General features: G+C 58.9%; 38 protein-coding genes and 1 tRNA gene. 19 read left to right on the top strand and 20 right to left on the bottom strand.

The window, feature by feature from the left end:
- A partial coding sequence (locus VG146_06735) for a hypothetical protein (GenBank protein ID HEV2392043.1) occupies positions 1-214 on the top strand: 214 nt, incomplete at its 5' end.
- Positions 215-263: 49 nt separating this feature from the next.
- Here the strand turns inward: VG146_06735 and VG146_06730 are convergent.
- A tRNA-Tyr gene (locus VG146_06730) sits at positions 264-349 on the bottom strand.
- Positions 350-496: 147 nt separating this feature from the next.
- Here VG146_06730 and ffh point away from each other — a divergent pair.
- The 3 genes from ffh (at position 497) to VG146_06715 (ending at position 4,529) form a co-directional block, all read left to right on the top strand.
- Complete coding sequence (gene ffh / locus VG146_06725) at positions 497-1,840, top strand: signal recognition particle protein (GenBank protein HEV2392042.1); 1,344 nt, start codon at positions 497-499, stop codon at positions 1,838-1,840.
- 343 nt (positions 1,841-2,183) lie between these two features.
- Entirely contained in the window at positions 2,184-2,345 is a 162-nt protein-coding gene (locus VG146_06720) for a hypothetical protein (protein HEV2392041.1), read from the top strand.
- Positions 2,346-2,732: 387 nt separating this feature from the next.
- Positions 2,733-4,529 (top strand): PQQ-dependent sugar dehydrogenase, encoded by a 1,797-nt coding sequence (locus VG146_06715; GenBank protein HEV2392040.1) that lies wholly within the window; start codon positions 2,733-2,735, stop codon positions 4,527-4,529.
- Positions 4,530-4,572: 43 nt separating this feature from the next.
- On the opposite strand, the gene VG146_06710 is transcribed toward VG146_06715, so the two are convergent.
- Both VG146_06710 and VG146_06705 read right to left on the bottom strand, forming a co-directional pair.
- Positions 4,573-4,899, bottom strand: coding sequence for a hypothetical protein (locus VG146_06710; protein HEV2392039.1), 327 nt, complete (start codon positions 4,897-4,899; stop codon positions 4,573-4,575).
- A gap of 11 nt (positions 4,900-4,910) precedes the next feature.
- The gene (locus VG146_06705) at positions 4,911-5,813 is read right to left on the bottom strand and encodes a prepilin-type N-terminal cleavage/methylation domain-containing protein (GenBank protein HEV2392038.1); all 903 of its coding nucleotides are present in this window, start codon (positions 5,811-5,813) and stop codon (positions 4,911-4,913) included.
- A 675-nt stretch (positions 5,814-6,488) separates the two neighbouring features.
- On the opposite strand from VG146_06705, the gene VG146_06700 reads away from it, so the two are divergent.
- The 4 genes from VG146_06700 (at position 6,489) to VG146_06685 (ending at position 12,889) form a co-directional block, all read left to right on the top strand.
- The gene (locus VG146_06700; GenBank protein ID HEV2392037.1) at positions 6,489-6,959 is read left to right on the top strand and encodes a DUF559 domain-containing protein; all 471 of its coding nucleotides are present in this window, start codon (positions 6,489-6,491) and stop codon (positions 6,957-6,959) included.
- A 265-nt stretch (positions 6,960-7,224) separates the two neighbouring features.
- The gene (locus VG146_06695) at positions 7,225-9,654 is read left to right on the top strand and encodes a hypothetical protein (GenBank protein ID HEV2392036.1); all 2,430 of its coding nucleotides are present in this window, start codon (positions 7,225-7,227) and stop codon (positions 9,652-9,654) included.
- A 525-nt stretch (positions 9,655-10,179) separates the two neighbouring features.
- Positions 10,180-10,986 (top strand): aldolase/citrate lyase family protein, encoded by an 807-nt coding sequence (locus VG146_06690; protein HEV2392035.1) that lies wholly within the window; start codon positions 10,180-10,182, stop codon positions 10,984-10,986.
- Between the two features lie 148 nt (positions 10,987-11,134).
- The gene (locus VG146_06685) at positions 11,135-12,889 is read left to right on the top strand and encodes a DUF885 domain-containing protein (protein ID HEV2392034.1); all 1,755 of its coding nucleotides are present in this window, start codon (positions 11,135-11,137) and stop codon (positions 12,887-12,889) included.
- A 237-nt stretch (positions 12,890-13,126) separates the two neighbouring features.
- On the opposite strand, the gene VG146_06680 is transcribed toward VG146_06685, so the two are convergent.
- Genes VG146_06680 through VG146_06670 form a run of 3 tightly spaced genes read right to left on the bottom strand, consistent with a single transcriptional unit; the run spans position 13,127 to position 16,778 of the window.
- Positions 13,127-13,702, bottom strand: a complete 576-nt coding sequence (locus VG146_06680) for a hypothetical protein (GenBank protein ID HEV2392033.1) — start codon at positions 13,700-13,702, stop codon at positions 13,127-13,129.
- 36 nt (positions 13,703-13,738) lie between these two features.
- Positions 13,739-14,974 carry a DEAD/DEAH box helicase gene (locus VG146_06675; protein HEV2392032.1) on the bottom strand — a complete coding sequence of 412 codons (1,236 nt, stop codon included), beginning with the start codon at positions 14,972-14,974 and terminating at the stop codon, positions 13,739-13,741.
- Between the two features lies 1 nt (position 14,975).
- Entirely contained in the window at positions 14,976-16,778 is a 1,803-nt protein-coding gene (locus VG146_06670) for a hypothetical protein (protein HEV2392031.1), read from the bottom strand.
- Between the two features lie 595 nt (positions 16,779-17,373).
- On the opposite strand from VG146_06670, the gene VG146_06665 reads away from it, so the two are divergent.
- The gene (locus VG146_06665; GenBank protein ID HEV2392030.1) at positions 17,374-17,784 is read left to right on the top strand and encodes a hypothetical protein; all 411 of its coding nucleotides are present in this window, start codon (positions 17,374-17,376) and stop codon (positions 17,782-17,784) included.
- Between the two features lie 74 nt (positions 17,785-17,858).
- On the opposite strand, the gene VG146_06660 is transcribed toward VG146_06665, so the two are convergent.
- On the bottom strand, positions 17,859-18,692 hold the full coding sequence (locus VG146_06660) for a Ku protein (protein HEV2392029.1): 834 nt from the start codon (positions 18,690-18,692) through the stop codon (positions 17,859-17,861).
- 128 nt (positions 18,693-18,820) lie between these two features.
- On the opposite strand from VG146_06660, the gene VG146_06655 reads away from it, so the two are divergent.
- A complete protein-coding gene (locus VG146_06655; GenBank protein HEV2392028.1) occupies positions 18,821-19,759 on the top strand; it encodes a hexose kinase in 939 nt (312 codons plus the stop codon).
- A gap of 5 nt (positions 19,760-19,764) precedes the next feature.
- Here VG146_06655 and VG146_06650 read toward each other — a convergent pair whose 3' ends face one another.
- Positions 19,765-20,025 carry a hypothetical protein gene (locus VG146_06650; protein ID HEV2392027.1) on the bottom strand — a complete coding sequence of 87 codons (261 nt, stop codon included), beginning with the start codon at positions 20,023-20,025 and terminating at the stop codon, positions 19,765-19,767.
- A 20-nt stretch (positions 20,026-20,045) separates the two neighbouring features.
- Here VG146_06650 and thiH point away from each other — a divergent pair, with 20 nt between their 5' ends.
- The 3 genes from thiH (at position 20,046) to VG146_06635 (ending at position 22,767) form a co-directional block, all read left to right on the top strand.
- On the top strand, positions 20,046-21,236 hold the full coding sequence (gene thiH, locus VG146_06645) for a 2-iminoacetate synthase ThiH (GenBank protein ID HEV2392026.1): 1,191 nt from the start codon (positions 20,046-20,048) through the stop codon (positions 21,234-21,236).
- Between the two features lie 33 nt (positions 21,237-21,269).
- A complete protein-coding gene (thiS, locus tag VG146_06640) occupies positions 21,270-21,479 on the top strand; it encodes a sulfur carrier protein ThiS (GenBank protein ID HEV2392025.1) in 210 nt (69 codons plus the stop codon).
- Between the two features lie 79 nt (positions 21,480-21,558).
- Positions 21,559-22,767, top strand: a complete 1,209-nt coding sequence (locus tag VG146_06635; protein HEV2392024.1) for a mechanosensitive ion channel family protein — start codon at positions 21,559-21,561, stop codon at positions 22,765-22,767.
- Between the two features lie 19 nt (positions 22,768-22,786).
- On the opposite strand, the gene VG146_06630 is transcribed toward VG146_06635, so the two are convergent.
- The 8 genes from VG146_06630 to VG146_06595 form a co-directional block, all read right to left on the bottom strand.
- On the bottom strand, positions 22,787-23,164 hold the full coding sequence (locus VG146_06630) for a hypothetical protein (protein ID HEV2392023.1): 378 nt from the start codon (positions 23,162-23,164) through the stop codon (positions 22,787-22,789).
- A 5-nt stretch (positions 23,165-23,169) separates the two neighbouring features.
- Positions 23,170-23,454 (bottom strand): hypothetical protein, encoded by a 285-nt coding sequence (locus tag VG146_06625; protein HEV2392022.1) that lies wholly within the window; start codon positions 23,452-23,454, stop codon positions 23,170-23,172.
- A 70-nt stretch (positions 23,455-23,524) separates the two neighbouring features.
- Positions 23,525-25,501, bottom strand: a complete 1,977-nt coding sequence (locus VG146_06620) for an Rne/Rng family ribonuclease (protein HEV2392021.1) — start codon at positions 25,499-25,501, stop codon at positions 23,525-23,527.
- A gap of 1 nt (position 25,502) precedes the next feature.
- Positions 25,503-26,714 (bottom strand): FtsW/RodA/SpoVE family cell cycle protein, encoded by a 1,212-nt coding sequence (locus VG146_06615; GenBank protein HEV2392020.1) that lies wholly within the window; start codon positions 26,712-26,714, stop codon positions 25,503-25,505.
- A 3-nt stretch (positions 26,715-26,717) separates the two neighbouring features.
- The gene (locus VG146_06610) at positions 26,718-28,775 is read right to left on the bottom strand and encodes a penicillin-binding transpeptidase domain-containing protein (GenBank protein HEV2392019.1); all 2,058 of its coding nucleotides are present in this window, start codon (positions 28,773-28,775) and stop codon (positions 26,718-26,720) included.
- Positions 28,775-29,326, bottom strand: coding sequence for a hypothetical protein (locus VG146_06605; protein ID HEV2392018.1), 552 nt, complete (start codon positions 29,324-29,326; stop codon positions 28,775-28,777). The genes VG146_06610 and VG146_06605 overlap by 1 nt, the downstream gene beginning before the upstream one ends.
- Entirely contained in the window at positions 29,323-30,132 is an 810-nt protein-coding gene (gene mreC / locus VG146_06600; protein ID HEV2392017.1) for a rod shape-determining protein MreC, read from the bottom strand. The genes VG146_06605 and mreC overlap by 4 nt, the downstream gene beginning before the upstream one ends.
- A 108-nt stretch (positions 30,133-30,240) precedes the next feature.
- Entirely contained in the window at positions 30,241-31,266 is a 1,026-nt protein-coding gene (locus VG146_06595; protein HEV2392016.1) for a rod shape-determining protein, read from the bottom strand.
- Positions 31,267-31,585: 319 nt separating this feature from the next.
- Between VG146_06595 and VG146_06590 the strand changes: the two genes are divergently transcribed.
- Positions 31,586-32,269 (top strand): NotI family restriction endonuclease, encoded by a 684-nt coding sequence (locus VG146_06590; GenBank protein ID HEV2392015.1) that lies wholly within the window; start codon positions 31,586-31,588, stop codon positions 32,267-32,269.
- A 16-nt stretch (positions 32,270-32,285) separates the two neighbouring features.
- Here the strand turns inward: VG146_06590 and VG146_06585 are convergent, their stop codons facing one another.
- From VG146_06585 to VG146_06575, 3 genes are all read right to left on the bottom strand, one after another.
- A complete protein-coding gene (locus VG146_06585; GenBank protein HEV2392014.1) occupies positions 32,286-33,317 on the bottom strand; it encodes a DNA adenine methylase in 1,032 nt (343 codons plus the stop codon).
- 210 nt (positions 33,318-33,527) lie between these two features.
- Positions 33,528-34,121, bottom strand: a complete 594-nt coding sequence (locus VG146_06580) for a hypothetical protein (GenBank protein ID HEV2392013.1) — start codon at positions 34,119-34,121, stop codon at positions 33,528-33,530.
- A 13-nt stretch (positions 34,122-34,134) separates the two neighbouring features.
- A complete protein-coding gene (locus VG146_06575; protein ID HEV2392012.1) occupies positions 34,135-34,728 on the bottom strand; it encodes a hypothetical protein in 594 nt (197 codons plus the stop codon).
- A gap of 394 nt (positions 34,729-35,122) precedes the next feature.
- On the opposite strand from VG146_06575, the gene VG146_06570 reads away from it, so the two are divergent.
- Positions 35,123-36,166 carry a hypothetical protein gene (locus VG146_06570; protein ID HEV2392011.1) on the top strand — a complete coding sequence of 348 codons (1,044 nt, stop codon included), beginning with the start codon at positions 35,123-35,125 and terminating at the stop codon, positions 36,164-36,166.
- 352 nt (positions 36,167-36,518) lie between these two features.
- The gene (locus tag VG146_06565; protein HEV2392010.1) at positions 36,519-37,850 is read left to right on the top strand and encodes a Xaa-Pro aminopeptidase; all 1,332 of its coding nucleotides are present in this window, start codon (positions 36,519-36,521) and stop codon (positions 37,848-37,850) included.
- Positions 37,851-37,865: 15 nt separating this feature from the next.
- Here the strand turns inward: VG146_06565 and VG146_06560 are convergent, their stop codons facing one another.
- Positions 37,866-39,845 carry a fibronectin type III domain-containing protein gene (locus tag VG146_06560; protein ID HEV2392009.1) on the bottom strand — a complete coding sequence of 660 codons (1,980 nt, stop codon included), beginning with the start codon at positions 39,843-39,845 and terminating at the stop codon, positions 37,866-37,868.
- Between the two features lie 342 nt (positions 39,846-40,187).
- Between VG146_06560 and VG146_06555 the strand changes: the two genes are divergently transcribed.
- The 3 genes from VG146_06555 (at position 40,188) to VG146_06545 (ending at position 43,934) form a co-directional block, all read left to right on the top strand.
- Positions 40,188-40,784 carry a cytochrome c gene (locus tag VG146_06555; GenBank protein HEV2392008.1) on the top strand — a complete coding sequence of 199 codons (597 nt, stop codon included), beginning with the start codon at positions 40,188-40,190 and terminating at the stop codon, positions 40,782-40,784.
- A 218-nt stretch (positions 40,785-41,002) separates the two neighbouring features.
- Positions 41,003-42,289: a S41 family peptidase gene (locus VG146_06550; GenBank protein HEV2392007.1), complete on the top strand. Its 1,287-nt coding sequence runs from the start codon at positions 41,003-41,005 to the stop codon at positions 42,287-42,289.
- Between the two features lie 175 nt (positions 42,290-42,464).
- Complete coding sequence (locus VG146_06545) at positions 42,465-43,934, top strand: NapC/NirT family cytochrome c (GenBank protein ID HEV2392006.1); 1,470 nt, start codon at positions 42,465-42,467, stop codon at positions 43,932-43,934.
- The last annotated feature ends 593 nt before the right edge of the window (positions 43,935-44,527 follow it).

The following is a 44,527-nucleotide window of genomic DNA, read 5'->3' as shown; positions in this document are numbered from 1 at the left end:
AACGCTCCTTGGGCACGGCAAAGCGCGTGCGGACACGCTGCCAAAGCACGGCATCGCCACCACCAAAAGCATACACAAAGCACGCAATGCAATTGATCTGATCGGAATCTGCCCGTCGGCTTTGTATGCTTTCTGTATGCTTTCTGAGCATCATTTCGGAAAAGTCGGCAAGAGTCAGGAAACGCACAGAAGCGAACAACCCCAAGGCGATTGAAACTGCGCTTTGCGAGGGAAAATCGGCTTCGTTCAGCCGTTTTGAGAGGTGGTGGTAGGTGATGGATTCGAACCATCGAAGGCGTAAGCCAGCAGATTTACAGTCTGCCCCCGTTGGCCACTTGGGTAACCTACCGCCGGATAGCCGAAGCGTTGATGGCGGAAACCGGGCCAGCCACCCCCAAAGAGCCGTCTTGGCCGGACCATCAAACGCTACGCGAGCGGTGAATCTAGCCGAAGCGGCGGCCTTGTCAATGCGCTCCTGGCGCCCTACTGTGAGGCCATGTTCGATGCGCTGAGCGGGAAACTCCAGAATGCCTTCAAGAACCTCCGCGGGCTGGGCAAGCTCTCCGAAAATAATGTCGGGGAGGCCCTGCGCGAGGTGCGTTTGGCTCTGCTCGAAGCGGATGTGAATTTCAAGGTCGCGCGCGATTTCATCGAGCGGGTCCGCGCGAAGTCCCTCGGACAAGAGGTCATCCAGAGCATCCAGCCCGGGCAGCAAATCATCAAGATCATCCACGATGAGATGGTGGAGCTGCTGGGGTCCGCCAATGCCACAATGCAGTTGAGCGGCAATCCCAGTTGCGTGCTGATGGCCGGATTGCACGGCTCGGGCAAGACCACCACGGCGGCCAAGCTGGGGCGCTTGCTGCTCAAGCAGGGGCGCACTCCGCTTCTGGTGGCTGCCGATGTGTACCGCCCGGCGGCGATGGACCAGCTCCAAAAGCTCGGCGAGCAGGCTCAACTGCCCGTCTATGCGCATCACGGGGAAACGGACGTGCTGAAGATCGCCCGGGAAGCCCTCGAAGCCGCCCGGGCAGGCAACCGCAATACGCTCATTTTCGACACGGCAGGCCGGTTGCAGATCGACGAACCGCTGGTGCAGGAATTGGTCCGCCTGCGCGATTTGGTCAAGCCGCAGGAAGTGTTGCTGGTGCTGGACGCGGCCACGGGGCAGGAGGCGGTGAATGTGGCGGCGCATTTTGACAAGGCGCTGAACATCACCGGTTCGATTCTGACCAAGCTGGATGGGGACGCGCGAGGCGGGGCGGCGTTAAGCCTCAAGGCGGTGACGGGCAAGCCGATCAAATTCGCCGGGATAGGCGAGAAGCTGGAGGATTTCGAGCCGTTTCATCCGGAGCGCATGGCTTCACGGATTCTGGGCATGGGCGACGTGGTCAGCCTGGTCGAGAAAGCGGCCGAGGCGGTCGATATGGACAAAGCGATGCGGCTCGAAGAGAAGATGCGCAAGGGGCAGTTTTCGCTCGAGGATTTTCTCGATCAGTTGCGCCAGATGAAAAAGTTGGGTCCGCTGGAATCAATTATCGGGATGCTCCCGGGCGGCGCTGAGATAGCCAAGAACAATGATTTGAGCAAACAGGAAAAGGAGTTCCGTCACATGGAAGCGATGATATGCGGGATGACCCTGCAGGAGCGGCGCAATCCGCACATCCTGAACGCCAAGAGGCGGCAGCGCATCGCCAAGGGCAGCGGCACGACGGTCACCGAACTCAACACGATGCTTAACAAGTTCGCCCAAATGCAGCAGATGATGAAGAAGATGGGCAAATTCCAGAAGATGATGGCCAAGATGGGCGGCGGTGCAGCAGGTTTGATCAAGAGGTAGCCACCCGGTTTTTCCGCGTACAGAGGAGTCTGCAACATGCGTTACGACCGCAAGGTGCTCATGCTTCTCTCTCTCCTTCCGAAGGGGGTATCTGTTTAGCCCGCTCGCGCCGGCGCTTAGTAACGCAGGTTCCACCCCTTTGTCATTACCACGTTTTCTTTGAGGAAACTCGAGGACTTCTAATCGCAGGCGGTTTTCGCTGGCCTGACCCAGAGCCAGCCGCGGGTTCAAACCCGCAGGGGTAACCTGTTTATAGTACCCGCCCCGTTATTAGCGCCGCCAAACCCCGTAGGGGTGACCTCACCCACCATCAATCGAGCGGCCTAAAAGTGTATCTCTCTTCATGCTGGACCTCGTACCTCTTGAGAAACCGGAGGTATTCGTCTCGGAAACCCCTTCGCGCATGATGGCGTTCCTGGTTGCCGATGTAATCGATTATTCCCACAGCTTTCGGCAGGTCACCCCTACGGGGTTTGGTGTCTTCAGGGCGGGGGCGTTACTATAAACAGGCCACCCCCTAACGGGGGTTTTGAGACCAGGCGCCGCAAGTCCACTTAAATGAGCACATGGAAAAATGTGGGTAATGACAAGAGCTTTCAACCTGCTGTACCGCCGACTTCCAGCCGGTAGGGACTCCGAGCAACCGCAAGGTGGAAAGCTCGGTGCGTCCGGGCTGATCGCTCCTGTTGGTAATGCCTCAGTGACTACGGGGGTGCCGGCTGAAGCCGGCGTTCCGGACGCGCGGAACGCCGCCTTTAGGCGGCAGCGCCCGCCGTCACTAACCGATTACTCCTGTTGCGGTTTGAGTGCTTGCCGTATGGCGGGCTTGGGTTATTCTGCGCTTTAGCCATATATTGTGCGGAACTGAGCAGGAATTGTAATCATGCAAAAAATGTCACCTCGAAGATTGTTCCAGCGCGCGGTGGCGCCCGCCATGTTGTTGATCGCCGCCCTGACGCCACTAAACCTGGACGCCCAGGAGACGCCTCCGGGCAATGCCGCGCGGGGCAAGGCCTTTTTTCAAGTCAATTGCGCGGTTTGCCATTCGCCGGTGTTGGGGCCGGACAACACGGTGATCATGAAACAAGGGCCGAGCCTGGTCGGCGTATTGGGGCGGCCCGCAGGGTCGCAGCCAAATTTCAATTACACCAAGGCGATACGGCAATCGGGGTTTACATGGAACCCGGCCACTTTGAACCGTTTTTTGTCCAACCCGATGGTGGTAGTGCCCGGCACGACGATGCCGATACCGGTGGCGGACCCGGCCAATCGCGCCGATGTCATCGCTTATCTTGCAACGCTGAAAATCCCGGAAGGCGTGACGCTAAAATACGAGGTCCTGCCCGAGACAGCCGGGGGAACAGACCCGAACGACTGGCAGCGCCAGGCCCCGGGAGCGCAACATCATTTCACGGAGGCCGAGATGCCCAAGCCCTACGAGACGAAGTCTGCTGGCAATGGCCCCGAGGTGGTGCCGGCCCCGGCGAACGCGACGCTGGCAGTGCCGCCTGGCTTCACCGTGAAGCTATTCGCCAATGGCCTGCACAACCCGCGCCTGCTGCGCACCGCGCCAAATGGGGACATCTTCATCGCCGAGACGGGTCGCAACCGGATTCGAGTCATGCGGACGACGGACGGGGCGGATGCGCCGAAGGAGAACCAGCTTTTCGCGGAGGGCCTGGACCGTCCATTCGGCATCTCGTTTTATCCGCCGGGCGACAACCCGCAGTGGATGTACGTGGCCAACAACAATTCTGTGGTGCGCTTGCCCTATCACAGCGGGGATTTGAAGGCCGGCGGGGCGCCGGAGGTGATTGTGCCCAAGCTGGCGGATGGCACCGGCGGCCACAGCACTCGCGACGTGGTGTTTTCCAAGGACGGCAAGCGCATGTTCATTTCAGTGGGTTCCGGCTCGAATGTGGCTGACCGAATGAAGAAGAAGACGCCCGAGGAAATCCGGGCGTGGGAGGCTGAGCATGGGGTGGGAGCAGCCTGGGGACCGGAAATGAACCGGGCCGACATCCTGGTGACCGACCCGGAGGGACATCAGCCTTTTCATCCGTTCGCCACGGGCGTCCGCAACGGCGTCGGTTTGGCGGTCAACCCGGAAACAGGCGATTTGTGGGTCTCCACCAATGAGCGTGACGCTCTGGGGGACAACCTGGTGCCGGACTACGTGACTCGAGTGAAAGAGGGGGGCTACTACGGCTGGCCCTGGTATTACATTGGCAACCACGAGGACCCCAGGCATGCCGGCGAACGCCCCGACCTGGCGGGCAAGGCAATTGTCCCCGACGTGCTCGAGCAATCACATTCGGCCTCGCTGCAAATGACCTTTTACACCGCGACCGCCGGCGTGGCGGCGTTTCCGGCGGATTTTCGCGGCGACGCCTTTGTGGCGCTTCATGGGTCATGGAACCGCACCATTCGCACCGGTTACAAGGTCATCCGCGTGCTGCTCAACCACGGGGCCCCCACGGGGCAGTATGACGATTTCCTAACGGGGTTTGTAGTCGATAACCACAGTGTGTGGGGCCGGCCAGTGGGGGTCACGGTGGCCCACGACGGCGCCTTATTGATAACCGAAGACGGCAACGGGACGATGTGGCGCATCGCCTACGGGCAGGAGAAGTTTACGCAAACTGATTCCCCGGCAAGCCCCTCGCCAAAGCTTGTCGTCGCAAGATAGAGACTTGAGCAGGCCTCCGTCACGCGGGTTGGTGGCAGACTGCCTATTGGCCGGCTCCCGCAGCCTCCTGGGCCTTCTTCTTGACTTGATCCGACAGATCGGCAACCGCCTTTTTCTGTTGGTCGGTAAGGCCAGGCGTGCTGGCGAGTTTATCGAGATCACCGAGAGCGTCCGTGTAGTACGACCCCTGGATGTCCATTATCGTTTTTCTCACCGTGGCCTGCGTGTCGCCTTGTGCCGCCGCGAACGCTTGAACCAGAGGCGCGCCGTTCACCTCTTGGAATGCCGCACCCGGGGGCGGTTTTTGTTGCTTACAACCCACCACAGCCGTGGCGCAGAGAAGACAAATTGTCAGTATCCACCGATTCATCTGTGAATAAATCAGTATGATGTGTTTGGCCCGACGGTGCCCCCATGCCAGGAGAGCCAATGGATATCGGCGTCACCTCGGGCGCCATAAATTGCCCCGTTGTTGTATTGCCCGTTGATAGCGCCAACGTGCTGGGCCTTAGGCTGCGACATGCAAGCAATCCATTTGTGAATCTCCCCGTGGCCGTCCGCGAAAGTTACTCCACAGGCTCCATTGTGGTACGTGGCAGGGATGTCTGTCACTTGCGTAGGGTTCTGTGGGTTAAAGAAACCGGCATCATTGATGCTGTCAGGATGCTCGTCTATGTAAACCCAAGTCTGGGCAACACCGGGGTACAGGAAGGAATAATCGTTTGTGTATTGCTGGTAAACTCCAGCGGCCCAAGGACCTGCATTGGCGTTGCCGGGACCAACCCCGATGTTTCCTGAAAGGCTGCGCACGCGGGACTTAAATCCTGCCGAGAGTTGCGGTGCAGATAGGTAATTGTCGGCGGGACATTTGAAAACTGAAGGATTCTTTAGGTATTGGCCGAACCTGGCGTACTTGGCGCTGATCAAGAAATTGAGGTTGGTATTATCAGGGCTGGTTGACCAATCAAGCCATCCCTCGACCCAGCCGGGACCGTAAACAGCGGGATAATTGCCGTTCATCGCATCGCCACCGTGGAATGCGGGACAGAGCTTGCTGTTGTTATCCAGGTTGTACATGTGCCAGGCGAGAATAATCTGTTTCAGGTTATTCAGGCACGAGATGCCCTGGGCCTTTTGCCTGGCTTTGGTCAGGGCGGGCAGGAGCATCGCCGCCAGAATGGCGATGATGGCAATTACGACCAACAGCTCGATGAGCGTGAAACCCCGGCGCAATGCGCCAACGGTGGAGGTATCTCTTGAAGCGGCCTGTTTTGAATCATTCATACAGTTCAGTAGAAACCCTGCGCATAAGGTGTGCTTTGTGCTGTTACGGAATATCATCGATTGCCCCCCGTTATGTCAATAGACATTTTTGAAAAAAAATAAAGATTGGCCGGGGGCCTCCATTAAGCCGTCCCTCGGGATTTTTCGCCGTGAGAGCGCCGCCCTCACTCTCCCCCTCCTTCGCAAGCCAGGCAGGCCAAGTCTTACAATGAAAAATCTAGAATGCTCAATGCTCAATAAGCCCGCAATCATTGATCATTGAGTATTGATCATTTTTCATCTGCCATTTTTCGGACTCTGCCGTTTTTTCCTCATTTCCTACCTCCGCGCTCTGCCAGGTTCCCTCTCCCCGTTTGCGGGGAGAGGGTCAGGGAGAGGGGCCCGTTCGCTGGGTGACGCTTAGGACTCTCATGGTCGGGTGCAGCGAATGGGGCCTCCTCTCCCCGCCCCTCTCCTCCAAAGGGAGGAGAGGGAGATCGCGTTTTGCGCCGCAGTCGCCTAAACGCAATGGCAGTGCGGCGCGCCGCTCCTCCCTGAGGATGGAGGGAGAGGGGGTGAGCGCCTGCCGACCACCGACCACCGATAGCGCGCGCTGCCAGGTTCCCTCTCCCCGTCTGCGGGGAGAGGGGGCCCTTTACCTTGCCTCCACGCTGAGGTCCTTGTACTGTGCCGCTGATGAATCCAACCCCCAACCTGCGCCGTCTTCGACGTGACCAAACCAGGGAAGAAAAGCAGCTTTGGCGCGCTTTGCGGGCCGGCCGGTTTGCCGGATTCAAATTTCGCCGCCAACATCCGATTGGCCAGTATGCCCTTGATTTTTACTGTCCTTTGGCCCGGCTCTCGATCGAACTGGATGGCTTTTCACACGGCTTGCCTCAGCAGATGGCTCATGACATCGGGCGAGAGAAGTTTCTTGAGGAGCGAGGCATTGAGGAGCTGCGGTTTTGGAACCGGCAGTGGCGTCAGAACCGGGAAGGAGTGTTGGTGGAGATTTGGCACGCCCTTCAGCGCAGGACGGGCTGCACTCAAATCATGCGCAAACTGGAAAATCAGACCTACCTGCCCCTGCCTGTGGACCAACTCGGAAAGAAGCCGGCCCGAAAACCACCGTGGGAGAACCACTACACTCATGGGCGAGGCATGTAAAAGACCTCCTCTCCCGAGCCCTCTCCTCCAAAGAAGGAGAGGGGGGAGCACGCTTTCAGCGTGCAGCCAGCATGAGACGCCGCTGTCACTCCAGTGTCAGGGCGCTTCCCTGGGCATGACTGTGGGATGCACTGCACACAGAGGGACCCCTCTCCCCTTCCGAAGGGGAGAGGGAGAATCCTCGGGATCTCGCGGTTGTAGCGCAGATTGCAGATTTCTCTGTGAAGGGCGCCTTCGGCGTCATATATGGCGGGCACGCGCGCGCGTGGCCTGGATTGCTGCGGCGCTCGTCATGGCGTTGCGTTGCGCCGCCGGATACGACCTGAACAATGCAGTCGTGGTTCGCCCCCCTAATCTGTCCGCGCAGGAACAGAAGGCGGTGACGATGCTGGTCGAGGAAGTCGAGAAGCGAACCCACATTCGCTGGCCGGTGACCGAGCATTGGCCATCCAACATACCGGTCATCGCCGTCGGTCCACGGTCCGAACTGAGCGCCTTTGCCGGGCCATTCGCACTCGAGTTGGAGCGCAGGAGCCAACCGCCCGCCCCGGAGGGTTACCGCTTGCGCGCAAAGGAAACGCGCGGAAATCCGGCGGCGCTCGTTATTGGCAACGATGCCCGAGGCGTGCTCTTCGGCGTTGGCCGGTTGTTGCGCGAACTGCGCATGGAGCGAGGGAGCGCAACGTTGCCCGCTGGCCTTGACATCCAAACGGCCCCCAAATACAAGCTGCGCGGCCATCAGCTCGGCTACCGGCCCAAGTGCAATTCCTACGATGCCTGGGACCTGCCGGTTTGGGAGCAGTACATCCGCGACCTGGCGGTATTCGGCTGCAACGCCATCGAACTGATTCCGCCTCGCTCGGATGACGCGGCATTCAGCCCGCATTTTCCCCGCCCGCAAATGGAGATGATGATCGGCATGTCCGGCCTGGCGGACTCCTATGGCCTGGATGTGTGGATTTGGTATCCGGCCATGGACAAGGATTATTCCAACCCGCAAACCGTCCAGTCCGCTCTGCGCGAATGGGGTGAGGTGTTCCGCAAGCTGCCGCGAATCGATGCGGTATTTGTGCCTGGCGGTGACCCGGGCCATACCGAGCCGAAATGGCTGATGGCGTTGCTCGAGAAGCAAACTCAAAATCTCCATCGCTACCACCCGCGAGCGCAGATGTGGGTATCGCCCCAGAGCTTCAACCAGGCCTGGCTGGATGAATTCATTGGGATACTCAACCGGGAGCGGCCTGCCTGGTTGAGCGGGATTGTCTATGGCCCGCAGGTGAGAATCAGCCTGCCGCGCCTGCGCCAGCTTGTGCCCGCCCAATACCCCATTCGCCACTACCCCGACATCACCCATTCGCGCCAGTGCCAGTATCCCGTGCCGGATTGGGATACGGCCTACGCGGTCACCGAGGCGCGCGAGTGCATCAACCCGCGGCCCGAGGGCGAGGCGGCCATCTTCCGGAAAATGCAGCCCTACACCATCGGTTTCCTGACCTATTCGGAAGGGTGCAATGACGACGTGAACAAAATGGTTTGGAGCGCGCTGGGCTGGGACCCCGATGCCCCGGTGCGGGCTATCCTGCGACAATATAGCCGCTATTTTATCGGCGAGCGTTATGCAGAGAGTTTCGCGCAGGGCCTTCTGGCCCTCGAACGCGATTGGCATGGCGAATTGCTCACCAATATCAGCGTCGAAGCAACGCTCGCATCGTTTCAAAAGCTCGAAAAGGACGCCACACCAGCGGACCTGAAAAACTGGCGGTTTCAGCAGGGCCTTTTTCGCGCCTATTACGACGCCTATATCCGGCAGCGGTTGCTTTTTGAGACGAGCCTCGAACAACAGGCCATGGAACAGTTGCGCGACGCCCCGGCGCAGGGCGCGATGAAGGCGATGGACGCGGCGGCCAATGTTCTGAGCCGCGCAACAAGCCAGCGCGTCTCGCAAAGCCGCCGTGAGCGCATCCTGGAATTAGGCGAGGCCCTGTTCCAAAGCATCGGGATGCAATTGAGCGTGGAAAGGTACCAGGCCAGCGGCATCGATCGCGGCGCCAGCCTCGATACACTCGAATATCCTTTGAATGATCGGTTTTGGCTCGATGCGCGGTTCGCTCAAATCCGCAAAATCACTTCCGAGAACGAGCGGCTCGATGCCCTCCGTCAAATCGTGGATTGGACCAATCCTGGCCCAGGCGGTTTTTACGATGACCTGGGCCACGTTGGCCGCCAGCCGCACCTTGCGCGCGGTCTGGGCTTTCTCGAAGACCCCGGCTCGATGGAGTCCAGCCGGGTCGATTTTGAGGAGGACCTGGTGGTGGACGAGCCGGAAGAGAAAGCGGGCGGGCCGCGGCGTGTTTCATGGATTGACCACGCCGAGAGCCTTTATGATACTCCGTTGCGGATGCACTACACCGGGCTGGACCCAAAGGCGAACTACAAGATTAGGGTGGTCTATGCAGGGGACAGTCCCTTTCGCAAGATTCGGCTAATGGCCGGCGGGAATATAGAGGTTCACCCTTATATCACGAAACCATTCCCGTTTAAACCGGTCGAGTTTCCCATTCCCCATGCGGCAACCGAGGGCGGTGAATTGGCGCTGAGCTGGTTTGGCGAGCCAAGGCTGGGCGGCAATGGCCGCGCCTGCCAGGTCTCCGAGGTGTGGCTTTTGAAAGACACTGGACCGGGGGCTCCCCCCTGACCAGAATTCCATACGGCCTCATGGCTCAACACCTTCATAGGAATTACGGGGAGGACCGTCTTGCGCGGAAGGGCGTCCCAAATCTCCACCAACACCCCTTCGCGGTTCTGACGCCATTGCCGGCTCCAAAACCGCAGCTCCTCATTTTTCCATCTGCGCATTTAAGTGGACTTGCGGCACCCGATCCCAAAACCCCCGCTCGGGGGTGGCCTGTTTATAGTAACGCCCCTGCCCAGAAGACACCAAACCCCGCAGGGGTGACTTGCCGGAAGCTGTCGCGTCTCTGTCGATTGATGGTGGGCGAGGTCACCCCTACGGGGTTTGGCGGCGCTGGCAGCCGGGCGGGTACTATAAACAGGTTCCCCCTACGGGGTTTGAACCCGCGGCTGGCCCTGGGTCCAAGCCACCGAAAACCACATGCGATTAGAAGTCCTCAAGTTTTCTCGCAGAAAACGCGGGGTCACTCCCTGTAATCTGTCCCAAGGCCCCATTTTTTAAATCACCTCCGAAAAACTCTCCACCCAAATGCAATCAACCTCGCACGAATGGAAAAACCCGGTAAAGGAACAGTTGGCTCGAGGCCAGGCGGTAATTGGGGCCGTCATTAGCGTCAATAACGTCGAAGTCGCGGCGCACGTGGCGGGCCTCGGTTTCGACTTTCTCTGGATCGAAATGGAGCACTCGCCGGTCTCGCTCGAAGGCTTGCGAAACATGGTCCTGGCCACGCGTGGCCTCAAAGCGGCGCCGTTCGCGCGACCGCCGGTAAACGAACTCTGGACCGCTAAACGGGTCCTGGATGCCGGAGTCCTGGGCGTTATTTTCCCATTTACGCGCACGGCGGCGCTGGCGCGCCAGGCTGCAGCGGCCTGCCGTTATCCGCCCGCCGGCTTGCGTGGCTCGGGCGCGAACCTGGCCCAGGCCCGCTGGCCTGCCCCGGAAGGCTATTACGATTTTGCCGATCAAAATATCCTCGTGGTCGCGGTCGTCGAGGATACTTCCGCCGTTGAACACATCGACGAAATCGCGGCCACACCGGGCGTGGACGTGCTGTTCATCGGCACCAGCGACCTTTCCTTTTCTCTGGGACTGCGCGGAGCTCAGGACCATCCCACGCTCGATGCGGCGGTGGCGAAAATAGCGGTTGCCGGCAAGAAACATGGAAAGGCCCTCGGCAGACCGGCATGGAGTTCCGAGCAGGTCCAGAAATACCGCCAACAAGGCTTTCAGTTTTTCATGACAGCCACGGACCTGGAACTTATGAGCGCAGGGGCGAACCAGTTGCTTGGGCCGCTGGGAAAAGCAAAATGCGCAACACCAGTCGCTGGGCTTTAGCACTCATGGAGCGCGCCGGCAAAGCGCAGCGACGACGGCGCTTTTGCCCACATGCGCAGCCAGTTCCAAAGCGGCGTCGCGCTTCGCTTGCCGCCGCGCTCCATAATGTGAGGCCGTCCCTGCGTCGTCACTAGCCTTTTGGAGCTTTATGAGAAACTCGTTATGCCGCGCCCTGGCGCTGGTTTTCATCCTGATGAACCTTCATGCCCAGGCCCAAACCCAGGAGCAAAAACTCGAAGTCTTTTTCAAGGCATACCTGGACGATTATTTCCGCATGCGCCCCATGGAAGCCACGCGGCTGGGCGACCACCGATTCGATTGCCAACTCGATGACCTGAGCGCGCCGGCCCGGGCGGCATGGCGCCGCCGAACCGAGCGGGCCATGGCGGAGTTGCCCAGGCAAATTGATTACGCCAGCCTCTCCCGCCCCGCGCAAATTGATTTCGAGATACTGCAACATTCCCTCAAGACAGACCTGTGGCTGACGGATAACCTGCATCCGTTCAGGGAAGACCCGCGTGTTTACAACGGTTACATCAACGATTGCGTGTACTTGTTGCTGACGCAATCGACAATGCCGCTGGAGACCAATGTAGCCAATTGCATCGCGCGAATGGGGCAAATCCCCAGGATCGTCGCTGCCGCAAGGGAGAACCTGCGCAACCCGCCCCGGGTCCATACCGAAACGGCTATCCGGCAGAACCGGGGTGCGATTAACTTTTATCAGCACGACCTGTTTGAGTTCGCGGGAGCGACACGCCAGCTCGACGCGCTCAAGGCCGCCGCCGTGCCTGTGGTGGACTGTTTAAAACAATACCAGGATTTTCTCGAAAAGGACCTGTTGCCAAGGGCCAATGGCGAGTGGCGGCTGGGACCAAAAAAGTTCGCGCGCAAGCTCGACCTGGAACTGGATGCCGCAGTGAACGCGGACCAGGTGATGGCGGATGCCGAGGCTGAGTTCGCCCGGGTGACTCGCGACATGTATGTCATCGCGCGCCAGCTTTGGAGCCGCTATCACCCGGGACAAGCCCTCCCTCCGGACGACCCGGAAGGCCGGCGCGCAACCGTCGAGGAGGTCCTGGCTGCGGTTGCCAAAGACCATGGCCGGTCCGAAGACCTTACCCGGGAAATGGTGGCGCGGGTCGCCCGGCTCAAAAAATTCATTACCGACAATAACATCCTGCAACTGCCCGAGCCGGACCGCTGCCAGGTTGTCGAGATGCCTGAATTCCGGCGCGGCAATTCAACTGCGTACATGGAGGCGCCCCCGCCGCTGGACCCCAATGCCGCCGGCCAATTGGCCGTCAGCCCGCCACCGAAAGATTGGGACGCCCGGCGCGTCGAGAGTTACCTCAAAGAATACAATGACCACATGCTCGACATCCTGACGATTCATGAGGGCTATCCCGGGCACGCGGTCCAGTTGCAGTATATGAACCGGAACCCGTCGCTGATTCGGCGCTTGCTGCAATCAGGCGTGTACATCGAAGGGTGGGCTGTCTATACCGAACAGATGATGCTGGACCAGGGGTATGGCCAGGGGGATCTCGCGCTGCGGCTCAACCAGCTCAAGTTTTATCTCCGCACAGTCGCCAACACCATCCTCGACCACAAAATGCATTGCTCGAACCTCTCGGATGACGAGGCCCTGCGGTTTCTGACCCATGACTGTTTCCAATCCGAAGGCGAGGCGCGGTTGAAGATTATCCGGGCTAAACAGAGCTCGTGCCAGCTCTCGACCTATTTTGTCGGGCGCATGGCCCATTACCGTCTGCGCCAGCAAATTGAGCGTGAGCTGGGACCCAGGTTCTCTTTAGCCCGCTATCACGAAGCGGTTCTTGAACCGGGTGCGGTGCCGGTGAAATACCTGCCGGAACTGGTTCGAAGCAAGCTAGGCAGGTAAGCTCCAACCATGCGGCGACCGGGCGCATTGAGCATTGAGAATTGAGCATTTTACATTTTTCATTGCGCGCAGCTCTGTAAAGATTCTCGGCGCCTCGTAAAAACTGTCAGAGGCCGCAATAAAAAATAGCAAATGCTCAATGTGCAATGCTCAATGCGCAATGGTAAGGCCTCATTGACGACGGGGCTGCCGGCTGAAGCTGGCGTTTTCCGGACGCGCGGAACCAGTTATCTATCCTCATGCTCCCTGGCTTTCGGCCTGAAGACCGTCCCAGGTCTCCAGATAAAGCTGTTGAGCGGCGGGCGCGACCGCCAGGTTGCGCGGCAATTTGCGGCGCAGGATTAATTCAACTACATCCGCTCGGTCTTTGAGACGACGCAAAGGCGCGCCAAACCAGCTATCCAATTTGAGAGAGACGAGTTCCTCGAGGGTCACCAACTGGAGCTTGTCCGCCACTTTGGTGGGAAATGGAAAGGGGACCTTGTTGCCAGGTCTCAGCACCGCGCCCCCGGGCAGCAGATCGACAATCACATGGTTTCGGCGGTCTTCGACTCCATCCTGACGCACCGGGATGCGGATGAAGGGGCCGCTTACGTTTGCGGTGAGAAATTCGACTGCTTCCAACGCATCCGGCACAACGATGTCCACATCGATGGTGACGCGGGGGTAACCATGCTCCTGGACCGCAATCCCGCCAACAATCAGATGCGGAATCTCAAAATGCGCCAAGGTCTCGACGGCATCGCGGGCAGTTTGAACCACTCCCGCTGTGCCGGTATTCTCACGCAAAAGATAAGCATCCGGATTGGCCATCAACCAATTCTAGCATTTTGCTTATCCCGATTCAACCTACCGCCGGCGCCGCGCGGGTCCGTAGAAGTAACCGCCGCGCACCCGTGCGCCGCGAGCGCGCATAGGCCCGCCCTGGGGCTGGCCGGGCTTGCCCTCCTCGAAGAGGGCGGTGTAGCGGTAATCAAAGTTCTCGAGTTTAACGCGCGGGATTTTCTGGCCGATAAAGCGCTCGATGGCCTGCACGTGGCGGCCATCCTCGGCGACCATCAAGGTGAACGCATCGCCCTTGGCCTCCATCCGCCCAGTGCGCCCGATGCGGTGAATGTAATCTTCCGGATGCTGCGGCACATCGTAATTGATGACGTGGCTTACGTCAGCGATATCGAGTCCTCTGGCGGCGATGTCTGTTGCCACCAGCACTTCGTAGCGGCCATCCCGAAACCCGCGAAGGGCTTGCTCGCGCTCTCGCTGCGTGCGATTGGAATGGAGCACCGCCACCGCGTGGTTGTTTCGCTTGAGCAAATGCGCTGCGCGGTCCGCGCCATACTTGGTCCGGCAAAAGACAATCACCGAATCGTAGTTGACCCGCCGAAGCAATTCCAGGAGCAGGTCCGTCTTCTGCGCCTCGGCTACAGCGTAGATGACATGCTTGACCGTTTCGACCGGGGTGCGGCGCGGTCCGATTTCGACGGTTTGGGGCGATTTCATGGCCCACTGGATGAGCGTCTCGATCTCGGGCGGGATGGTGGCCGAAAAGAGCGAGGTGTGCCGCTCGCGCGGGCATCTTTGCAGGATGCGCCGCACATCCGGGAGGAAACCCATATCGAGCATCCGGTCGGCCTCATCGAGCACCAGGAATTTGATCTGGTCCAGCCGGCAACATCCCTGCTGAATCAAATCCAGCAGGCGCCCGGGGGTGGCGACCAGGACATCCACGCCATTGCGCAAGGCCTCGCGCTGCGCGCCATATCCCACTCCACCAAACATCACCGCCACGTGCAAATCGGTGAACCGCGCAAAATCCCGAAACGCAGTTTCCACCTGAGCGGCCAGCTCACGGGTTGGTTCGAGCACGAGCACCCGGGGTTGGGGCTGGTGCTGGCCGAGTTGAGAAAGGATCGGCAGCGCAAAGGCGGCGGTCTTGCCGGTGCCGGTTTGGGCGCTGCCGATGACATCCCGGCCTGCCATGATCAAGGGGATGGCCCGAAGCTGAATGGGCGTCGGTTCCGTATAGCCCATGGCCTTGACGCCTTCGAGCATCGGATGGGAGAGTCCTAGTTTGCTGAAAGCCATTTCAGAGATGCGAGCCTAAAGGCGCGGGGGATGTTTGGGCCGCCGGCTCTTCAGTTTCAGCTTGGATTGATTCCTTCCGGCTCGGCTCTGAAGTGGAACTGGGCTCGAAATGTTCTGTCTTCAAGCCATTGGACGGCAGAGCTTCCTCTGACTGCGGGGGCGTAAGGCCGCCCTGGTGCTCGAGAGCAGGCTTCTCATCGGCAGGTTGTGGAGCAGATTCAACCGGCATTCCTGATGATGCGGCAGGCGCGGCATCCGCCAACGTCGCCGGCTCGGCAGGCCGGGCCTGAACCGTTTCCGGCGCGGAGGGGCCGGTCTCGCTGGCAGGCGCGGGCTGTCTGGGCGCCGACTTTGGCGGCTTGGGGATTGGTTTTTTGGCCGTTTCCAAAACGCCATTTGCAAATTCGATGACGTGCCCCTGGTGGATAAGCCAATGGAGATCGGAAATGACAGCCGTCTGTTCCGGTGTTGGCTCGCTGCGGGCCGGGGCGGTGGGATTCTCGGCAGGCGCAGGCGGTGGGACTGGTTGAGCCGCCGCAGGCGCAGGGGCGAGCGCCTCGACCAACTGGCGCCGTGTGCATTTGGGCTGCGCGTTAATGAATTCCACAATCCGCTGGACCCCTTCCGAAACCGGCGTGAGGACCAGGTCCAAATAGTGCGGACGGGCTACCGATACGTGGGTGATGGTCTTATTGACCTTAAAGAACTGGAGGCCGTGACCAGCAAACTGCTGGCTCAGCACCGTGGCTATCTGGAGTGGGAATCGGCGTTGATCCTCCCAGGCGCTGCGGGCCAGCCGCGCCAGCCCATCACAGCGCAAGGCGCGCGCGGCGGTGCCCGCCATCGATTGCCTCTCGACTTGCTTAATAATGTTGTCCTTGTGCGTCTCGCGGAAGTGCTTCTCGACGGCTTCCATGCTCCCCAGGCGCGCCGGCTCAGGCAGATTCAAGCAAAGATACTCCGTCTTCCAGCTTTGGTCTTCGACCCATTTCTTGACTACCTCTTCGTCGCGAACAATTTTGACGCGCGCCTTATAGGCCTCGAAGGGCATGCGGGAAAAGCGTTCGGCGTGCAGCTTGCGCAATTGGTTCTGATAATCGTGGTGGTTAGGCGGGCCCAGGATGGTTCCGCTCATGCCGCATTGGGCGACAAAGGTGTACTTACCTTTTGGCGGTTCGGTCGCTGTGCGCTCGGGCAGGTAAAACGTCGTGAAATGCTTCTTTAACACGTGGGCGATGGCTTCCTCTTCCGAAAGCCAAAGCGTCTCGTCCAGTGCGCACAGGAATAAGGGCTGGAGCGGCTGGCCCTGGGCGTTCTTTCTTATTTCGAACACGACCGTGTGCCGTTCCGGCTTCTGTAAAATCATCTGGGCGATATCGAACAACGGATACGCCCGGCCTGCCATTTTGATTTGCCTCGCCAGCGATTCAACCCCTTTTTCCTCCGGCACGATATTCACAGCGATCTCCGGTAGAGGCGGTGGCGGTTCACGGCGGGGACGCCGGTCCCCTGGACGCGCATCGAACCCCGCATCGCGTCCGGCCTGGGGTCTTGGTCCGCCACCAGGTCTGCCCTGGCGGCCCTCGGAGTCCGTCCTTCGCCGGCGATCACCTCCGGGTGGGCGCGCGCCAGCGTGCTGGCCGGCAGGCCGGCCCTGCCGCCGCGGCCCGCGCGGGCCTTTCTCATCTCGCCGCTGTGCTTCGCCCTCATATTTGGCGTATTTAATCGCAGAGGGCGCCTCCTGTGCCCAGGCAGGCAGAAAAAGCTTCTCGAGGTCAAATTCGTTATCTGGTACTATGCTCATTTACTTCACTTCAGGCGCTAAGAAAGGTGCGCCTTTCAAATGCCGCTTGTGCAGCATGGAGTGCCCTCGGCCAGATTGCAAGCGTGGTAATCGAGACTATAGTAACGCCTCAGTGACTACGGGGCTGCCGGCTGAAGCCGGCGTTCCGGACGCGCGGAACGCCGCCTTTAGGCGGCAGCGCCCGCCGTCACTAACCGATTACAGACTATAGGGGCTCAAAGGGCTCACCCTAGGCGGTGCAACCCTGGTGTAGTAAAGCAATATTCTAAGCGCATTCTGGGAATGGGTCGGGTCTCCGGACGTCCTGGTCCTCGAAACCCCTGAAAAATGGAGGACGAGGAGGAGGACGGCGGCAATTCTATTATTAAAACCTGCTCTTGGCTGCTCTGCGGTAATCCCAACCCATTCCGGCTCAAGAGACTATAATCCCGGAAATCCCGATAGTTTCCAAGGGCGTCATTTCCTCGAGGTTGATTGCATCTCTGCCCGCGTGTTGTAACCAAACGAGCCGCCAAGCGTCTCTTATGTTGTAACGAAATGGCCGCTGTCCCAAACCGAATCGGCAGTGGGTCGAAAACAGAAAAACTAAAAGAACATGAAAATGCAGAAAACCAGTTTAATTGCAGCGCTGGCAATGGGCGCGCTATTGACCTGCGCAACTGTTGCGCAGGCCCAGGATACCAATGCTGCCCCCAGACGGGGCGGAAGAATGACCCTCCAGCAGCGCGTGGACCGTATCTCCACCCAACTTGACCTCTCGTCAGACCAGAAAACCAAAGTCACGGCAGCTCTTGAAGCCGAGGGCAAGCAAATGCGCGAACTGCGCAACGACAGCAGCCTCTCGCGCAATGACCGGCGTGAAAAAGTCCGTGCTTTGCGTGAAGACACCAATAAGAAGTTCAAAGACATTCTCAGCTCCGATCAGTATGAGAAATGGCAGAAGATCCGCAGCCAGATGGCGCGCCCCCGGCGCAATGCTGCCGGCGGCCAGGGCAACGGCCAGTAGCGTCCGAAATCCCTCGCATCCTTAAAAGGATTGCTGGTTGTGGCGGCGCTCGACAGAGCGCCGCTCTTTTTTACCTATGCCGCTTTGCGGTGGGCGACCGTGGCAGCGGTCTTCTTTCGGGGTTGCTTCTGGGTTTTGCCAAGACTCTCCTGCAACAGTGCAACCAGATCGATAACCTTACCCGGAGGATGCTTCTGCTCGGGCGGAGCCGACGGCATCTTGCGCCCGCCTGCCTTGACCTTCTGCTCGATGATCTTCATTAACGACTCGCGGTACTCATCGTGATATTTTTCTGCTTCCCACTTGCCGGTCATGGTCTCCACCAGGGAGAGCGCCATTTTCAACTCCTTTTCCCCGATGTCCGTTTTGGCCGGACGCAACTCGGCCGGGTCGCGCAACTCGCCGGCAAAGTGCATCGTTTCCAGCAGCAGGACACCCTCCAGCGGCCTTAACAAGGCCAAGTGCTCCCGCGGGGGGCGGATGACCACTTTGGCCACGCCGGCCAGCCCGCTTTTCTCCAGCGCCGTGCGCAGGAGCACATAGGCCTTCACCCCGCTCTTCTCTGGCGCCAAAAAATAAGGGGCTTCATAAAAGCGCGGTTCAATCTCCTCCGCTTTGACAAACTCCCGGATATCCACCGTCTGGTTGGATTTAAGCTGCACGCGCTGGAAATCCTCGTTGGTCAAAACCACGTACTGGTCCTTCTCATATTCGAATCCCTTCACGATATGTTCTTTGGGGACTTCCTTGCCATCGGCCTCAGCTACCTTTTTGTACCGAATGCGGCTGTGGTCCGAATCCCGGAGGAGGTCGAGATCGACTGTGGCCTGGCGGCTCAGAGCGGAGTACAGGCCGACCGGGATGTTCACGAGGCCGAAACTGATCGCTCCTTTCCACAGCGGTCGCATGAATCAATGTACGCCGCGCTGGACGCAGTCCGAATGGGGTACTCCCCTCCGAAACTTGGTTTGCTCAGAGCAGCCTGGCGTGTGAGACTCCGCCGAGGCCGGCAAATGCTTTGACTGATTAGAGACAAATGACCTCGACAATTCTGTGCATTGGACCTACACCCGCTGCCCAGCGGGTGATGCTCTTTCCTCAGTTTGTGACCGATGCAGTCAATCGCGCAGCAACCACTCTGGACGGAGCTGCAGGCAAATCGATTAACGTGGCCAAAGTGCTCAAAGCGCTCGGCCAAGAGCCTCTAGCGGCTGGGTTCTTGGGAGGCGACCGGGGCGCCTGGGTGCGCGAGGCACTTCTGAAGCTTGGAGTGGAAATTGATTTCGTGACGGTTCCCGAGCGCACCCGCCAGTGCATTACTATTATCGACCAGTCTTGCGGGAAGGTGACTGAGTTGGTCGAGGAAAGTCGCGCTGTTTCCAGCAGCTATTATGAGGCGCTCTATGGCCGCATCGCCGCGCGCAGTAAAGACTGCGCCGCTCTTGTGATGTCCGGGACCCTCACTCCTGGTGGGCCGGTTGATTTCTACGCGCGTTGCACTCGGCTGGCGCATCAAACAGGGGCGCTCTCGATAGTCGATGCCAAAGGGGCTCCTCTGCTGGAATCGTTGAAGGCGCAACCCGGGCTGGTGAAGCCCAATCGGGCGGAGTTGGTTGCCACCTTCGGGCAGCCGCTCGAGAATGAGGAGGCCCTCATCGCGGCCATGCGCCGAATCCTTCAGCTTGGCGCCCGGCGAGTAGTCGTCACCGCCGGCAAAGAACCTGCCCTGGCGTTGGATGGACATGAGGTGTGGCGAATCCATTCTCCCACTGTTGCCGCCGTGAACCCGATTGGTTCCGGCGACGCCTTCACGGCAGGATTGGCCTGGCGCCTGGTACAGGGCCAACAGCTTAGCCAGGCGTGCAGTTGGGCGGCCGCTCTCGGCGCAGCCAATGCCTTGTCGGCCATGCCGGGAGACATCGAGCCCGCTGCAGTGGATCGCCTGGCGGCCGAGGTCAAAGTGGAGCGCATTTGATTGGGTTAGAGCATATCCAGCGGGGCGGGCCCTGAGGGCGGCGGAAAGAGGCGCTCCAGTTCGGAAAGCTGCTCTGAGTTGAGTGGATGCTGCAGAGCGCCGAGATTTTCCTTCAAGCGTTCGCGGCGGCTTGTCTTGGGAATGACGAGCACATCCTCTTTAGCCAACAGGGCGGGCTTGCTGATGCGTGGGCAGCAATTCTCGCTCAGCCGGCCTGTTTTCGCCAAAGAAAGGGGCCGGCCGGGCCGGCTCTCGACAATTGCCACGGCTTTGCTAGGTTTTGCCGATGAGTTTTACCGGCGTATTCGATTCGCTTTGCCTTCCGAGGCTCGTGCAGCGGTCGCTGGGCGCCTCGCCCCAAGCTGTTCGGCAAAGCATGGGATGCGCCGTGTTGTCCCTGAACGATTTTGCCCACCTCATCTCACCCGCTGCGGGCGAGTTTCTCGAACCGCTTGGCAGGGCGGCACAGCAACTGACGCGGCAGCGCTTTGGGAAGGTCATCCGGCTTTTTGCGCCGCTCTATCTGTCGAATGAATGCATCAACAACTGCCGGTATTGCGGGTTCTCGCGCGACAACCCGATCCTGCGCGTCACGCTGCAGGTTACCGAGGTGCAGCGGGAGGCCAGGGCGCTGGCCGCGCAAGGCTTCCGCAATATCCTGCTGGTCTCAGGCGAGCATCCGAAATTCGTTTCGAACACTTACCTGGCGGAGTGCGTGCGGGCGGTGCATGAGCTGGCCCCCAGTGTCTCGCTCGAAATCGGGCCGATGGAAACAGCGGATTACGCGCCCCTGGTTCAGGCCGGCGCAGACGGCTTGGTCGTGTACCAGGAAACTTACGACCGCGCGATTTACGAACAAATGCACACCTCGGGGCCAAAACGGAACTTTACTTCCCGCCTTCAAACACCTGAACGCGCCTATGCCGCCGGGTTCCGGCGATTGGGAGTCGGCGCGTTATACGGGCTGGCCGATTGGCGTTTCGAGGCCCTGAGCGTGGCGGCGCATGCTCAGTATCTGCTCCGGGAATGTTGGAAGGCGTCGCTAACGATTTCACTGCCCCGGCTGCGGCCTTGTGCCGGCGAGTTCCAACCGCTTACCCAAATGACGGATCGCGACATGGTCCAATTGGTCTGCGCCTTTCGTCTGATGTTCCCCGATGTGGGGCTTGTCCTTTCGACGCGTGAATCGCCCAAGCTTCGGGACGGGCTCATTCCGTTGGGAATTACTTTGATGAGCGCCGGAAGCCATACCGAACCGGGCGGCTATACTGGGGCAGGCAAGGAAACGCTCCACCACACCGAACGCGGGCGGATTGTCGAGTTAGGCGCCAGCGAATGGGCCCCTAACGGAGAGATGCGGGCCACCGGGCAATTCCAGATTGCTGACGAGCGCCCGCCGCATGAGGTCGCTGAACGCATCCGGCGTTTGGGTTATGAGCCGGTCTGGAAGGATTGGGATACGGCCCTGACAGCCTGAGGCGGCCAGGCCGCGCGCCGACAGGCACCGTGCATGAATTCTGCCATTATCACAGCTAACGGACAGCCCACAGAAGCGACATTGCCCTGCTCGCTCGAAGAGTTTTTAATCGCGCGCCAACTGCCGCCGCGCAGTGTGGTCGTTGAGCATAACGGACAGGCGGTTGCCCCTTCGGAATTCGCGCGGCGCCAAGTGCGCCCCGGGGATCGCCTGGAAATTGTGCGGATTGTGGCGGGGGGCTGAGAACCAAAACGGGGCGATGTCAGTGGGCCGTTTTTAAAACAGGTGCGAAGGCGCAATCAGCAGATTGTCCATACATCCAATGAAATTGAAGCTGGAACGGCTTTTTCGCCTGGCCTTGGTCCTGGCAGGGATTGCTTGGGCCTGGAGTCTATGGGCAGCGGCGGTAACCGTCACCAATAAACCACCTGCCTCCACCAACGAACTTTCGGCCCTGGTCCGCAACGTCGAGCAGTGGCAAGCGCACCCTCTGACCTTCAGACTCGATGAAATTGCGCTCTTTCGCGAGGTGACGTTTCTGGGCGAGCCCCTTTGGAAGTACATCGCCTCGGTGATCTACATCCTCCTGGCGTTCCTCATTTCGAAGCTCATTCATTTTATCACCAACTTCTGGTTAAAGCGGGTTGCCACACACAGCGAGGTGAAGGGGTTGTTGGTCAAGCTGCTGCACGGGCCAATCCAGCTTGTTGTGTTCGTGGCGCTGCTGGATATCGGGCTCAACCTGTTCGATTGGTCTGTGCTGGCGAAATTGTATCTCTCGAAGGCCTTTATCGTGGTGGTCGCGGCGTCCTTGACGTACCTGGCCATCAAGGTGCTCGGGCTGTTGCTGGGCATCTGGCGCCGACGCCACGGACAGGAGGGAGACCGCAAGTTCAATGACGAACTGTTTTCGGTCATCCATATCAGCCTGAACACCTTTGTGATCGTGGTGGCCATTCTGGTCACCGCGCAAAACATGGACGTTAATATCACGGCGGCAATTGCTTCTCTGTCGATTGGCGGGCTGGCCGTCGGTCTGGCGGCGCAGGACACCCTGGGCAACTTGTTTGGCGCTGTGGCGGTTTTCGTGGATAAGCCCTTTCGTGTGGGCGATCAGATCAAGCTCGATGGGGCCGAAGGAACCGTCGAGGCCGTGGGTCTGCGCAGCACCCGAGTGCGCAGCCCGGATGGCCATTTGGTGGCGGTGCCCAATAAGACAATGGGCAACAGCATTATCACCAACCTATCCCGCCGCCCCAGCATTAAAACGGTGACGAACCTATCGCTGGCGCACGAGTTGCCGGCCGAAAAGATTAAACGCGCGCTGGCGTTGCTGGAAACCATCTATCGGGGCCAGCCGATGACACAGGATGTGTGGATCAGCTTCAACCAGTTTAGCGGCGCGGCAAGTAATATCCTGATCACCCACTGGTGGAAAGGGACCGATTACCAGAAATACCTGGCCGGGATACAGGAGATTAACCTGGCTATTAAAGAACGGTTCGCCGCCGAGGGAATAGCGTTTGCGTAGGATGAAGAAGGCAGCCGCTTTATTTTTTCATCGGTGTGGGTGTGGGCGGGGCGGGTGCTGCGGCAGAGTTGGTTAGCACGTCCTGCAGGCGATATTTCGCAGCAATGGGTGCGAAATCAGGGTGCGCGCGACTATACTCAGCCAACCTCCTCACGAAATCCTGCATTTGCCCCGCGCCGCGGTTATACTCGGCCACCATAGCCTCAGTTTGCTGGCGCGCCGCCTGGACATCGTTTTTGGACCACTTCCATTGGCGCGCCAGGAAGATAGTGAGTGTGCCGCTCACGACAATTAACAGGATTAAAATGGAGCCTAACATCTGTCTTAGTGCCTGGCACTCGGCGCGCAATTCCGCCACCTCGGGCGGCGGGGTAGGTGAATTGGGGAGGTCGTCCATAAAAACTATTTGGAAGCGGGTTTGTTGTTTGATGTGGAGCCAGTGTTTGGCGGGATTAAGCCGGCCCCCTCGAGGATGGGGTCAATGGCCGGGTTTCTTTTGCTGTACTCGAGGGTCTCACTGGCGAGCGACTGGATAAACGCCCGCCTGCTCTGAACGGCCACGACCTCTCGTTGCAGGTCCCGGAATTCCCGCGCGTAGGCGATGTACCGCCAACACAAGAACAATGAGGCCAGGGCGCTGAGGAACAAAATGAATAGCAGGACCGTCGTTAATGGACTGTTTCTCATAGAATTCGGGCAACTGTAATGAACCGGCGCCGGGCCTGTCCAATCCCTTTTTCGCGCATACGAGAGCCCGTTATTTATCCCCGCCGACGTTGGCGAGTTCTTCGTTATTTGCCATGTTGACGATCTTGAATTGCTCGGCGTGCAGCGCGGGGTCCTTGCGGAAATTGAGCTTTCCGAAATAGCGCTTCTCCATTTCGATCAGGTGTTTCTCATCCTCGGTGCGGAGGCGTTCAAGAATCGACGGATGCACGATGATCAGCAACTGGAAATCCGATTCCTCGCGCGGACGTTTCTTGAGGATTTCACCGAGCTTGCGCTGGATTTCCACGCTCATAGTGAGGGCGCTCTTGACCTTGCCGCGGCCCTTGCAGTACGGGCAATCGTCATAGACAGCGGCGTTGACGCTTTCGGAATGGCGCTGGCGGGTCATCTCCATGAGGCCAAGCTGGGAAATGGGCAGGACGTGCGTCTTGGCCTTATCCCGGCGCAGGCCTTCTTTCATGCGGAAATAGACCTGCTGCTGGTCGCGGCGGGATTTCATATCGATGAAATCCAGCACGATCAGGCCGCCCATGTTGCGCAGGCGCAGTTGGCGGGAGATTTCATCGGCTGCTTCCAGGTTAACCTTCAGGATTGAGGATTCCTGGTCCTTGCCGCCTTTATGCCGGCCCGTGTTGACATCGATGGCCACCAGCGCTTCGGTCTCATCCACGACGATATACCCGCCGCTCTTGAGATGGACCTGGCGGGAGAAGGCATTTTCCAACTGGCGTGTGATATTGAAGCGATCGAAGATGGGCTGGGGGTCAGTGTAGAGTTTGACCTTGTCGGCTGAGCGGGTGGAGATGCGTGAGATCATCTCGCGCATGCGTTCATAGGCCCTGGGGCTATCGACCACGATTCGATCGACATCCTCGGTGAGGAAATCGCGCACCGTGCGTTCGATGAGGTCGGGTTCCTGGAAGATGCAGGTGGCGGGGGGCTGCGCCTTTTTACGTTCCTGGATTTGTTCCCACTCTTCGAGCAGCAGGGCCAGGTCGCGCACGAAATAGCGGGTCTGCTGGCCTTCACCCACGGTGCGCATAATGACGCCCATGCCCTCCGGAATAGTCAATTCCCGAAGAATCTTCTTGAGACGTTGGCGTTCCTGCTGGTTCTCGATTTTACGCGAGATGCCGCTCTGGTCGGAGTTGGGCAGCAGGACCAGGTAGCGGCCAGGCAGGACGATATTGGTTGTGACACGGGGCCCTTTGGTCCCGATCGGGCCTTTAGTTACCTGAACAATGATCTCGCTGCCGGGGGGATAGACGCGGGGGATGTCTTTCTGGGTGATTTTGGGTTTGTCGCGCCGTCTGCCCTCGCGCTCGACGATTTCGACGCCGCTATCGAAGCTGCTGGGGACGATGTCCCAGTAATGCAGGAATGCATTCTTCTCGAAACCGATATCGACAAAGGCGGCTTTGAGGCCGTCCTCGAGGTTGCGAACCTTGCCTTTGAAGATGCTGCCGACCAGGCGCTCTTCGGAGGTGCGCTCGATGTTGAATTCTTCGAGCCGGCCATCTTCGGAAACGGCGACGCGTGTTTCGAGGTTTTCGGCGTTGATGATGACCTCTTTGTGGGACTGTTTGGCGGGTTTGATCAGGCGCTGGACGCGTTTGACCAGTGTGGTCGCCGCCGCCTTGATGCTGTCCACAAGGCCGCGGTTCTGTTCCGGGACACGGACGGGTTCGAATTCTTTTTCCTCCTGGACCTCGGCTGGGGTTTGGAGGTTGGGTTCGCGGAAATTGCGTTTGCTGGGGACCGGCAGGGTAGAGGCATCGAGGGGCGCGCCTTCGGGAGGCAGGCCGGCGGCGATGTTTTCGGCGCGCTCGATTTCGCCTGCGTGGCGGCGTTCATAGACCTTTTCCTGGGCAGCCTGTTGTCCGACGGCATCGGCGCGGGCCTGGAGCGCGTCGCGGTCAGTGCGCTGTTGGATATGGCCCAGGCCGCCTGTGGGGCGGAAGCGCATGGCGCCCCGGCGGCGTCTGGAGAAATTACGTTCACTCATATTAATAAGCCTTTCGATAGATATAGACGTTTTGTAACAAGCCCATGGCGATTAACGAGCCGAGCACCGACGATCCGCCGTAAGAGAGCAGCGGCAGTGGCACACCCGTCACGGGCATAATCCGAATGTTCATGCCGATATTGATAAAGACATGGCTGAACAGGAGTGTGACAACTCCGACAGCCAGCAATCTGCCCAGGCGATCGCGCGCCTGGCTGGCGATGCGTATCCCGGTGAACAGGACCGCTCCATACAGCATGAGCACGGTCACGCTGCCGACAAACCCCTTTTCCTCGGCAATGACGGAGAAAATGAAGTCGTTATGCGCCACAGCCCGAGGCAGGTAGCCCAGGGCATTTTGCGTGCCCTGCCGCCAGCCTTTGCCCATCAGCCCACCTGAGCCGACGGAAATCAACGCCTGCCGCACATTATGCGAATCATCGAACTGCTGTTTGCGCAGGCGTTCTCTCTCCGCCTTTGGCGCGCCGGGCGGAGCATATTCTTGGTCGAAGTACACCAGCAGCCGGCGGCGCTGGTAATCTTGCATTTTGAAAATCTGCCAATTGGGGGGCGCGAAGAGCACGCCCACCAGGAACAAAGCGCCCAAAACCCCTACGCCGCCGACCAACTGGAGCAGGAATCGCTTGGGGACGCCGGCCACATACAACATCATGAGGCCGGTGGGCAGCAACACCAATGCCGAGCCAAGGTCCGGCTCGCGCAGGATCAGCAAAAACGGCAACAGCAGCAGCCCCAGCGCTTTAAGGAAATTGGGAGCGTGCCGCAATTCATCCTGCGGGCAGCTTAAAAAATGGGCCAGGGCCAAAATAAAGGTGAGTTTGGCGAATTCGGAGGGTTGAAATTGGAAATAACCGAGATCGATCCAACGCATGGCGCCCCAGCCGTGAGTGGTGCCGATGTGGGGGATCAAGACGGCAATGAGTGGCAGGATGGAAAGCCAATAGAGGGCCAGAGACCAACGGGCGACGCGGCGGTAATCGACCAGGCACACAGCGATGGCGGCGGCGATGCCGAGGGTGTACCAGACGATCTGTCGGAACCAGCTTTGGCTGTACCAGGGCAAGCTGGGGACATTGTTGACCATTGTGGCGCTGTAGATGAAGGCGCACCCAATGAGCATGAGGGCGCCCAAAGCCGCCAGTTGCAGGCGGTCCAAAGTTCGTTGGTGTTCGTTGAGGCTGGCGTCAAACATGGCTCATTGAGTTAAACGGGCGTTAGCCATTGTATCGTTTTTGCGTGGGCTGTTTCGCTGGGAATCGAGAATGGCGCGGTATATCTTGCCAGCCACGAACGAACAGGATGGTCCAGAGATGCCGTCCTCGACCATAACAACCACCGCCCAGCGCGGCTTCTCATAGGGTGCAAACGAGGCGAACCAGGTAGTCTGGCCGGTTTTGACATTGTTCTCATTTTGAATCTGGGCGGTGCCGGTCTTGCCGCAAATCCTCAGGCCGGGGCATTCGCGTGCCGCGCCGACCCCGGTGCCGTCCGGGGCTTCGGTATCGGCGAGCATGGCCTGATGGACAATGCTCAAAATCCGCTGGCTGACCCCCAATTGGTCCCGAACCCGGCCTGGAGGAAAGCGCTCCGGGTCTTGGTCCGCCGAGGCCTGTTCCGGCTCGACTTGCGCGACCAAGCGGGGCCAGAGGACTTTGCCGCCGTTGGCGATTGCGGACGTGAGGACGGCGACCTGCAAGGGAGTAACCATGACAGGGTCCTGGCCGATACTCAGGTTGGCGGTGTTGCCCTCGCTCCAGCCGGAGCTGAGCCGGCTCAGGCTGGGGAGAAAGCCGGACGACTCCTGGCGCGTAAAGAGCCCGATCTTTTCACCCAAATGAAAGCGTTGGGCCATGCGGACGATCCGCTCGGGGCCGATGCGCAGGCCGTTGGTGATAAAATAAGAGTTGCTCGATTTGTAGAGTGCGCGGGTAAAGTTGTACTCCCCAGGCGGGGCAAGGTCCCTGATTTTGTGGTGGGCAGGGCCTACCCAAATGGCGCCACGGCTGGGCATTTCCGGGTTGGGCGCGACGACGAAGGTCTCGTTGGGGTCCAGGCCGGCGTCCAGGGCTGCCAGGCCGACCACAAGCTTAAACACCGAACCTGGGAAATAACTTCCTTGGGTGGCGCGATTGAAGATGGGGCGGAGAACCTCGTTTTCGCGGCGTTCGAGTTCGGCAGGGGGCAAGTGAGGGAGGAGGGCGTCGTTTGGGTTGAAGGCAGGGGAGGAGGCGAGCGCGAGGATGTCGCCGGTCCAAACGTCCATAACCACGACGGCGCCGCGGACAGGTCCGGTGTAAGTGACCGGGGTGCTTTGGAGGGCGCGTTCGGCAGCCTGCTGTATGGCTAGGTCCAGGGTCAGGACGACGTCGCTTCCAGGCTCGGCTGGGCTCCAAACGTTTTCGGTCGTGCGGTAGCCCATATTGTTTACCTCGACGGATTTGGCGCCGGCCATGCCGCGAAGGGCTTTGTCGAAGGCGTATTCGATGCCAAAGGCGCCGCGGAAATCGGGAAGGCGAAACGAGAAAAAGGCCTCCTCGCCTTCGGCGGAGCTATCATCGCGCCTGAGGGAGCCGAGCAAGTGAGCGGCGAGAGTTTGGTGAGGATAAACGCGGGTGGATTGGACTTCGAGATCGACGCCCAAGGGACTGGTGGATTGCTCCTCGAAGCGGGCGATGTTGGTTGCATCCAGGTCGCGCAATACAGGATAGGGAAGCGCGAGGCGGGTTTCGTAGTGGCGTTCGAAATCGGTGGGATCAACGGTTAAAGGGCGGTCGAGCCGGCGGCTGACCTGGAGGACGACATTGCTGACGACCTCATAGCGGGCCTTTTCGCGGAGGAGCGCCTTTTGGGCGGTAGTTAATGCGAGTTGCTTGCGTTCCTGTTTGTTGAGTTTGCGCCCCAGCTTGGCCTCCATTTGAGCGCTCTGCTGTTTGAGTTCCGCCCGGACTTCCCAGACCTCGTTGGAGTAAGCATTCTTGAATGGGCGGTCCAATTCTTCCAGGTATAAACTGATATTGTAGGCCGGGCGATTTTCCGCCAGGACGTTGCCGTTGCGGTCCAGAATCCTGCCGCGCACTGCCGGGATGCGCACGGTGCGGAAGGACTGGGTTTCAAGAGATTCCTGGTAATCGCGTGCGGAGACGATCTGGACCCACCAGAGGCCCGCCAAGAGGACGGCCAAGCCGGTGAGAATGACGAGCGTGAGGGTGCGCAGGTGCGGGTCGCCTTTTTTAAGCTGATCGAAGATGAGCATCAGGAACGTCCTCGGCGAATTTCGCGGTCAGGGCGGAAGCTGGTTTCGGCAGTTCGAGCGTGGATGAGTGCGCCATGGAGCCAGTCGAACAGGGCAAAGACAAGAGGAGCGACCAAGCCCCCGCCGAGGGTCATGACGGTGAGTTGCCAAAGGGTGCCCCAGCCGAGCATCGGCCCATGGCCGGTGGTGAGCAGGAGGATGAGGGTCAGGACCGGGGCAGCGGCGCTGGCAAACAGGCCCAAGACGAGGTGGGTGAGCGTTTGATCGCGCAGGACGAACTCGCGCAGGAGATAAATAAGGGAACCCACAGCGAGCAAGGGGAGGACCGAGACACCCAAAGGATTTGCCGAAAGGGAGTCGAACAGAAGGCCGCCCACAAAGGAGAGCAGGCAAATGGAAATCCAACCAGTGCTCAAGCCGGCATAGACCAGCAAGGGGGGCAACAAATCGATTTGCGCGCCCAACAGATGCCGCACGACGCCAAAGGCGGCTTCCCAAAAAACGGCCAGGAACGCCGCAATGAGGAGGAGGGATGTTTTGAGCCAATTCATGGTTCGAGCATGACCCAAACCTCTTCGAGAGCGGAGAGATTGCCCGCGAGCTTGACGCGCGCGACGGTGTAGAGGCCGTAATCTTCGGAGCGCATATCGACGACTTTGCCGATGAGGATGTCTTTTGGAAAAACGCCACCCAAGCCGCTGGTCCAGACGTTTTGGCCTGGCTTGAGGGCGGCGTTGCGCGAGAGATAGCCCATATCGACAAATTCGCTCTCGAAGGGTCCAGACCCGCTGATAACGCCCGAGTCGTGCGCGGCATTATCGACGCGAGCGGCTACTTTGCAGTTGGGATCCCCCAGGAGCACCACCTGGGAACGGGTAAGGCTAACCGAAGCGATGCGGCCGACCAGTGCGCCGTCGCCGGTGAGGACTGGGAGGTTGACTTTCATTCCGTCGCGAGTGCCGAGATCAATCTGGACGGCGCGCCACCAGTTGGCGGGCTCGCGCAGAACGACGCTGGCCAATTTGAATTTGGCGGGTTTTTGCTGCTGCCATTTAACCAGGGCGCGCAGGCGGTCATTTTCCCGGATAAGCCCCTCGGTGCGAGCGGCTTGGAGGCGGAGTTCCTGGTTTTGCTGGCGGAGGGTTTCATTCTGGCGGATGAGCTCGGAGCGCGGGGTGAGGTCATCGGCGGCGCGGCCTGCGGCCTGCTGGGTGGAGTTAGCCAACCCGAACAGGGGCACGAACAAGCTGCCGATGCCCGATTTAAGGCGGGCGGTCGTTTTGCTTGGCAGATTCAGAATAATCAGCGTCATCAGCACAACCAGGCCCAAAGCGATATAATGCGGCCGTTTCAACATTCAATTCACCGGTAACTGCTGAGCGGTGTGGCAGTTGCCGCAGGCAAGTGTCTGCGGGCCTTAGCCCGGCTGCCACTCGCCAACGACGGCATGCTGCACAGAGAGGAACTACTTGGAATTATTTGAGACGCGCTTGAGGAATTGGAGTTCCTGCAGGACCCGGCCGGTGCCTTCGGCAACGGCGCTGAGGGGGTCGTCGGCGATGTGGACCGGCAAGCCGGTCTCTTCAGCCACCAACCGATCAATCCCGCGCAACAACGCCCCGCCGCCGGCCATGACGATCCCCCGATCGACCAGATCGGCGGATAATTCAGGAGGGCAACGTTCCAGGGTGATGCGAACAGACTCCAAAATGCTCGAGAGCGGCTCTTGCAAGGCTTCGCGAATCTCTTCCGACCGAATAGTTAAGGTTTTCGGCAAACCGGCGCTCAAATCGCGTCCCTTGACTTCCATAGTTAATTCCTGCTCCAGCGGAAAAGCAGAGCCAATCCGTATTTTAATCTCTTCCGCGGTGCGTTCACCGATCATCAGGTTATAGGCCCGTTTCATGTGCGCAACGATTGTTTCGTCGAACTCGTCGCCGCCGACCCTCAGGCTGCGGCTGAAGACGATGCCGGCCAGGGAGATGATTGCGATTTCGCAAGTCCCACCGCCGATATCGACAATCATATTGCCCGCCGGCTCATGTACCGGCAATCCGACCCCGATGGCCGAGGCCATCGGTTGTTCGATCAGATATACTTCCCGCGCGCCGGCATGAGTCGCGGAATCTTTGACCGCCCGTTTTTCGACTTCTGTGATGCCCGAAGGTACCGCAACCACTACGCGCGGGGCAATGAGCTTGCGATGGTGGACCTTCTGGATGAAATGACGCAGCATCGCTTCGGTTATTTCGAAATCAGCGATGACACCGTCTTTCATTGGCCGAATGGCCACGATGTTGCCAGGGGTCCGCCCGAGCATCCGTTTGGCTTCTTCGCCAACCGCCAGGACGTTGGTGGTGCCGGCCTGGATTGCCACGACAGAGGGTTCCCGCAGGACAATGCCCCGGTCGCGTACATAAACCAGGGAATTGGCAGTCCCCAAGTCTATTCCAATGTCATTGGAAAACAGGCTTTTGAGTTGCGCGAACATGAATACTGCCTAACAGGGGGAAATTAAAATGAATGGAGGGAGCGGGTCAAGACATTAACCAGACTGTATTTTGGCTGGGCGCGAGTGGCGGGTGTAAGGTGGCGTGACGCCATCGGCGCCAGTTCATACCAGCCTGGCATCGGCCCGCGCGAAGCGTCGTGGACTGCGCCAGTCTCTGGTGCTTTTGGACTAACCTCGTGTTTGAGGTTCAACTGCCGTTGATGGCGGGTGTAGGAGCAGCGTGTTTCGAGGTTAAGGTGGAACAGCTCAGAGCAGGTTTTGGGTTGGCCAGCCAGTTCCCCTCTGTTAAACACAGCCCGTGGCAAAGCCTAAGAAACCACGAATCCCCGCCAGATATTCGATAGGAGAATGGTACGGAGCTGGATTCGAGACGCTCTCTCCGCGGGAGCGGTTTAGCCGCGCCGACGCAGAATACGAACTGGATGCGCTCACGGGCACACCTTGCCCCTTCCAGGTAGATGCAGAATGCAGCAAGAAGGGCGGTGTCTGCTCACTTCGGCTGTATCAGCAGATCGGTGATGGGCCGGTAACCGGGGTTGGACCTGTGATAACCACCTGCCCGCTGCGTTTTTTGGAATCTGAAACGATATTTCGCTGGGTTGCCGAAAAGTTACTCCAAACAACTGAGCCCGTTGTGCTGAGCCAAATTGGGTTCCTTGACCGGCTTCGTCCGGAACAGCGGCAGGAAGAGGACGACCCGGAGACCCGTGATTTCATCGGCACCTTTTTCTCGTCGCTGGTTGGGTTAGAGCGGGAGAAACACCTGTCTAACGCGGAGATCGCTTGGTTCGTTGTGGGGTATGAATCCACATTGACCGGGTGGAAATTGGCCCCCCGGGATTTAGCTTTCACCAGGCTCGATGCCTCGGTCAAGTCGCTTACCGGAGGTGTGCCGCTCTCGAAGGAGGAATTCGAGGAGCAGCTACGTTTCAAGCTTGGCTCGCTCGCCCCGGGTCACCCGCTGGGCTCCGGGAGCGATTGACCATTCTCAAGTTTCCTCATTCACCAAGCCAGGAGAGGTCTCTGCCGATTAGCAGCTCGGTCATTTTGGCGTGGTGAGTGTTCTTCATGGCGATTGGCCGGCTTTCCAATCCGTGCTTTTCGGCCAAATGCGCGATCTCGGCAGTATTGTCGTAGCTCATCAAGAAATCGCCCTTGCAAGCGGTCATCGCCTCAAAGAGGCGGGCGTGGTCCACCTGCCACACAGTGTACAAGCGGCGCGCCGCCACAGTATAGGGAGGGTCAATATAAAAAACTGCCTCGGCATCGGCCTTGTGTTCATCGATCAAAGCGAAGGCGTCACCTTCGACAAAAGTGAGCCTGTCTTTCTGACGGTTGATCTCCCGGATGCGGCGTGCCAGGGTCTGAGGGTACCATCGCGACAACAGCCCTCTGCCATTCTCGCCAGTCTTCACTAGTCCGGCTCCGGCCGCCAGGATGCCCCCACGCTGGACACGGTTCCGGAGAACAGTCTGGAACGCCTTCTCGCGCAGGCCGGCGGGGTCGTCGTGGAGCGCTTTGGTGACGGTTTCCAAAGTGACTTCAAAATCCAGTATCTGCTTCGCCAACCACTCCGCCTGACCGTTAAGTACAATGCGCCATACCGCCGCAACCCCTTCATCCATTTCAGCAAAGATGACGTGCCTCGCCAGCCGTTCAAAAGCGGCCGTTAAGCTGACTATCGCCCCGCCCGCGAAGGGTTCTATCAGGCGGGCTGGTGGGGAATTCTTGCTCTTGAGCCAGTCACGGATATATGGAACGAGCCAGGTCTTGCCGCCGGGGTAGCGAAACGGACTCCTCTGGGGCACACTGGCCACGTTGGCAGGTTTGTCGGCTGTGTATCGCACGCGCCTGGCCGGGACGAGCTCGAGCACAAAGCTGTTGGCGTCCTCGCGGAGGCAGTACTTTGGGGCAACGTCCAACCGTCGAGCGATGTCGAGCAGGTCCTCCGCGATGCGTTCGGGCACTCGGATGACAGTCGTCTTTCCTGAGCGCCACTTTGGGGGATAGGTGGTCGATGAGCGCGCCATGGGGAAGGTATGACGAATGAAGCCCTTTTTGTCAACCCTGTAACAGGGTATATCTTCCCTGTTACAAGACATTGAGATCACCTTGTTCTTTCCTGAACGCCTATTTTTATTAATTGCCTATTTTTATTAATTTGACTTTGCTGTCTGTCCAAAAGCGGCAGAGGACTAGAGGACTGGCGCAGTCCAAGACGCTGGCGGGCGCGGGGCGATTTACGGGAACGGTTTGGTTGTGGTAAAGGTGGCGCGGAGGACCTTGGGGCCGGCGCCGTTGATGGGATTGACGACCCACTCCATCTGGCCTTCAATGGTTGTGCGCACGAGTCCCCGGGCATCGGAACTGAACCGCTTGGTGGTTAAGGAAGCGCCCATGGAATGGCCTCCCGGATAGGTGTAGGTGGTGCCGTTAAAGGTATAGACATAATCGACCCGCCGGATTTCTGTGGCGGCGTTATTAGTCAGGGCGGTCCTATTGAGCGAGGGGGCATCACCGAAGAAGAGACCGAAAACGGTGGTCAATTTCTGGCCGGTGGTGGTGCTGTAGATATCAATGGTATCGCCGTGGGTGGTGTCGCCCATGATGTGATAGACCAGGGCCATCGAGCTGATGTCCGAGGTGCCGCCGGCCTGGGCCGCCGCCAGGAGGATGTCGTTTTGAGTGATGGGGATATCGACGAACTGGCCCGCGCCATTGGTCTGAAAGCAGTCTCCCCGGAAGGTCATGCGGAACAGGTAAGGGGATTGAGCGCGGGCGCCGAGGGGGGCGGCCACTAGCGAGAAGCAGACCAGAAGCAGGAAGTAGTTCATTCGAGACAGGCTTTTAATGTGGGGTAAAGGGCTTGGTTGTGGTGAAGCTGCCGGAGCAGATTTTGGTGCTGGCGTTCCCTTGAGGGTTCACGATCCAGTGCATTTGGGCATCAACCGTTGTGCGGACGTTGCCCTGGGCGTCGGTTTGGAAGCGTTTGGTGGTGAATGCGGCGCCCATGGCGTCCGGGTTCCAGGAGGTGTAGGTGTAGTTTTGCTGGGTATAAATGTAATCGACCCGACGGACAACGGTTGCGGTGGCATTTGTGGCGGCGGTGCGGCCCAGGGTGTCCCCGAAATAGAGTCCGAACAGATTTACCAAAGTGCTGCCGGTACTGGCATTGACCACATCGATGGTATCGCCCAAGCCGGAGCCTTGAATGTGATAGACCAGGACCAGCGTTTTTGGGTCCACACCGCCGGCCTGCGCGACGTCCTGCAGGAATGTTTGTTGAGTGAGCGGAACAGGAGCCAGATTGCCGGAGGAGTTCTTTTGATAGCACACGCCTTGAAAGGTGATGAGGTAGAGGTAAGGCGATTGTGCACGGAGATGCAATTGAGACAGCAGAAGCCCAGCAATCGAGAGCGCCAAAGCTTTGGTCATATTCACGGATTTAAAAGTAAGAAGCGCCCTCCTCTGCGCCATGGGGTCAAGAACTGAAATTTGGTCAGCGCCGACTCCAAAGGGTTTTACCCCAATTGTATGCCGGGGCGGTTTGTCTTAAGAAGGTAACGTTCCTTACTGTTGGGCGCACGGCGCGCGATTGAAGGAGAACGGCGGCAATAGCACTATGAAACAGCTTTTTATAGAGGAGTCTGGAACATTCTCAACCGTAACCTGCCGAGGATTCTCCATCTCTCCTTCGGGCTCGCCGCGCTATCGCGTCGTCGCAGCGGGAGGGGAGAGGGGTCCCTCTGTATGTAGTCCATCTCGCCGTTCTCCTAGCAAAGCGCAAAAACGGGTAATCACTCTGCTCATTCCGATTGTGGTTTGCTTCTGCAAGATGCCGGTGGCGCACGCCGCGGGCGCGGTGGTGGCGTGGGGCACCGGTCAGACCAACACCCCGTCGGGACTGAACAATGTCGTGGCCATCTCGACCAGCACCGATCATAGCCTTGCGCTCAAAGCGGACGGGACCGTGTCGGCTTGGGGGAATGATTTCGATGGGCAGGCGGATGTGCCGTCCGGTTTATCAGGTGTGACGGCGGTGGCTGCGGGGGCGTATTTCAGCCTGGCGCTCAAGTCGGACGGAACGGTTGTGGCGTGGGGAGATAACCAGCTTGGGCAGTGCCATGTACCCCCGAGTCTGGCCAACGTTAAGGCAATATCAGCCGGGCGCGCTCATGCGCTGGCGTTGAAGAACGACGGGACGGTGGTGGCGTGGGGTTCCAATACGTATGATCAGGGCGATGTGCCTGCGGCCCTGAATGCCGTGGCGATCCTCGCCGAGTGGGATTATAGCCTGGCGCTTACCTCGACCGGCACGGTGGTGGCCTGGGGTGCGAATGACGCCGGCCAAACCAATGTGCCCGCCGGGTTGAGTGGCGTGGTTGCTATCGCGGGCAACATCGATTACTGCCTGGCTCTGACATCGAGCGGCACGGTTGTTGGATGGGGCAACTACCCGGCGATTCCCACGGACCTCACCGGCGCCATCGGCATCGCCGCCGGAGAAGACCATGCCCTTGCATTGACCTCGGGGGGCACCGTCATCGCCTGGGGTGGGGATGAATCCGGCCAGATCGACGTGCCGACAGGGCTAGGCAATGTTTCCGAAATCGGCGCTGGATGGAACTACAGCGTGGCTCTGATGGGCAATAGCGCTGCGGCCCCACTGAAGCTTGCCAGCCCGAGTTGGAACCAGGGTGCTTTCAGCGTCTCGCTGCAAACTCAAAGCGGGAAATCTTATTCGCTCGAATACGAAAACTCCCCTGCGTCCACCAACTGGACGGCTCTGCAATCGGTTTCGGGAACAGGCGGCCCGGTCACTTTAACGGACAGTTCGGCAACCGGCGCACAGCGTTTTTATCGAGTGCGCCAGCAGTGATTGCCGTAAAGGAAAAGGCGGCTCAGTTGCCTGAACCGCCTTACCCAACCAACCTAACAACCACCACAATAACCCCAAGGCAATATAGCCAGGAGTAGAGCCGTTGCAAACGCGAGGAAGCACGGATTGTGCCAAGTTATTCCCCGCTAGGTATTTAGCAAGTGGAAGAAAATTTCGACTAAAGAATTCGCGTTCATTGGCAGCCAGTCGCGGTTCCCCTCGTTGGCTTTTATTGGCGACTGCGAATGAACGCCAATGGACGCGAAAGATAGCGGCGCCCCGGTCCTCAAATTTAAACCTGACGGGGAACGGGTGTGGGTGTAATTACCACGGGCGTGACCTTCGAGGGTTTATGCGTTATTCACCGATTAACTCGCAATTATTTGTAAACAACCGGGCCAGCCTGGCAAAACTGATGCTCCCCAACTCGCTGGCTGTGGTGAATGCCAACGATGTCCTGCCAACCAATGCGGATGGGACTCTGCGGCTCGAAGCGAATTCCGATTTGTTTTATCTCAGCGGGGTTGAACAGGAGGAGACCGTGTTGTTGCTCTACCCGGAGGCGCACGAGGAGAAGATGCGTGAAATCCTGTTTCTGCGGGAGACCAACGACCTGCTTGCCCGGTGGGAAGGGCACAAATTGACGAAGGACGAGGCGCGGAGGGTCTCTGGCATAGAGCGGGTCGAATGGCTTTCGGAATTCCCGGCTTTGTTCCATCGGTTGATGTGCGAATGCGAACATGTGTATCTGAACTCGAACGAGCACAAGCGCGCGCGCATAGAGGTGGAAACGCGCGAGGCGCGATTCGTACGGGAAACGCAACGGCGTTATCCTTTGCACGAGTACAAACGCCTGGCCTGGTTGCTGCATCGGCTGCGGATTGTAAAATCGAGCCTCGAGCTGGAGTTAATCAAACAGGCCTGTGCCATCACCAAGGCCGGTTTTCTGAGGGTGGCCCGTTTTGCGCGCCCCGGCGTCAGCGAAACGGAAATCGAAGCGGAGTTTGCGCACGAGTTTATCCGGCGCAGGGGCAGTTTCGCTTACAGCCCGATAATCGCGAGCGGACCGAATGCGTGCGTGTTGCATTACAACCAAAACGATCAAACTTGCAAGAGTGGGGACCTGCTTTTGCTGGATGTCGCTGCCAGTTTCGCCCATTACAACGCGGACCTCACGCGGACAATTCCAGTGAATGGCCGGTTTAGCGCGCGCCAACGACAGGTCTATGAAGCGGTGCTGCGCGTGCTGCGGGCTGCCAGCCAGGCCGCCACACCGGGCAAACTGCCCAAGCAATGGCAAAAAGAAGCCGAGGCGCTCATGCAAGCAGAGCTGCTCGGACTGGGCTTATTGACCCGGCGCGACATTCGCAAACAGGACCCGGACAAACCGGCTCTGAAAAAGTATTTCATGCACGGCATTGGCCACCCGCTCGGGCTGGACGTGCATGATGTTGGCCACACCACCGAACCGATTCAACCGGGGTGGGTCCTGACGGTCGAGCCCGGCATCTATATACCGGAAGAAGGCTTTGCCGTGCGGCTGGAGAATGATGTTCTTGTGCAGGAAGGCCAGAATATGGACCTGATGGGCGACATCCCAATCGAAACGCGGGACATTGAAGCGCTGATGAAATCGATGCAAACCCGGCCCGCGCGATTAAAGCGGAGCAGCCGCGCGGCCTGAACAATGAACCAAGGATCAAGGGCTAACGACGCGATAAAAACGCTGAGAACGCCCAGAAGCCGTCGAATCGGTCCAGGTCATGGTAGAGCCCGCGGCCTCGATGGTGCCGCTCAGATTGGTCCACGCCGGTGGATTGAGAGCTACCGTGGCTTCAACATGATAGACACCCCCCGCTTGAGAACCCCAGCTCAGCACCACGCCATTCGTACTGGTTCCAATTCCAAGGTGAATCGGCAAACTCGAGTTGGTCGTGGTGATGGTGGTGAAAAGGCCTTCACTTGGATCGTAATAACTGCCGCTGAAATTCGCAATGAGGCTGACGGCGCGCACCATATACGTGTAGGTGTTGGGCAAAAGCCCGGTATCGGTGAAGCTCGTCCCGGGCAGGAGCGCTGGAGTCAAACGGTTGAACGGACCGGCGGGTGAAGGAGCGCGATAAACGTAATACCCGGCCCCTGGGGTGGGAGAAGCTGCCCAGTTCAGCTCGATGCCGCCCGGGACCTGGCTGGCAGATAGTGCGGAAGGAGGCGGCACGGGTTCCATGCGCAGGGTCGGATCGCCCATCAGCGCGATATAGACCGCTCGGGTGTAGGGATTCTGTTCGTTTTGATAAAGGGTGCTGTTGTTCATCGACAAGCGCGTGCTGTATCCGATCGTCTCGCCCAGGCCCATGTGGTGCATGAACCAGTGGGGTTCGCCTGACATGCAACAGGCCAGTCCGATGCCCGGCGTGGCGAGCACCGACCGCATAAAATTGTCCTGGTGATCCCAATTGCCCAGGTGGCTGCCAAAGACCATCATAAAAACCGCCTGGGCATTCTGATCGACAATGTCTGCGCTCCAGACATCATAATAAACCCCGTTCGTGCCCAGGTAGCTGATGGCGGTGTCCTGGCCTGCGCCGCAGCCGTATGCCCACAAATAGCCGCCGCTGGCGAGCATCGACATCCACCGCTGGTTTGCCGGCGCCGTGTCGCTGATATTGGCTTCGATGGTATTCCCAGGCCCAACGAAGGGTTCAAAGGCCCTGTAGCCGCTGGCCGCCACGGCCAAACCCCCTTCGTCGCCACGGCGGTTGCCCATCAGCGCCCGACGTGGGACGCTCACCTGGCCCTGGCGCCAGGCGTGGTCTTTATTGAGGTAGGTGCGGAGCAGCTCGGTCTCGCTGGGCCAGGGAACAGGTGAGGCCGCGCCGGGCATATCAAACAAATCAACCCGGCCAACCATTAACGCCACATCTGACGGGAGATAGCTGGGGCTATTGGTGAGGGTGGTTGGCCAGTCCTGATAGATATCGCCATAGAACGCGTCGGCTGGCATCGGGCGTGGGCCGTGCCCATCATAATCGAGGTAACCGGATTGAAGAATAGGCACATGCCCGAAAAGAAAGACGGTGTTCACGCTCGAAGGATTGGCCCAGTAATCATTCAGGATAAGCGAATGGACGCTATCGGGTGTGTCGTTGGTCGAGACGTTTTGGCGCAGGACCTGCCAGCCGTCTCCTGCCAGATCGCTCTGCAGACGCGCCAGTTCGTTGTCCAGGCCGATAGTGGATTCCTGCGCGACGATCAACAAAAGCGTCCCGCGCTGGTCAATCATCGGCGCCTGGATGCCGGTATAAATGTAGCCGTAACCGGTGTAGCCGAGGGTTGCGGCTTTGGTGATTTGGTACTCATAGGTCGCGCCGACCACGACCTGGGAATCGGTAAAGTTGGTGGCGCTCCCCGGAAGTGAAGCGATGGGCGAGCCCCACGATGTGTCTTGTTTGGCCTTGCGAAAAATCGTGTAGCTGTTCGCGCCAAAAATGTCCGGTTCCCAGTTTAAAGTAATTTGCGGCGGGTTTGCCTGGACCAGAGCGCTAATCTGGACTGCATAGAGGAAGGTGTCATCCGCATCAACTTTCCGAGAAAGCAATGCAATCAGCACGCCGATTAGACACAAGGCGGTACGAGTCCGAACAGGGGTCAGAAGCGGGCTGGGGACTGGGCATTTCATTAAAAAGCCATATGACTCTTGGTTGGCCTCCTTTTTCGCATTGGTAAGGGATGATTACAACGGGGCGAATGCCCCATGACGGCAATCCATTTTTAAAATCGTGCTCTCAGTGAAATCGAGAGCGAGAAAATCCGCCTTTGGAATGAGCAGGTGTGAGGCTGTGAGGTAGGTAATCGGTTAGTGACGGCGGGCGCTGCCGTCTAAAGGCGGCGTTCCGCGCGTCCGGAACGCCGGCTTCAGCCGGCAGCCTCGTAGTCACTGAGGCATTACTGAGGCAGGTCTTTGCCCCATCCCGAAAACAGCCGAAGGCAGTATATTGAAGTTCACTCGACGAGGTGTGATATGGCGGAAACTCAGCCGACTCAACCGGAACCGGTGCGCGCCAAACGAGCGCCGGTCATCATCCTAACGGTGCTTATAATTTTGCTCCTGGAAACGGGCGCCTTATTAGCCGTGATTTACTCCGGTGTCTATAATATCGGCACGTACAACCATGACACCGGATGGATCAATCATTTCCTCGATACGAGCATGACCCGCGCAGTTCAATCTCACGCCCACGGCGTTCAGGTTCCGGCTCTGTCAGACCCCGCCATGGTGCAAGGCGGTTTCATGCATTACGACAATATGTGCGCGCAGTGCCATGGGGCGCCGGGTGTTGAGCCGGACGACATCGCAAAGGGCCTTTGGCCGAAAGCGCCGAACCTGGCCAAAACCGTCCCGACCTGGACGCCGGCTGAGTTGTTTTGGATTACCAAGTACGGCATTAAATTCAGCGCGATGCCTGCCTGGGGCCCGACCCATGACGACAAAAAAATTTGGTCGATGGTGGCCTTTCTTGAGAAACTCCCTCATCTTTCGCCTCAGGATTATCAGAACATGAAAGGACAACCGGCGTCCGAGCAGCATAAGCCCTCGGCCGAACAGCACGCCCAATAATGCGGCGTCCCCGCCGCCAGAACCTCACAAAGAACCGGGCGAGACGGCCGGTTAACTGGGCAGGCGTGGATGCCTGCCCTACACTTTGTCCATAGCGCTGGCGTGCGGCGGCAAGCGACCACAATTGCCATGGGCCGTGTTCAATTGGCCGTGTGGAAAGTCGCACCGATCAGCCAAATCCCTTGCCGCAAGCTGCGAAAAACCAACAAAATGCTACAATGTCACTGATGATCGACGACAGCTACGAAATACGACCTCAAGGAACCAAGCCCAAGGGCCGGGCGGGCCGGGTTGTTCTTGCACTGATTTGTGGAATAACACTGGGCTGGGCGGGCGCAATGGGTTGCGCCTCAACAAACAAAAACCAGCCGGATTTCACTCTAATGTCCCAGGCCTGGAGCACCATCCAGCAGCAATACGTGGACCGCTCGGCCGTGCAACCCCAGGACCTGACCTACGGCGCCATCAACGGAATGGTCGATGCCCTGGGCGATACGGGGCATAGCACCTTTCTGACGCCTCAGATGGTTAAAGACCTGCAAAACATGGAACGTGGTGAGTTTAAGGGAGTAGGTCTCGAGATTCAAATCAAGGAAGGCCGCGTCGTGGTCGTCGCCCCCATCGACGGCTCCCCAGCGCAGCGCGCCGGCGTACAGCCAGGTGACATCATCCAGAAAGTCGCCGGCGAGGATGTCTCGGACTGGCCGCTGAACCGCGTCGTGCAACACATTAGCGGGCGGCCCGGCAGCAAAGTGACGATAACTCTTCAAGACCCCCGCACAACTCACTCGCGCGACATTACCCTGGTGCGCGCGTCCATCAAGCTCCATGAGGTCACTTGGCGCGTGCTGCCAGGAACCCGAATCGTCCACCTGCGGCTGGCCAGTTTCGAGGCGGGTGTGACCAAGGATTTGCGCATTGCCTTGCAGCAGATCAAAGAGAGGGAGGTCGATGGGGTTATCCTGGACTTGCGCAACAACCCGGGCGGGCTGCTCGACGAAGCCGTTGGGGTCGCCAGCCAATTCCTCGACGCGGGCGATGTGCTCCAGGCCAAAAATGCCAAGGGCCAACTCGAGCCGGTGCCGGTCTTAAGCGGCGGTGCGGCCGTGCATGTCCCTCTCATTGTGCTGGTCAATGAAGGCTCCGCCAGCGCAGCGGAAATCGTCGCCGGCGCCCTGCAGGACGCCCACCGAGCGACGCTGGTTGGCACGACCACCTTTGGCACCGGAACCGTGCTGCAGGAATTTCGCCTCAATGATGGTTCCGCGCTGCTGCTGGCTGTCGAGGAATGGCTCACCCCCAAAGGCCGCTCCTTTTGGCACAAGGGGATTGTACCGGAATACTTGGTGCCCCTGCCCACGGACGTGGTGCCGCTGCTGCCAGCGGCCGAACGAGAGCTCACCCCAACCCAACTCCAGGCCAGCGACGATCGCCAACTCCTGCGCGCCTTGGACCTGATGAGCCATAACAAACACCTCAACGCGGTGAATCTTTCCCATCGCTAGCAGCATATTTCGCACCCAGCGCGCAGCTCTTAACGCCAGGTCCTTTAGTCGGCTTTAGTCCGGAGGTGCGCGGCCCGGCGAGGATTCGAACCGTTTCAACGGCTTTTCGCCCCGGGCGGCGAACTTTTACAGTTTCAGTTTGCATTGGAGTGAAGCTCTCGCATCATATTAAAGCATGACCGACGCCAACCCGAGCCCCGTGCCTCGGTTTCATTTTCTGCGCAATTGGCTTAGCATGAGTGGCCTGGTGGTGGCGCTTGGCAGTCTGTTTGCCTTCCTGCTTTTGTTTCTGCTGGACCTTTTTGCGCATTTTGCAAATCCGTATATCGGGGTTCTCACGTACCTGGTTGCTCCTGGCTTTCTGATGCTCGGAGTGGTCTTAACGGTTGTCGGCGCATTGCTCCAGAATCGTCATCGGTTGCGCGCTGGGGGAACGGTTCTGACGGTCCAGTTTGACCTCGCGCGAGCGCGAGACCGCCGATTCCTGGGCCTTTTCATTGCAGGCAGCATCGGCTTTTTATTCATCACCGCCGTAGGCAGCTATTACAGCTATCATTATACAGAATCGGTCCAGTTCTGCGGGCAGGCCTGCCACACGGTGATGCAGCCTGAAATGGTCACTTACCAGCATTCCCCTCATGCGCGAGTCGCCTGTGTCGCCTGCCACATCGGCCCTGGCGCCACTTGGTTCGTCAAATCCAAGCTTTCCGGCACTTATCAGGTCTATGCCACCTTGACACACAAATACCCCCGCCCGATTCCCACGCCCGTCAAAAACCTGCGCCCGGCCCAGGATACCTGCGAGCATTGCCACTGGCCGCGCGAATTTATCGGCAACCTGGATCGCACTTTCGTCTCGTATCTGAGCGACAAAACCAATCCGGTTTTTACCGTGCGGCTGTTGTTGAAGGTTGGTGGCGCTGACCCAACTCGCGGCCCTGTCGGTGGCATTCATTGGCACATGAGCGTCGCCAATAAAGTCCAGTACATCGCCACCGATGAAGGGAGGCAGAAGATTCCCTGGGTCCGGCTCACTGATTCCCAAGGGGTCGTTACCGAATATCGTATTCCCTCGTTCACCAACGACATCAGCCAATACGAAATCCGCACAATGGATTGTATGGACTGCCACAACCGGCCCAGCCACCAATACGCGACTCCCAACGATGCGGTCGATCTGGCCTTGCGCCTGGGTCACATTGATGCGGGGCTGCCTTGGATTAAGACCAACGCCGTTTGGGTGTTGACTCGCCCTTACACCAATCAAACGCAAGCATTCGACAATATCGCCACCACCCTGGCCAACGAGTACCCTGATGAGGCGCCCGTCCGGCAAGCCATCGCCTCAGTGCAACAGATTTACCAGGACAACTTTTTCCCTGAAATGAAGGCAAGCTGGCGGGATTATCCAAACAACATCGGCCACAAGGATTGGCCCGGTTGCACCCGCTGCCATGACGACAATCATTTTGCTGCTGACCACAAGCGCAAGATCACATTCAGCAACTGCCAGCAATGCCACATCATCCTGGCACAAAGCAGCGGCGAGCAATCGCAGACCTTGAAGACCGAAGGTGTCCCGTTCAATCATCCCGCCGGCGACTATTCCGGAATGGCGTGCAACGATTGTCACAACGGCGGATGATCTCATTCCGGGGCTAAGCAAGCCGGGTGAGAGAGATGAGGACGCTTTGGGGCGAAATGGGCGAAGTGCAATTTGGCGGAATTGGCTGCAATTTCGCGCAACTAACTGCAATTTGGCGCAATCTGTGGAGAGGGAGGCGTCAAACATCGAACGTCGAACATTGAGCATTTTGGATTCTTCATCGTGAGACTTGGCGGGTCTGGGAAAATTGCCTGATGAACGCAGATGGGGAAGGGGTTTGGGTTGGGGTATCAGTTTGGGCAAAATGAGCGAAGTGTGATTTGGCGGGAGTAGGTGTTAATAACCGTGATTCTGTGTTAGTAACCATTACGGAGCAGGGCCTGGGCAAGTGGTCAGTGGCCGGTGGGCGGTGGGTTGGGGGAAAGTTTGTGCGCGCGGGGAGGGGGAAACAAAGTGCAACATGCTACGTTTACGATAAAGGCGCTGGAATGTTAGGCGTTTTATGTTGCACTTTGAAGTGCAACACGAGTGCAACAGGACAGTGTGGGACGCTGGGACCACGAAGGTACAGAGAGGACGGGGAATGGGAAAAGAGGAAAGAAGCAGGGGGCGGTTTGCCTCCGATTGGTTCC

The organism is Verrucomicrobiia bacterium (assembly GCA_035946615.1).
Classification (GTDB): domain Bacteria; phylum Verrucomicrobiota; class Verrucomicrobiia; order Limisphaerales; family UBA8199; genus DASYZB01.
Note: the sequence above shows the minus strand (reverse complement) of the source record. Positions and strands in the feature narration are given on the sequence as shown.

Excerpts from the sequence above, each read along its gene's own strand:
- VG146_06560 (HEV2392009.1), bottom strand. The coding sequence starts at position 39,845 with ATGAAATGCCCAGTCCCCAGCCCGCTTCTGACCCCTGTTCGGACTCGT.
- VG146_06620 (HEV2392021.1), bottom strand. The coding sequence starts at position 25,501 with ATGAGTGAACGTAATTTCTCCAGACGCCGCCGGGGCGCCATGCGCTTC.
- VG146_06625 (HEV2392022.1), bottom strand. The coding sequence starts at position 23,454 with ATGAGAAACAGTCCATTAACGACGGTCCTGCTATTCATTTTGTTCCTC.
- VG146_06665 (HEV2392030.1), top strand. The coding sequence starts at position 17,374 with ATGAAAATGCAGAAAACCAGTTTAATTGCAGCGCTGGCAATGGGCGCG.
- mreC (HEV2392017.1), bottom strand. The coding sequence starts at position 30,132 with ATGTTGAAACGGCCGCATTATATCGCTTTGGGCCTGGTTGTGCTGATG.
- VG146_06685 (HEV2392034.1), top strand. The coding sequence starts at position 11,135 with ATGAGAAACTCGTTATGCCGCGCCCTGGCGCTGGTTTTCATCCTGATG.
- VG146_06675 (HEV2392032.1), bottom strand. The coding sequence starts at position 14,974 with ATGGCTTTCAGCAAACTAGGACTCTCCCATCCGATGCTCGAAGGCGTC.
- thiS (HEV2392025.1), top strand. The coding sequence starts at position 21,270 with ATGAATTCTGCCATTATCACAGCTAACGGACAGCCCACAGAAGCGACA.
- VG146_06545 (HEV2392006.1), top strand. The coding sequence starts at position 42,465 with ATGACCGACGCCAACCCGAGCCCCGTGCCTCGGTTTCATTTTCTGCGC.
- VG146_06580 (HEV2392013.1), bottom strand. The coding sequence starts at position 34,121 with ATGAACTACTTCCTGCTTCTGGTCTGCTTCTCGCTAGTGGCCGCCCCC.
- VG146_06595 (HEV2392016.1), bottom strand. The coding sequence starts at position 31,266 with ATGTTCGCGCAACTCAAAAGCCTGTTTTCCAATGACATTGGAATAGAC.
- VG146_06720 (HEV2392041.1), top strand. The coding sequence starts at position 2,184 with ATGCTGGACCTCGTACCTCTTGAGAAACCGGAGGTATTCGTCTCGGAA.
- VG146_06660 (HEV2392029.1), bottom strand. The coding sequence starts at position 18,692 with ATGCGACCGCTGTGGAAAGGAGCGATCAGTTTCGGCCTCGTGAACATC.
- VG146_06630 (HEV2392023.1), bottom strand. The coding sequence starts at position 23,164 with ATGGACGACCTCCCCAATTCACCTACCCCGCCGCCCGAGGTGGCGGAA.
- VG146_06680 (HEV2392033.1), bottom strand. The coding sequence starts at position 13,702 with ATGGCCAATCCGGATGCTTATCTTTTGCGTGAGAATACCGGCACAGCG.
- ffh (HEV2392042.1), top strand. The coding sequence starts at position 497 with ATGTTCGATGCGCTGAGCGGGAAACTCCAGAATGCCTTCAAGAACCTC.
- VG146_06605 (HEV2392018.1), bottom strand. The coding sequence starts at position 29,326 with ATGAATTGGCTCAAAACATCCCTCCTCCTCATTGCGGCGTTCCTGGCC.
- VG146_06610 (HEV2392019.1), bottom strand. The coding sequence starts at position 28,775 with ATGCTCATCTTCGATCAGCTTAAAAAAGGCGACCCGCACCTGCGCACC.
- thiH (HEV2392026.1), top strand. The coding sequence starts at position 20,046 with ATGAGTTTTACCGGCGTATTCGATTCGCTTTGCCTTCCGAGGCTCGTG.
- VG146_06555 (HEV2392008.1), top strand. The coding sequence starts at position 40,188 with ATGGCGGAAACTCAGCCGACTCAACCGGAACCGGTGCGCGCCAAACGA.
- VG146_06710 (HEV2392039.1), bottom strand. The coding sequence starts at position 4,899 with ATGAATCGGTGGATACTGACAATTTGTCTTCTCTGCGCCACGGCTGTG.
- VG146_06655 (HEV2392028.1), top strand. The coding sequence starts at position 18,821 with ATGACCTCGACAATTCTGTGCATTGGACCTACACCCGCTGCCCAGCGG.
- VG146_06585 (HEV2392014.1), bottom strand. The coding sequence starts at position 33,317 with ATGGCGCGCTCATCGACCACCTATCCCCCAAAGTGGCGCTCAGGAAAG.
- VG146_06670 (HEV2392031.1), bottom strand. The coding sequence starts at position 16,778 with ATGAGCATAGTACCAGATAACGAATTTGACCTCGAGAAGCTTTTTCTG.
- VG146_06570 (HEV2392011.1), top strand. The coding sequence starts at position 35,123 with ATGCCGGTGGCGCACGCCGCGGGCGCGGTGGTGGCGTGGGGCACCGGT.
- VG146_06550 (HEV2392007.1), top strand. The coding sequence starts at position 41,003 with ATGTCACTGATGATCGACGACAGCTACGAAATACGACCTCAAGGAACC.
- VG146_06700 (HEV2392037.1), top strand. The coding sequence starts at position 6,489 with ATGAATCCAACCCCCAACCTGCGCCGTCTTCGACGTGACCAAACCAGG.
- VG146_06705 (HEV2392038.1), bottom strand. The coding sequence starts at position 5,813 with ATGAATGATTCAAAACAGGCCGCTTCAAGAGATACCTCCACCGTTGGC.
- VG146_06565 (HEV2392010.1), top strand. The coding sequence starts at position 36,519 with ATGCGTTATTCACCGATTAACTCGCAATTATTTGTAAACAACCGGGCC.
- VG146_06635 (HEV2392024.1), top strand. The coding sequence starts at position 21,559 with ATGAAATTGAAGCTGGAACGGCTTTTTCGCCTGGCCTTGGTCCTGGCA.
- VG146_06690 (HEV2392035.1), top strand. The coding sequence starts at position 10,180 with ATGCAATCAACCTCGCACGAATGGAAAAACCCGGTAAAGGAACAGTTG.
- VG146_06615 (HEV2392020.1), bottom strand. The coding sequence starts at position 26,714 with ATGTTTGACGCCAGCCTCAACGAACACCAACGAACTTTGGACCGCCTG.
- VG146_06715 (HEV2392040.1), top strand. The coding sequence starts at position 2,733 with ATGTCACCTCGAAGATTGTTCCAGCGCGCGGTGGCGCCCGCCATGTTG.